At 27.8% G+C, this 57,671-nt stretch carries 63 protein-coding genes, 1 tRNA gene and 1 riboswitch (1 of these 65 running past the window's edge); of the genes, 31 read left to right on the forward strand and 33 right to left on the reverse strand.

Annotated elements, in window-relative coordinates; translation table 11 throughout:
• The 11 genes from X275_RS11685 to X275_RS11495 form a co-directional block, all read left to right on the forward strand.
• A partial coding sequence (locus X275_RS11685; RefSeq protein ID WP_047267709.1) for a hypothetical protein occupies nucleotides 1-212 on the forward strand: 212 nt, incomplete at its 5' end.
• A gap of 14 nt (nucleotides 213-226) precedes the next feature.
• Nucleotides 227-1,213, forward strand: a complete 987-nt coding sequence (locus X275_RS04345) for a hypothetical protein (RefSeq protein WP_047267710.1) — start codon at nucleotides 227-229, stop codon at nucleotides 1,211-1,213.
• Between the two features lie 53 nt (nucleotides 1,214-1,266).
• Nucleotides 1,267-1,623, forward strand: coding sequence for a hypothetical protein (locus tag X275_RS04350; protein ID WP_047267711.1), 357 nt, complete (start codon nucleotides 1,267-1,269; stop codon nucleotides 1,621-1,623).
• A gap of 4 nt (nucleotides 1,624-1,627) precedes the next feature.
• Nucleotides 1,628-2,917, forward strand: a complete 1,290-nt coding sequence (locus X275_RS04355) for a hypothetical protein (RefSeq protein WP_047267712.1) — start codon at nucleotides 1,628-1,630, stop codon at nucleotides 2,915-2,917.
• A 12-nt stretch (nucleotides 2,918-2,929) separates the two neighbouring features.
• Nucleotides 2,930-3,097 carry a hypothetical protein gene (locus tag X275_RS11485; protein WP_156168676.1) on the forward strand — a complete coding sequence of 56 codons (168 nt, stop codon included), beginning with the start codon at nucleotides 2,930-2,932 and terminating at the stop codon, nucleotides 3,095-3,097.
• A 109-nt stretch (nucleotides 3,098-3,206) separates the two neighbouring features.
• Nucleotides 3,207-3,316: riboswitch (TPP riboswitch) on the forward strand.
• 51 nt (nucleotides 3,317-3,367) lie between these two features.
• Nucleotides 3,368-3,565: a sulfur carrier protein ThiS gene (thiS, locus tag X275_RS04360; protein WP_047267713.1), complete on the forward strand. Its 198-nt coding sequence runs from the start codon at nucleotides 3,368-3,370 to the stop codon at nucleotides 3,563-3,565.
• A complete protein-coding gene (locus X275_RS04365; RefSeq protein ID WP_084825107.1) occupies nucleotides 3,558-4,325 on the forward strand; it encodes a thiazole synthase in 768 nt (255 codons plus the stop codon). The genes thiS and X275_RS04365 overlap by 8 nt, the downstream gene beginning before the upstream one ends.
• A 1-nt stretch (nucleotide 4,326) precedes the next feature.
• Nucleotides 4,327-5,394 carry a 2-iminoacetate synthase ThiH gene (thiH, locus tag X275_RS04370; RefSeq protein ID WP_052913625.1) on the forward strand — a complete coding sequence of 356 codons (1,068 nt, stop codon included), beginning with the start codon at nucleotides 4,327-4,329 and terminating at the stop codon, nucleotides 5,392-5,394.
• Nucleotides 5,395-5,406: 12 nt separating this feature from the next.
• Nucleotides 5,407-6,708, forward strand: a complete 1,302-nt coding sequence (thiC, locus tag X275_RS04375) for a phosphomethylpyrimidine synthase ThiC (RefSeq protein WP_047267714.1) — start codon at nucleotides 5,407-5,409, stop codon at nucleotides 6,706-6,708.
• An 11-nt stretch (nucleotides 6,709-6,719) separates the two neighbouring features.
• Nucleotides 6,720-7,907 (forward strand): thiamine-phosphate synthase family protein, encoded by a 1,188-nt coding sequence (locus tag X275_RS11490; RefSeq protein WP_052913631.1) that lies wholly within the window; start codon nucleotides 6,720-6,722, stop codon nucleotides 7,905-7,907.
• Between the two features lie 372 nt (nucleotides 7,908-8,279).
• Nucleotides 8,280-8,420, forward strand: coding sequence for a hypothetical protein (locus X275_RS11495; protein WP_156168682.1), 141 nt, complete (start codon nucleotides 8,280-8,282; stop codon nucleotides 8,418-8,420).
• 81 nt (nucleotides 8,421-8,501) lie between these two features.
• On the opposite strand, the gene X275_RS04385 is transcribed toward X275_RS11495, so the two are convergent.
• The 4 genes from X275_RS04385 to X275_RS04400 form a co-directional block, all read right to left on the reverse strand.
• On the reverse strand, nucleotides 8,502-9,851 hold the full coding sequence (locus X275_RS04385) for an FAD-dependent oxidoreductase (RefSeq protein WP_052913634.1): 1,350 nt from the start codon (nucleotides 9,849-9,851) through the stop codon (nucleotides 8,502-8,504).
• 105 nt (nucleotides 9,852-9,956) lie between these two features.
• Entirely contained in the window at nucleotides 9,957-10,541 is a 585-nt protein-coding gene (locus X275_RS04390; RefSeq protein WP_047267716.1) for a hypothetical protein, read from the reverse strand.
• Between the two features lies 1 nt (nucleotide 10,542).
• Nucleotides 10,543-11,094 (reverse strand): macro domain-containing protein, encoded by a 552-nt coding sequence (locus X275_RS04395; RefSeq protein ID WP_047267717.1) that lies wholly within the window; start codon nucleotides 11,092-11,094, stop codon nucleotides 10,543-10,545.
• A 31-nt stretch (nucleotides 11,095-11,125) separates the two neighbouring features.
• Nucleotides 11,126-12,391 (reverse strand): SLC13 family permease, encoded by a 1,266-nt coding sequence (locus tag X275_RS04400; protein WP_047267718.1) that lies wholly within the window; start codon nucleotides 12,389-12,391, stop codon nucleotides 11,126-11,128.
• A gap of 193 nt (nucleotides 12,392-12,584) precedes the next feature.
• Between X275_RS04400 and X275_RS04405 the strand changes: the two genes are divergently transcribed.
• Genes X275_RS04405 through X275_RS04430 form a run of 6 tightly spaced genes read left to right on the forward strand, consistent with a single transcriptional unit; the run spans nucleotide 12,585 to nucleotide 19,607 of the window.
• Nucleotides 12,585-15,080, forward strand: a complete 2,496-nt coding sequence (locus X275_RS04405; RefSeq protein ID WP_047267719.1) for an ATP-dependent Clp protease ATP-binding subunit — start codon at nucleotides 12,585-12,587, stop codon at nucleotides 15,078-15,080.
• On the forward strand, nucleotides 15,080-16,420 hold the full coding sequence (gene radA / locus X275_RS04410; protein WP_047267720.1) for a DNA repair protein RadA: 1,341 nt from the start codon (nucleotides 15,080-15,082) through the stop codon (nucleotides 16,418-16,420). Before X275_RS04405 ends, radA begins: the two co-directional genes overlap by 1 nt.
• A gap of 16 nt (nucleotides 16,421-16,436) precedes the next feature.
• Complete coding sequence (gene disA, locus X275_RS04415; RefSeq protein ID WP_047267721.1) at nucleotides 16,437-17,522, forward strand: DNA integrity scanning diadenylate cyclase DisA; 1,086 nt, start codon at nucleotides 16,437-16,439, stop codon at nucleotides 17,520-17,522.
• Nucleotides 17,523-17,524: 2 nt separating this feature from the next.
• Nucleotides 17,525-17,974, forward strand: a complete 450-nt coding sequence (gene smpB / locus X275_RS04420; RefSeq protein WP_047267722.1) for an SsrA-binding protein SmpB — start codon at nucleotides 17,525-17,527, stop codon at nucleotides 17,972-17,974.
• 8 nt (nucleotides 17,975-17,982) lie between these two features.
• Complete coding sequence (locus X275_RS04425; protein ID WP_047267723.1) at nucleotides 17,983-18,906, forward strand: ABC transporter ATP-binding protein; 924 nt, start codon at nucleotides 17,983-17,985, stop codon at nucleotides 18,904-18,906.
• A 2-nt stretch (nucleotides 18,907-18,908) separates the two neighbouring features.
• Nucleotides 18,909-19,607: a pseudouridine synthase gene (locus X275_RS04430; protein ID WP_047267724.1), complete on the forward strand. Its 699-nt coding sequence runs from the start codon at nucleotides 18,909-18,911 to the stop codon at nucleotides 19,605-19,607.
• Here the strand turns inward: X275_RS04430 and X275_RS04435 are convergent.
• A complete protein-coding gene (locus X275_RS04435) occupies nucleotides 19,542-20,045 on the reverse strand; it encodes a prepilin peptidase (protein ID WP_197072597.1) in 504 nt (167 codons plus the stop codon). The genes X275_RS04430 and X275_RS04435 overlap by 66 nt on opposite strands.
• Entirely contained in the window at nucleotides 20,020-21,093 is a 1,074-nt protein-coding gene (locus tag X275_RS04440; protein WP_047267726.1) for a tetratricopeptide repeat protein, read from the reverse strand. Before X275_RS04440 ends, X275_RS04435 begins: the two co-directional genes overlap by 26 nt.
• Before the next feature lie 190 nt (nucleotides 21,094-21,283).
• Between X275_RS04440 and X275_RS04445 the strand changes: the two genes are divergently transcribed.
• The 3 genes from X275_RS04445 (at nucleotide 21,284) to X275_RS04455 (ending at nucleotide 22,872) form a co-directional block, all read left to right on the forward strand.
• Nucleotides 21,284-22,081: a metallophosphoesterase gene (locus X275_RS04445; RefSeq protein ID WP_047267727.1), complete on the forward strand. Its 798-nt coding sequence runs from the start codon at nucleotides 21,284-21,286 to the stop codon at nucleotides 22,079-22,081.
• Nucleotides 22,082-22,221: 140 nt separating this feature from the next.
• Nucleotides 22,222-22,437 (forward strand): 50S ribosomal protein L31, encoded by a 216-nt coding sequence (gene rpmE, locus X275_RS04450; RefSeq protein ID WP_047265630.1) that lies wholly within the window; start codon nucleotides 22,222-22,224, stop codon nucleotides 22,435-22,437.
• An 81-nt stretch (nucleotides 22,438-22,518) separates the two neighbouring features.
• On the forward strand, nucleotides 22,519-22,872 hold the full coding sequence (locus X275_RS04455; RefSeq protein WP_047265655.1) for a S1 RNA-binding domain-containing protein: 354 nt from the start codon (nucleotides 22,519-22,521) through the stop codon (nucleotides 22,870-22,872).
• A gap of 49 nt (nucleotides 22,873-22,921) precedes the next feature.
• Here the strand turns inward: X275_RS04455 and X275_RS04460 are convergent, their stop codons facing one another.
• The gene (locus tag X275_RS04460) at nucleotides 22,922-23,164 is read right to left on the reverse strand and encodes an FmdB family zinc ribbon protein (protein ID WP_047265629.1); all 243 of its coding nucleotides are present in this window, start codon (nucleotides 23,162-23,164) and stop codon (nucleotides 22,922-22,924) included.
• Nucleotides 23,165-23,369: 205 nt separating this feature from the next.
• Between X275_RS04460 and secG the strand changes: the two genes are divergently transcribed.
• The 5 genes from secG to X275_RS11500 all read left to right on the forward strand — a co-directional run bounded on the left by secG (nucleotide 23,370) and on the right by X275_RS11500 (nucleotide 28,062).
• A complete protein-coding gene (gene secG / locus X275_RS04465) occupies nucleotides 23,370-23,609 on the forward strand; it encodes a preprotein translocase subunit SecG (RefSeq protein WP_084822631.1) in 240 nt (79 codons plus the stop codon).
• A 7-nt stretch (nucleotides 23,610-23,616) separates the two neighbouring features.
• Complete coding sequence (gene tyrS, locus X275_RS04470) at nucleotides 23,617-24,807, forward strand: tyrosine--tRNA ligase (RefSeq protein ID WP_047267728.1); 1,191 nt, start codon at nucleotides 23,617-23,619, stop codon at nucleotides 24,805-24,807.
• 83 nt (nucleotides 24,808-24,890) lie between these two features.
• Nucleotides 24,891-25,892: an S-layer homology domain-containing protein gene (locus tag X275_RS04475; protein WP_047267729.1), complete on the forward strand. Its 1,002-nt coding sequence runs from the start codon at nucleotides 24,891-24,893 to the stop codon at nucleotides 25,890-25,892.
• Between the two features lie 113 nt (nucleotides 25,893-26,005).
• Nucleotides 26,006-27,577 carry a hypothetical protein gene (locus X275_RS04480; RefSeq protein ID WP_047267730.1) on the forward strand — a complete coding sequence of 524 codons (1,572 nt, stop codon included), beginning with the start codon at nucleotides 26,006-26,008 and terminating at the stop codon, nucleotides 27,575-27,577.
• A 338-nt stretch (nucleotides 27,578-27,915) separates the two neighbouring features.
• On the forward strand, nucleotides 27,916-28,062 hold the full coding sequence (locus tag X275_RS11500; protein WP_156168684.1) for a hypothetical protein: 147 nt from the start codon (nucleotides 27,916-27,918) through the stop codon (nucleotides 28,060-28,062).
• A 50-nt stretch (nucleotides 28,063-28,112) separates the two neighbouring features.
• On the opposite strand, the gene X275_RS04485 is transcribed toward X275_RS11500, so the two are convergent.
• Nucleotides 28,113-28,189 (reverse strand) — tRNA-Asp (locus X275_RS04485).
• Nucleotides 28,190-28,421: 232 nt separating this feature from the next.
• Between X275_RS04485 and X275_RS04490 the strand changes: the two genes are divergently transcribed.
• From X275_RS04490 to X275_RS04500, 3 genes are read left to right on the forward strand one after another with little or no spacing between them, the layout of a single operon-like run.
• On the forward strand, nucleotides 28,422-28,694 hold the full coding sequence (locus tag X275_RS04490; RefSeq protein WP_047265625.1) for an HU family DNA-binding protein: 273 nt from the start codon (nucleotides 28,422-28,424) through the stop codon (nucleotides 28,692-28,694).
• A gap of 52 nt (nucleotides 28,695-28,746) precedes the next feature.
• Nucleotides 28,747-29,124: a fluoride efflux transporter CrcB gene (gene crcB / locus X275_RS04495; protein ID WP_047267731.1), complete on the forward strand. Its 378-nt coding sequence runs from the start codon at nucleotides 28,747-28,749 to the stop codon at nucleotides 29,122-29,124.
• Nucleotides 29,121-29,438 (forward strand): DUF190 domain-containing protein, encoded by a 318-nt coding sequence (locus tag X275_RS04500; protein ID WP_047267732.1) that lies wholly within the window; start codon nucleotides 29,121-29,123, stop codon nucleotides 29,436-29,438. Before crcB ends, X275_RS04500 begins: the two co-directional genes overlap by 4 nt.
• A gap of 34 nt (nucleotides 29,439-29,472) precedes the next feature.
• Here X275_RS04500 and X275_RS11505 read toward each other — a convergent pair whose 3' ends face one another.
• The 12 genes from X275_RS11505 to X275_RS04555 form a co-directional block, all read right to left on the reverse strand.
• On the reverse strand, nucleotides 29,473-29,613 hold the full coding sequence (locus tag X275_RS11505; protein ID WP_156168686.1) for a hypothetical protein: 141 nt from the start codon (nucleotides 29,611-29,613) through the stop codon (nucleotides 29,473-29,475).
• A gap of 156 nt (nucleotides 29,614-29,769) precedes the next feature.
• Nucleotides 29,770-31,176, reverse strand: a complete 1,407-nt coding sequence (locus tag X275_RS04505) for a hypothetical protein (protein WP_047267733.1) — start codon at nucleotides 31,174-31,176, stop codon at nucleotides 29,770-29,772.
• Between the two features lie 10 nt (nucleotides 31,177-31,186).
• A complete protein-coding gene (locus X275_RS04510) occupies nucleotides 31,187-32,431 on the reverse strand; it encodes a DUF58 domain-containing protein (RefSeq protein WP_047267734.1) in 1,245 nt (414 codons plus the stop codon).
• 8 nt (nucleotides 32,432-32,439) lie between these two features.
• Complete coding sequence (locus X275_RS04515) at nucleotides 32,440-33,372, reverse strand: AAA family ATPase (RefSeq protein ID WP_047267735.1); 933 nt, start codon at nucleotides 33,370-33,372, stop codon at nucleotides 32,440-32,442.
• 12 nt (nucleotides 33,373-33,384) lie between these two features.
• Complete coding sequence (locus X275_RS04520; RefSeq protein ID WP_047267736.1) at nucleotides 33,385-34,986, reverse strand: hypothetical protein; 1,602 nt, start codon at nucleotides 34,984-34,986, stop codon at nucleotides 33,385-33,387.
• Between the two features lie 10 nt (nucleotides 34,987-34,996).
• The gene (locus tag X275_RS04525) at nucleotides 34,997-35,749 is read right to left on the reverse strand and encodes an ABC transporter ATP-binding protein (RefSeq protein WP_047267737.1); all 753 of its coding nucleotides are present in this window, start codon (nucleotides 35,747-35,749) and stop codon (nucleotides 34,997-34,999) included.
• Nucleotides 35,750-35,764: 15 nt separating this feature from the next.
• Complete coding sequence (locus X275_RS04530) at nucleotides 35,765-36,487, reverse strand: LytR/AlgR family response regulator transcription factor (RefSeq protein WP_047267738.1); 723 nt, start codon at nucleotides 36,485-36,487, stop codon at nucleotides 35,765-35,767.
• Nucleotides 36,487-37,503: a sensor histidine kinase gene (locus tag X275_RS04535; protein ID WP_047267739.1), complete on the reverse strand. Its 1,017-nt coding sequence runs from the start codon at nucleotides 37,501-37,503 to the stop codon at nucleotides 36,487-36,489. The genes X275_RS04530 and X275_RS04535 overlap by 1 nt, the downstream gene beginning before the upstream one ends.
• Nucleotides 37,493-38,032 (reverse strand): hypothetical protein, encoded by a 540-nt coding sequence (locus X275_RS04540; RefSeq protein ID WP_047267740.1) that lies wholly within the window; start codon nucleotides 38,030-38,032, stop codon nucleotides 37,493-37,495. The genes X275_RS04535 and X275_RS04540 overlap by 11 nt, the downstream gene beginning before the upstream one ends.
• Entirely contained in the window at nucleotides 38,032-38,673 is a 642-nt protein-coding gene (locus X275_RS04545) for a hypothetical protein (protein WP_047267741.1), read from the reverse strand. The genes X275_RS04540 and X275_RS04545 overlap by 1 nt, the downstream gene beginning before the upstream one ends.
• A 13-nt stretch (nucleotides 38,674-38,686) precedes the next feature.
• Nucleotides 38,687-39,388, reverse strand: coding sequence for a hypothetical protein (locus X275_RS04550; protein ID WP_047267742.1), 702 nt, complete (start codon nucleotides 39,386-39,388; stop codon nucleotides 38,687-38,689).
• Between the two features lie 387 nt (nucleotides 39,389-39,775).
• The gene (locus X275_RS04555; RefSeq protein WP_052913637.1) at nucleotides 39,776-41,506 is read right to left on the reverse strand and encodes a CehA/McbA family metallohydrolase; all 1,731 of its coding nucleotides are present in this window, start codon (nucleotides 41,504-41,506) and stop codon (nucleotides 39,776-39,778) included.
• A 308-nt stretch (nucleotides 41,507-41,814) separates the two neighbouring features.
• Between X275_RS04555 and arcA the strand changes: the two genes are divergently transcribed.
• Both arcA and X275_RS04565 read left to right on the forward strand, forming a co-directional pair.
• On the forward strand, nucleotides 41,815-43,020 hold the full coding sequence (gene arcA / locus X275_RS04560; RefSeq protein WP_047267743.1) for an arginine deiminase: 1,206 nt from the start codon (nucleotides 41,815-41,817) through the stop codon (nucleotides 43,018-43,020).
• A 32-nt stretch (nucleotides 43,021-43,052) separates the two neighbouring features.
• The gene (locus X275_RS04565; RefSeq protein WP_084825109.1) at nucleotides 43,053-44,462 is read left to right on the forward strand and encodes a basic amino acid/polyamine antiporter; all 1,410 of its coding nucleotides are present in this window, start codon (nucleotides 43,053-43,055) and stop codon (nucleotides 44,460-44,462) included.
• A gap of 38 nt (nucleotides 44,463-44,500) precedes the next feature.
• On the opposite strand, the gene X275_RS04570 is transcribed toward X275_RS04565, so the two are convergent.
• The 5 genes from X275_RS04570 to X275_RS04590 form a co-directional block, all read right to left on the reverse strand.
• Entirely contained in the window at nucleotides 44,501-46,183 is a 1,683-nt protein-coding gene (locus X275_RS04570) for an alpha-amylase family glycosyl hydrolase (protein ID WP_047267744.1), read from the reverse strand.
• A 15-nt stretch (nucleotides 46,184-46,198) separates the two neighbouring features.
• Entirely contained in the window at nucleotides 46,199-47,005 is an 807-nt protein-coding gene (locus X275_RS04575; protein ID WP_047267745.1) for a MurR/RpiR family transcriptional regulator, read from the reverse strand.
• A 24-nt stretch (nucleotides 47,006-47,029) separates the two neighbouring features.
• Nucleotides 47,030-48,001 (reverse strand): carbohydrate ABC transporter permease, encoded by a 972-nt coding sequence (locus tag X275_RS04580; RefSeq protein WP_047267746.1) that lies wholly within the window; start codon nucleotides 47,999-48,001, stop codon nucleotides 47,030-47,032.
• Complete coding sequence (locus X275_RS04585) at nucleotides 47,995-48,861, reverse strand: carbohydrate ABC transporter permease (RefSeq protein ID WP_047267747.1); 867 nt, start codon at nucleotides 48,859-48,861, stop codon at nucleotides 47,995-47,997. The genes X275_RS04580 and X275_RS04585 overlap by 7 nt, the downstream gene beginning before the upstream one ends.
• A 79-nt stretch (nucleotides 48,862-48,940) precedes the next feature.
• On the reverse strand, nucleotides 48,941-50,221 hold the full coding sequence (locus X275_RS04590) for an ABC transporter substrate-binding protein (protein ID WP_047267748.1): 1,281 nt from the start codon (nucleotides 50,219-50,221) through the stop codon (nucleotides 48,941-48,943).
• Nucleotides 50,222-50,467: 246 nt separating this feature from the next.
• Here X275_RS04590 and X275_RS04595 point away from each other — a divergent pair, with 246 nt between their 5' ends.
• Complete coding sequence (locus tag X275_RS04595) at nucleotides 50,468-50,842, forward strand: Rid family detoxifying hydrolase (RefSeq protein ID WP_047267749.1); 375 nt, start codon at nucleotides 50,468-50,470, stop codon at nucleotides 50,840-50,842.
• Nucleotides 50,843-50,913: 71 nt separating this feature from the next.
• Here the strand turns inward: X275_RS04595 and X275_RS04600 are convergent, their stop codons facing one another.
• The 8 genes in view from X275_RS04600 to ruvB are tightly spaced (at most 48 nt apart) and all read right to left on the reverse strand, a layout consistent with a single transcriptional unit that may run on beyond the window.
• A complete protein-coding gene (locus X275_RS04600) occupies nucleotides 50,914-51,579 on the reverse strand; it encodes a uracil-DNA glycosylase (protein ID WP_047267750.1) in 666 nt (221 codons plus the stop codon).
• A 15-nt stretch (nucleotides 51,580-51,594) separates the two neighbouring features.
• On the reverse strand, nucleotides 51,595-52,731 hold the full coding sequence (locus X275_RS04605) for a hypothetical protein (protein WP_047267751.1): 1,137 nt from the start codon (nucleotides 52,729-52,731) through the stop codon (nucleotides 51,595-51,597).
• A 48-nt stretch (nucleotides 52,732-52,779) separates the two neighbouring features.
• On the reverse strand, nucleotides 52,780-55,044 hold the full coding sequence (locus tag X275_RS04610; RefSeq protein ID WP_047267752.1) for a YjgP/YjgQ family permease: 2,265 nt from the start codon (nucleotides 55,042-55,044) through the stop codon (nucleotides 52,780-52,782).
• Nucleotides 55,045-55,047: 3 nt separating this feature from the next.
• On the reverse strand, nucleotides 55,048-55,773 hold the full coding sequence (locus X275_RS04615; protein ID WP_047267753.1) for a phosphate signaling complex PhoU family protein: 726 nt from the start codon (nucleotides 55,771-55,773) through the stop codon (nucleotides 55,048-55,050).
• Complete coding sequence (locus X275_RS04620) at nucleotides 55,770-56,597, reverse strand: NAD(+)/NADH kinase (RefSeq protein ID WP_047267754.1); 828 nt, start codon at nucleotides 56,595-56,597, stop codon at nucleotides 55,770-55,772. Before X275_RS04620 ends, X275_RS04615 begins: the two co-directional genes overlap by 4 nt.
• A gap of 6 nt (nucleotides 56,598-56,603) precedes the next feature.
• Nucleotides 56,604-56,903, reverse strand: coding sequence for a YggT family protein (locus X275_RS04625; RefSeq protein WP_047267755.1), 300 nt, complete (start codon nucleotides 56,901-56,903; stop codon nucleotides 56,604-56,606).
• A 5-nt stretch (nucleotides 56,904-56,908) separates the two neighbouring features.
• A complete protein-coding gene (locus tag X275_RS04630; protein WP_047267756.1) occupies nucleotides 56,909-57,607 on the reverse strand; it encodes a YggS family pyridoxal phosphate-dependent enzyme in 699 nt (232 codons plus the stop codon).
• 1 nt (nucleotide 57,608) lies between these two features.
• Nucleotides 57,609-57,671: the final stretch of a Holliday junction branch migration DNA helicase RuvB gene (ruvB, locus tag X275_RS04635; RefSeq protein WP_047267757.1), read on the reverse strand. The gene runs 957 nt beyond the window's last position; 63 of the gene's 1,020 nt are visible here — the last part of the coding sequence; its start codon lies beyond the right edge, outside the window; the stop codon is at nucleotides 57,609-57,611.

A 57,671-nucleotide genomic window follows, 5' to 3' on the forward strand; every position in this document is an offset into this window, starting at 1 on the left:
GGAAAATGAAAAAGGTAGTGATATATGCTATTTTGTTGATGATGTTTGTAAATATGATTCCAGTAAATATTTTTGCTGATTCAAAAGTTGTTAATGTAAAAGTTTTAACTAATGATGAAATGAAAAACATTATAAGAATAGATATGCCATCTGGAACAAGAAGAGATAAATTAGAAGTGCTTGCTCCAAGATATGTTAAAATTAACTATTAACGAGAGGTGAAAAAGTGAGAAAATTTATAATAGTATTAATAGTTTTTATTAATGTAATGATTTTTTCGCATAATTTATCAATGAAAAATAAAATATATATTGATCCTATTAAAGTTGATTTAGATAAGTATATTGGAACAAATAATGGTCAGATTTTTTTAATAAAAGATATTGATAATTTAAATATTGAAAGATATAATATTTATAATGAAGAGGTAACTAATTTTTTTGAATTTTTTAAAAACTTTTCTCTACCGGTTTTAGTAAAAAGTAATCCATTTTCAAAACAACCATATTACACCGAATTTTTAAAAGTAATAAATGATAAAATTTATATAATAGATCAGATTGGTGAAAAAAGAAATTTGTATATATTTTCACCTAAAAATAATGAAGAAAAAACGATAAAAATAAAAGGAGAAATTCGCTACACTTCCTTTATTTCATTTGATGCCAGGGATAACGATATTTTTTTAATTAATGAAGAAGGATATTTATATTATTATAATATAAATAATGGAGTAAGTAAAAAAGGAAATGGTTTTCCTAATAAAAACAAAATAATGATTGTAAATAATAATGTCTATGTTATTGTATATGATACAACTTTTAAATATCCGCATATAAGTATAATAAAATATGATTTTGATTTAAATATTAAAAACTTTAGCAACAGAGAATATTCGGTAATAGAAACACAGTTTGATTTTATATCAGAAAATGAAGAAAGAGAAATATATAGTAGTTTTATCGAAGATTATATAAAAATCACAAAATTTAAAAATTATATAATAATAATGGATGAAAAGAATTTTTATATAATAGACACAAGAACAGATGAAAAAGGATACTCAAAGTTATTTAAAAAAATACCGATAAAAGAAGTGATCGATAAAAAAGTGGGAAGTATAAACAAATTAATACTAGATGCTGATGAAAAAAATATATATCTTATAAACAAAGAAAATTATATATTATATGTTCTAAGTTTAAATATTTAAAAAATATGGAGGAGTTATCAACTCCTCCATATAATAATGAAGGGTGGTAAGACATGAAAAGGATAATAATATTTTTTTATACAATATTGTGTATAACTATATTTTCTAACAATGGAGAATATTTTAAGAAATATTTTTTAAAAATATTTAATGGAAAAGATTTTCAAGTAGTATTAGAAAACGAGAAAACTGAATTTTATGAATTATCGAATTTTTCCATATACACTAATTATCCTTATAATGATAGATTTTATGGTAATTTAAATGCCGGAATAAAATTAAAAATTTTTGATTACTCACATATGCTGGAGAATAAAAAATTAGAATATCGTAATAAAATTAGTATTGCAAATATTGAAGCAAGAAAAATGAATTATCAAGATATAAAACTTAGGGTGAAAGGATGGTAAGAAAATGAAAAAATATATAATCCTATACTTTTTTTTAGTTGCAATGTTGGTAATTATATTTCCTCATGAATTAAAATATTATTTTAGAGAAATAAAACCATTAAATTTAAAACCAATATATACAATAGCAACAGACAAAAAATATAAATTTGATGATGGTTCAGATATTTCAGAAGAAGAGATTATTACTATACCACAAGAAATAATAAATGAATATTTTCCATTATCTTCTATGTATTGGATAGTTAGCGAAGATGGTAATAATATATATATTTTTAAAGGAGTAGTTGTATCATATGGAATGCCCGTTGATTATTTAGATTTAAAAGAACGTAAAGCCTTTGTTTATGTTATCAATCTAAAAACTAAAAAAATAAAAAAAATACAAATTAAAAAATTTGCACCACCACCATTTGCAGAAGGACTTGCTGTTAGAGATATAAAAGAAAAAAATGGGAAAATATACTTTTTTACAAACAGTGGAATAAGCGTATTTAACAAAGATTTTAAAATGATAGATTTTTATATTTTTGAAGATATTGCAAACCTTATTTCCAAGAAAACAAAAGAAGATTATTATAATAAAAATATTTCTGTAGTTGGATATAGCCACGGAAAGGAAATGATGATAGATAAAAATGAAAATATTCATATAATTAGTAATGTATATGAATATATAAATTCAAAAAAAATTCATAGTGTTATATATCGAAAATATAGTTCATTAAATAAAAAAGAAAAATACTTTGGATATACAATATATGGAATAAAAAAAGAATATGAAATAAAGCAGGAATTATTTGAAACAAGTAAAATGGAATCATTTTTATTAGAAGATAAAGAAATACCATATTTACTGATATTTGAAGAAAATATTAATAATCAAGAATATAATCTTTATAAAAAAATAAACAGACTTGCTTTATGGAAGATTACAGAAGATGGAATAACTGAAAGAAATAAAATTATTGATACAAGATATTCTTTTAGATATGAACAAATTACGCATGCAGCAGAATTAATAGAAAATAATTTATATTTATTAACAACTGACCCAAAAATGGGATACACAAATACAGGAAATTTGTGTTTTATAAAAAAATATGAAATTAAAGATATAGGTTTAGTTGAAAAAAATGCAAAAATATTTTTGAATTTTGGGGATAAAGAACCTGTTCAACCATATAAATTTATACCTACTGATATAAAAATAAAAAAAATAAACAATATACTATGTTATTATGTATATGATAAATTTTATGAAAGATTTGTAATATTTAAAGAAATAGAATAACAGGAGGAAGAGATGAAAAAAAATATTTTTTTACTATTAACAATTTTTGGCATATTCATTATTGCGTATGGGGAAAATAATATTAAAAATATTTTTTTAAATTATGAAGATGCATATAAATACTATGTCTCAAATTTAAATTCAGTCTATGAAATAAAAAATGAAAATAATATATTATAATTTAAAAATTGAAGAGTTTATTGAAACTTATACCAAAATAAAAAATACAAACAGCCTCTCTTGAAATAAAAGAAAAATAATGATATAATCAAAATGAAAAGTGAATAAAAAAGATCCGCAGGGGAGCTACTAATCCGTAGCTGAGAGTGAGGTGGAAGCCTCTGACCCTTATAACTTGATCTGGTTAATACCAGCGAAAGGAGCGGAGCAGAGATAGAAATCAATCTCCTGCTTCGTGCAGGGGATTTTTTTATAGCAGGAGGTGATCTCTTGAGAGTATATATAAACGGTAAAGAAAAAGAGTGTAAAAGCAGTACATTAAAGGAATTACTCGAAGAACTCTCTTTAAGTAACAAACCTGTCGTTGTAATAAAAAACAGCGAAATTATCTCAATCAAGAATTATATTGAACATCGTTTATCCAAAAACGACAAAATTGAAATCATTACGGTAGTGGGAGGTGGTTGATATTAATTTTTACGGTGAAGAAATCAATAATCTATTTTTCATGGGAACAGGAAAATTTAGGGATTATAATATTATGAAAAAAGCCATAGAAGAATCAAATATAGAAGTAGTTACCGTTGCAATGAGAAGGGCTTCATACAGCAACATGAATGAAAGTATTTTAGACTATATTAATGTAAAAAAAATAATGGTAAACACATCTGGGGCAAGAAATGCACATGAGGCATTGTTGATTGCAAAAGCTGGAAAAGAATTAATGAATACAGATTGGGTGAAAATAGAAATCATAAATGATTCAAAGTATCTAATGCCGGATAATCAGGAAACCATAAAAGCATGTAAATTACTAACTGAAAATGGTTTTAAAGTATTTCCTTATATGTATCCTGATTTATATGATGCGCGAAAAATGATAGAAAATGGTGCAGAGATCTTAATGCCACTTGGCTCACCAATAGGTACAAACAAAGGATTCAGAACAAAGGAGTTTGTAAAGATTCTTTTAAACGAATTTGATGTGAAGATAATAATAGATGCAGGAATAGGAAAAACATCACATGTAGCAGAAGCAATGGAAACTGGCTGTCATGCAGTTCTTGCAAACACAGCAGTTTCGATAGCAGATGATCCCGTCAAGATGGTAAAGGCTTTTTCTCTTGCTGCTGAAGCTGGGAGACTCGCATATCTATCAGGAATGCCTGAAGAAAAAGAGGTGGCAGAAGCATCTTCGCCATTGTTCGATTATATAGGAAGAGATTGACATGTTTTCTGAGAATGTTGAAAAAATCATCAAATATGTAGAAAATGAAAGAAAAAAAGAACACTATATCAACTTAAACAAAGAGTTTTTTGCTGTAAATGAAATATTTGGTTTACTTGAAAACATAAATCTTCGAACAATGGCGAAGAAAGTAATGAAAAATAATAGAAAATTCTTTGGTGATGTTATATTTCTATATGCGCCATTATATATATCAAATTATTGCATAAATGGATGTACATACTGCGGATTCAAGGCAACAAACAAGATCCAGAGAAAAAAATTAACATATGAAGAAATAGAAAAAGAGGCTTTATATTTAAAAAACACAGGCATAGACCATGTCCTCATATTAACAGGTGAAGACCCTGTAACTACAGATTTAGATTATCTATATAATACAATAAAATTATTGAAAAGATTTTTCAAAGAGATTTCTATAGAAACGTATTCTTTAAAAGAAGATGATTATAAAGAACTTATTTCAGTGGGATTAATAGGTGTTACAATGTATCAGGAAACATATTGCATAAAAGAATATAAAGAAGTCCATCTTTTTGGCCCAAAAAGCAATTATAAAAAACGCCTAGATACAATAGAACATGCAATAAAAGCCGGAATTAGGGAAATAAATATAGGCGCATTACTTGGATTATATGAACCAGAATTTGAAATAATAATGCTTGCGTATCATATGGATTATCTATTAAAAAATTATCCTGAAATAGAATATGCAATATCCTTTCCAAGGATAAAATCTGCATACAATGTAAAAAACAATTTTTATATTATTCCTGATAAACAGCTTATACATTACATTCTTACTTTAAAATTGATTTTTCCAAGGGTTCATATAAATATTTCAACACGTGAAAATGTTGATTTTCGAAATGCAATCGTGGGAATTGCAACAAAGATGTCAGCTGGTTCAACAACAAAAGTTGGTGGATATACAATATATAAAGAATCAACAAAACAATTTGAAATAGAAGATAAACGAAACTTTCAGGAGTTTATTAACTATATAAAAAGTAGAGGATATAATCCTACAACAGTAAACTGGTTTTAAGGAGGAAAGAAAATGACACAATTGGAATTCGCAAAAATGGGCGTTATTACGGAAGAGATGATAATAGCAGCAAAGCATGAAAATATATCTCCGGAATTATTGAGAGAAAAAATAGCTTCTGGAAGAGTCGTGTTACCCAAAAATAAAAATCATAATTTTAAAAATATCAGAGCTATTGGTGAAGGACTAAAAACAAAGATAAATATTAATATAGGTACTTCTCAGGGATACACGGATTTAAATGAAGAAATTAAAAAGTTGGGAATTGCAGAAAAATATGATGCGGATTCAATAATGGACCTTTCAACATGGGGAGATTTAAGCTATATAAGAAGTGAAATAATCAAAAATTCAAATATCATGGTTGGGACGGTACCAGTATATGATGCTGCAACAAAAGCCGTACAACAGAAAAAAAGAGTAATTGATTTTGAAGCTGAAGATTTCATTCAAATGGTAAAAGACCATGCCGAAGATGGTGTTGATTTTATGACAATACACGCAGGTATTACCAGAACAACCATTGAAAAATTGAGAAATTCAAACAGAATAACAAAAATAGTCTCACGTGGTGGTTCAATAATTGTTGGATGGATGATAAAAAATCACAAAGAAAATCCATTTTACGAATTTTATGATAAAATACTGAAAATATGTAAGGAATACGATATAACAATAAGCCTTGGTGATGGTATGAGACCTGGATCCCTCCACGATGCAACCGATGACCTTCAATTTGAGGAATTATTGAGATTGGGAGAACTTGTAAAAAGAGCCCGTGAAGCCGGAGTTCAGGTAATGGTTGAAGGTCCGGGCCATATGCCAATCGATGAAATTGAGGCCAATGTGATATTACAAAAGAAAATCTGTAATGGAGCACCTTTTTATGTACTTGGTCCAATCACAACGGATATTGCCCCAGGATACGACCATATAACCTCTGCAATAGGTGGGGCTATTGCTGCAGCCAAAGGAGCGGATTTCCTTTGTGCAGTAACACCTGCGGAACATCTCAGATTGCCAACTATAGAAGATATAAAAGACGGGGTAATAGCAACAAAGATAGCAGCTCATTCAGCGGACATAGCTAAAAATAGAAAAAACATGGATATTGATAATGAAATGAGCAAAGCAAGAAAACAGTTCGACTGGGAGAAACAGTTTGAACTTGCATTGGATCAGGAAAAAGCTAAAAAATTCTATACCGCAAGAAAAGGGAAAGAAAGTAATATGTGTTCTATGTGTGGACCATTATGCGCAATGAGAATTACAGAGGAATACCTCGAAAAAGCAGAAATATTGTTAATAGAATAGGAGGAATTATGATGCTTGTATTTTCAGGATTTGATCCATCTGGTGGAGCAGGTATATTACAGGATATATCAATAATGAAAATGTTTAAAATAAGTCCAAAAGCTATTATATCAGCATACACAGTACAGAATGAAAAAGAATTTAAAAGTGTGGAGTTCAGAGAAAACTTTGAAGAATTTGACTTATTTGATAAATTCTTTTTAATAAAGGTGGGAATGGCAAATTCAAAACAAATTAAAATTTTGAGAAAAAGATATAATGAATCAAAAATAATATGGAATCCTGTAATTAAAACCTCTTCAGGATACAATATAATACCACCAGAAGATGTAAATGAAGGTTCAAAATACGTAGATTTAATGATAATGAACTCAGAAGAATATGAAGTGACAGATATCAAATGTGATGTAATAATCACAGGTGGTCACAAAAATACTGAAAAAATAGAAATAATATATAAAAATAAAAGATTCTATTCACCAAGATATAAAAAGGAATTGCACGGAACGGGTTGCGTATTCTCATCTCTAATATCAGCACACATTCATATTGGCTATACCATTGAAGAATCCATAACAGCCTCATTGTACTATATGAATAAACTGGTTGAAAATTCTGAAAGTTCTGTAGAAACAGAAAGAATAACGTATGAAATTCATAGAGATTATATTATCAAAGAACTCTGGAAAATAAAACCTGAGATAATAAAATTGGGAAAATATACCATACCAGAAGTTGGTCAAAATATAGCATTTGCAATGCCAGAGGCAAAAAATGAAAATGATGTTGGAAAATTTCCCGGAAGAATACATAAACTTGGTGATGAAATAAATTTTATACATGAACCAGCATTTTTCGGAAAAAGCCATATGGCAAGGGCGGTTATCGCCACAATGAAATACTTCCCATGGATAAGGTCTGGAATGAATATTATGTATAAAAAAGAATATATTAAAAAGGCTGAAGAAAAAGGTTATAAGACATTTTATCTTGATAGAAGTAAAGAACCGATAGAAATTCAAACTAAAGAAGGATATTCTATTCCATATGGACTTTCAAATATATATGAAACAACAAAAGAACCAGTAGATTTTGTTTGGGATGACGGTTTTTATGGAAAAGAAGCAATGATTAGAGTTTTTGGAAGAAATCCAAAGGAAGTTATTAAAAAAGTAAGGGATGTAGTTTTGTCTGATTGATAGAGTTTTTTTAATAGACAAATAAAATGTATAGGGATAGAAAATACAAAAAAGTTAATTAATTATACTGTATACACTAAAAACTCTAATTTATATGGATTTTTATACAGGAAGAGGATTTTTTATTTGAGGTGCTCGAAGCACCTCATTTTTATTAATAAAATTAGTATCTTCAAAAATTCTAAAATACCATTGTTCACAATACTTTCATATTAGCTTTTTAAAAAGTTTACCTCCCTGGTGTGCAATATAATTGGTTAAATTATTATTTGATTCGGTAAAATCAAACTATACACTTTTACAGGGAGGTTAAATCATGAGTAATAATTCTAAACAATTTTATCTTGATAGGGTGTCCAATTAGTAAAGTAAGTGAAAACTCGAAAATTGCCTGAAAAAATAGCATATGAAGCCGGTCAATTTTGCATGGATGCAAAATTGAGTGAAGCCGAACATGGATGTGAGTCTGATACGACCGGCGAAAATATGCTATTTTTGAAGATTAGCAATTAAGGTTTGAGCAACTTTACTTTTTGGACACTCTTTTATCTTGATTTTGTCTATATAGTATTAAATTTTTCCTGAGTTTGACGCTTATACTTTTTTAATTGCCTGTGTTGCTGCTACAAGGTCAATATCCCATACTGGAGAAAATGGAGGTGAGTAAGCCAAATCCATATTTCTTAGCATATCGACTGTGCCGTTTGTATATAATAATGAAGTAATTGTATTTAACCTTGGGTGAGTTTCACCACCTACAAATTGTGCTCCTAAAATCTTTCCAGTCTTCTTCTCAAAAACAAGTTTAATTTTTAATTTTTTCGATCCTTTGTAATAATGGGCTTTGCTTCCAGATTTAATAAATACGGCATCTGCATCATATCCTTTTTCTTTCGCCTTTTTTAAAGTTAAACCAGTTTTTGCATATTCAATATCTTCAAATTTTGTAATTAATGATCCCACAACACCAATAAATGAATCATTTATACCAGCAATATTTTTTCCCGCAATCCTCCCCTGCTTGTTTGCGGTAGTTCCAAGCGGGATATAAACATTTTCTTTTGTAATAAAATGATTTACTGTTGCACAGTCACCGGCTGCATAAATATCTTTTATATTTGTTTCCATTTTTTCATTTACTATAATAGCGCCATTTTTTGCCATTATTAAACCAGATTCTTTTAAAAATGCTGTATTTGGTTTTACGCCTATTGACACTATAATCATATCAGCAGTATAAACGCTATCTTTTGTTATTACTTTAAATATCCCATTTTCTTTTATAATATTTTCGGCAAAAGTATTCAATACAAATGTAATTCCTTTATCTTTTAAACTATTTATAAATTCCTCATGAATTTCAGGTTCGATTTCACCAAGAATATGGTCAGTTCCCTCAATTATAGTAATATCTATATTATGTTTTTTTAATGCTTCGGCAGTTTCAATTCCGATAAAACCTCCTCCAATTATAATTGCTTTTTTAGGGTTATTCTTATGTATAAAATTTAAAATACTTCTTGCATCATCAGGATTTCTTAATTTAAAAATACCATTTTCTCCCCAGGTATCAAATGAAGGGATTATTGGAGATGCACCGGTAGAAATCACTAGTTTATTATACGAAACAATTTTTTCATCGTTTTGTGATTTTATATATACAACTTTATTCGAAAAATCGATATTATAAGCTTCATGTTCTACAAAAACATCAGCACCTTTTTTTTCTTTAAACTTTTCAGGAGTTAAGGCAATTACAGATTCAGCGGATTCAACATCGCCGCTAATGACATATGGCAGCCCACACCCACCATAAGATATATATGGTTCTTTTTGAAAAATAGCTATTTTCAAATTTTTATTTATCCTCTTTGCACTTGCCGCTGCACTTGTTCCAGCGGCTACTCCGCCTAAAATTACAACATCGTATTCCATTTTTTTCATAACAACACCTCCGTTTATTATTAATGTTTTGCTATTAATATTAACATTATCTTTAAATAATTAAGGAGCATGGCCCCTTAAAATAATAACTATCTATACAAAATATTAATTTAATATATCATAGTAAGACAGCAAAGATAAAAAAACAGAATAAGTCAAATATACAATGCTTGGTATATAAAATAATTGATTTTTTCCAAGTGAAGTTTTTCCAAATAATGAAATTCCAAACCATTGAATACCATATTTGAATATTAAATATAAAATCGAAAATATCATAATCATAGATATTAAAAATTTCATAAAAGCTGTAATTTTAGTTGCTCTTATTTTACCCTTTAAATAATAAATAGCATTAAATTGTTCAAAAATACTATAAGAAAGATATAATATTCCAAGGATTATTATATTAAAAACATCAAGTGTGAATTGGTTTCCAAGCATACTTTGGATTAGCGGTTTTTGAAAATATATTATACTCATAAGTAAAGTTAAAAAAAAGGATATTAAAAAGTTAAAGCTTGAAAAAATAATTTTCAACCATCCAATTAAAGCATTTCCAGAAGAAATATTTTCGACCATTTCTTTTTGTTGCTTAACGCTATTTTCAATTTTTTTAGTTGATTTAATTTTTTCAGACAATAAATGTTTTCTTTTTCTTTTTTCATTGTGGATTTTTAAAGTTGCCATTTTATCCTCCTATGATTTTCATAAATGTGAAAGCTCTATTTTTTTCTAAAAAACAAAATCTCATTTCTTTTAAGTATAAGGATATTTTTGAAAAATCATTTACGGCTTTTAAATAAGTTTTGCATGCTTTTTCAAATGGATAGCCAAATATTCCAGAACTTATTGCAGGTAAAGAAATTGAAGAAAGTTTCATTTCGTCAGCTTTTTTAAAAGAATTAAAAACAGAATTATAAAGCAATTTCTCTTCGTTGTCATTCCCTCCGTGCCATACAGGTCCAACTGTGTGAATGACATATTTAACAGGTAAAGAACCTGCTTTCGTAACAGCAACTTCACCTGTTTTTATTATACCATTATTTTTAATATATTCATCACTTTCTTTTTGAATTTGATATCCTCCTGCTTTAACGATGGCTGCAGCAACGCCACCACCATGAGAAAGATAAGAATTAGCCGCATTTACAATTGCATCAACCTTTTCTTTTGTTAAATCGCCCATAATAATTTTTAAAACGATGTTGTTTATTTTCTTTTCAAATAATACTTTATTCATAACAACACCTCCAGGTACAATCATTAGCAAATTAAATAAAAAATAAATAGATAGTACCTAAAATCATAGGGATTAAAACAGGGAAAAAAGATTTTTTCATATACTCATTAAAAGTAACTGTTTTGCTGTAATTCTTTTCAAGTAAAGATACTCCAACAATATTCTGAACAGCACCTAAAGGAGTTAAATTGGTGCCTAAATTTGCGCCAATAGCATAAGCGTACCATAATTCATAAGGAGCTCCGTTTAATACTAATAATTTAATAACAGGGGCTAATATGAGTGTTCCAGGTACTGCGCTCAAAAATGGAATGACAATTGCAGAAGACCACATAATCACTATCATTAATATTATCGGAGAGCCCATTAAAGGGTTAAAAATATTTGCAATCATCTTAGTTACACCGATTTCTTCTAATGAAAAAGCTATTGTAAATAAGCCCGCATAAAAAAACATGGTATCCCAGTCTAAATCTTTTGACATGCTTTCAAAATCTTTTTGAGTTAACAACATAAGTATTAAAGCTCCAGAAAGAGCGATTAAAGCCAGATCTATCTTTATTATAGAATGAAACATAAAACCCATTAAAACAACAATAAATATTGTAACTCCTTTATACATCAATGACTTATTTTCAATAGCTTTTTCAGGATCCATATTAGATAGTGTTTTTAATTTTTCATTGAAAGTTTTTGTGTCTACTTTGTTGTTGAATTTAAACATAATAAGAACAGAAATAAAGGATAATGTTGTAATTGGAAGCATTGTAATTAAAAATTTTGTAAAATGAAGCTCCCCAATAGAGCCTAAAACAATATTAAGCGGACTACCGATTAAAGTACTCATTCCGCCGATATTGTCGATAGTTATTGTTAACAACATCAACGGAACAGGGTTTATTTCAAGCGTATCAGCAACTAAAAATATAATAGGAGCAATAAGCATAATTGTAATGAGATTATCTAAAAATGCAGAAAAAAGAGCGACTAATAGCATTAGTAAGGTCAAAACTACCCAAAATTTATATCTACTTAATTTTATTGCATTAACAGCGGCAAATGTGAAAAAACCACTTTCTTTTAATATTTCTACTATGATCATCATTCCTAATAGTATTCCGAGCGTTTCAAAACTTACAATTCTTCCAATATTTTCAAATTCTAGGCCGTCTACAGGCTTTAATATGAATAGTAGAATACCAAAGAGAAAGGTAATAATCGATTTTTTAACGTTTTTTGCAAAGATAATAAAATAATATGCTACTATGGTTATCAGTAAAACAATAAACGCTGACATATAGACCGCCTCCAATTAGATAATTTTAACATTATAATTAAACTCTTTTTCTTTAAATTTCTCTTGAAAAATATTTTAAGGTTTAAAAAAGTTTTAAGAGTATATAGCGATGAAAATCAATAATTTTAAAGGTATATTCTTCATAATTTAGTGAAAATGTGTTAAAATATCTATTAGATACGGAGGTGATAATATGTTTGATAACTTTACAGATAGAGCGGCTAAAGTTTTTATTGAAGCCCAAAATGAAGCGAGATTTATGGGACATCCTTATGTAGGAACAGAACATCTGTTATTGGGACTTTTGAAAGTTAGTGGAAAATACTTAACTCAGATTTTTTCGTATTATAATTTAACATACGGAAAAATAAAATCAGAAATAACGAATATAGTTGGAGTAAATGCTTCGCATAATATTGTTGGGGCATCCCCTCAACCTACTCCAAGAGCTAAAAGGATTATAGAATTAGCTTATGATGAATCAGAAATTCTTGGAACTTCACAAATAGATGCCGAACACTTATTGCTTGGGATATGTCGTGAAGGTGAAGGGATAGCAGCACATGTTTTACGAAGATTGGGTATAAACCTTGTTGAAATGAGAAAAAAATTAGCAGATATAATGTTAAACAAAAATGAGAATGAAAAAGGAGTATCACCATTTGTTGAAAAGGATGATGAAAGGTTTAGACAGAGGCAAAATGCAATTAAGCAACTTGAAGGTTATGGAACTGATTTGACGGATAAAGCTGCAAAGGATGAATTGGATCCGGTTATTGGCAGAGAAGTTGAAATAAGAAGGTTAATGGAAATATTAGCGAGAAGAAAAAAGAATAATCCTGTTTTGATTGGTGAAGCAGGAGTTGGTAAAAGTGCTATTGTTGAAGGATTGGCTGAAAAGATAATAAAAGGTGATGTTCCAGAAGTTTTGAAAAACAAATGCATTTTTTCTCTTGATTTAACTTCTCTTGTTGCTGGAACAAAATATCGTGGTGAATTTGAAAAGAGAATGAAAAAATTAATGCAAATACTTGAAAAAAATAAGGATATAATATTGTTTATAGATGAATTGCATATGATTGTGGAGGCTGGGGCTGCAGAAGGGTCTTCAATGGATGCTGCTAATGTTTTAAAACCAGCACTGGCAAGTGGGAATATTACGGTTATAGGTGCCACGACTCCGTCAGAGTATAGGAAATTTATTGAAAAAGATCCTGCTCTTGAGAGAAGGTTTCAAAAAATATATGTAAATGAACCGACATATGACGAGGCAATTGCGATTTTAAAAGGAATAAAATCAAAATATGAAGAGCATCATAAAGTAAAATATACAGATCAGGCGTTGGAAGCGGCTGTTAACCTATCTTTAAGATATATTACAGACAGATATTTGCCGGATAAAGCTGTAGATCTTATAGATGAAGCTGGTGCAAGAATGCGATTGAATGCATTGACTTTACCAAAAAATTTAAAAAAGATGTTAAATAAAATAACGGAATTGGAGAACAAAAAAGAGTATTTTGTTCAAAAAGATAAATATGACGAAGTCGAAGAAATAAAAAATCAGATCAGTGAATTAAAGAAAAAATATTCAAAAAAATATTCAGAGTGGAGAAAAAATGCAGAAAAGGATATAATAGAAATTACAGAAGAGAACATTTCAGAGGTAGTTTCAGATTGGACGGGTGTTCCATTGAAAAAATTAGAAATGTCTGAAATGGAAAGGCTTTTAAACCTTGAGGCAGTATTACATGAAAGAGTGATAGGACAGGATGATGCTATAAAAGCAGTATCAAAAGCGATAAGACGTGCAAGAAGTGGAATTAAAGATCCAAAAAGACCAACAGGGGTATTTCTGTTTTTAGGACCAACCGGTGTAGGAAAAACAGAACTTGCAAAAACAATTGCTGAATATTTATTTGGTGATGAAAAAGCATTGGTAAGAATAGATATGTCTGAATATATGGAGAAATTTAACGTTTCAAGATTAGTTGGAGCTCCTCCAGGATATGTTGGTTATGAAGAAGGTGGACAGTTAACTGAAGCAGTAAGAAGAAGACCATATTCCGTCATTTTATTAGATGAAATAGAAAAAGCACATCCTGATGTTTATAATATATTATTACAGATTATGGATGATGGACGATTAACAGATTCGCAGGGAAGAATAGTAGATTTTAGAAATGCTATTATCATTATGACCAGTAATCTTGGCAGTGAAACAATTAATAAAACCAAGCGATCTATGGGATTTGTGGATGACGAATCTGAAGAGAAAAAGTATAATGAAATAAAACTATCCGTAATGGAAGAGGTTAGAAAAGCATTTAAACCGGAATTTTTAAATAGATTAGATGAAACGGTTGTGTTCCATCCTCTTACAAAGAAAGATATGAAAGAAATAATAAAAATTCAATTAAAAGATTTGGAAAAACGATTAAATGAAAAAGATTTGCATTTAAAATTCAAAGAAGAGGCTATAGGCTTTTTAGTGGAAAAAGGTTTTGATCCAATATTCGGAGCCAGACCACTTAAACGAGCTATTCAAAGATATTTAGAAGATCCTTTATCAGAAGAAATATTAAAAGGTAGATTTAAAGAAGGAGATAGAATAATAATAGAAATTAAAAACGATAATATTCACTTTAAAAAAGGAAGAAAAATATCATCTAAGCAGAAGGTGCTATAATGGCCAAAAAGAATCAAAAATATTTTGTTTGTTCTGAATGTGGTTATGAAAGTACAAAATGGTTTGCAAAATGTCCTTCATGTAATGAATGGAATACCGCGGTGGAATTCACCGCGGATGTTTTTGATGATACGACTGTACAATCAACTTCTGAGATATTATTTTTAACCGATGATATAAAAGAACCTGTAAAAATAAAAACAGGATTTAAAGAATTAGACGAAATTTTGTATGGAGGGTTAGTAGAAAGCGGTGTATATCTCCTAGCTGGTGAACCGGGTATTGGAAAAAGCACACTTTTAACTCAACTTTCTTCCAATATAGGAAATGAAAAAACAGTTATATATGTATCTGGTGAGGAATCTGCAGAACAGGTATTTCAGAGATTCAAAAGGTTAAAGGTAAAAACAAATAAGAGCAAAATAGGACTTGTTTTTGAAAACTCTATGGAAAAAATAATTTCATTAATAGAAAAATTGAAGGATAAACCAGATTTGTTGATAATAGATTCTATTCAAACCATAAAATCAGAAAAGTTTTCATCATATGCAGGTAGTGTATTACAGGTAAAAGAAGTAACACGGTATCTTTCTGAATATTGCAAGAAAAAAGGTATAACTTTAATAGTTGTTGGTCACGTAACAAAGGAAGGTATTATAGCGGGTCCAAAAATATTAGAGCATATGGTTGATGCAGTTTTGCAATTTGAACTTGAAAAAACTTCCGGATTAAGAATGCTCAGAATTTTGAAAAACAGATATGGTCCAACCGATGAAATTTTAATGTTTGAAATGACTCAAATAGGCTTAAAAGCTATTTCTGAATATACACAGTATTTTTTAAAAGATTATAAAAATGCATCTGGCAATGTTTTAACTATTGTTAAAGAAGGAAGTAAATTAATTCCTATTGAAATACAGGCATTGGTAAGCAAACCGGTATATGGAAATCCTAGGAGAGTAACCTCAGGTGCTCCACTTGATAGACTACTTATGATAATAGCTGTTTTGAGCAAAAGATTAAGGCTCCCCTTTGAGTCAAAAGATATATTTTTAAGTACTTCAGGTGGTTTTAAAATATCAGATACTTCAAGTGATTTGGCAATTGCATATGCGTTACTTTCATCTTTATTTGATATTTCAACAGTTGATTCTATAGTTGTTATGGGAGAAATAGGGCTGGATGGGAATGTAAGGCATATTAGAAGTTTGGAGAAAAGAATTGATTTTGCAAGAAAAATAGGAATAACAAATATAGTTATACCAAATTCAAAGTTAGAATATAAGGATATAATAAAAATAAAAAATCTTACCACTATGTTAAAAAAATTTTTTTCCTGAATAAGGGGTGATTTAAATGAAACCAGCTTTTGATGAAATTCTCAGCATTCTTGCTCCTGGAAAAAGATTAAGAACAGGAATAGATTTGATTATTTCTGCAAATTTAGGTGCATTGATTTTTTTAACAGATAAGGCAGAAGAACATCTTGAAAAAGGGTTAATACAACTTGGTTTTATTATAGATTGTGATTTTGAGCCGGAAAGGTTATATGAATTGGCAAAAATGGATGGTGCTATTGTATTAAATAAAGATGCAACGAAGATTTTATATGCAAATGCACAATTAAATCCGTCGAGTGATATTCCGAGTTATCAGACAGGAATGAGACATAGAACTGCAGAGAGAATGGCAAAACAAACAAATGAAATATTAATTGCAGTATCAAAAAGAAGAAATCAGGTTTCGATATATTATGGAAGTAATAGTAGAGTATTATATCCTGAGATAGTAATATTACCAAGATTAAATCAGGAGATAGCTGTCGCTCAAAGATATAAGCAGAGCTTTTTTGAATTATTATCTGAAATAAATATTGCAGAAATGGAGAATAGAGTTATATTATCAAATGTTGTAGAAGCTATTTCAAAAGGATTTATGACTTTAAAGGTTGCAGAAAAAGCAGAGAAATACCTTTTAGAATTGGGTGAAGCAGCCGAAAGTTCAAGACTTGAGATTAATGAAATTTATAGAATAACCCCGAGATATCTAGGTGCTCTGATAATGGATTATTCCATGAATTTATTGGATTATCAATATCCGCAGGATTCGTTGGCTTTATTTAATGGTTTGAAAACAGAAGATTTTTTAAATATGAAAATAATTGCTCAAAAATTGGGGTATGATATAGAAACTGAAAATGATTTGGAAGAATTTTTTGTTTCACCGCGTGGATTTAGATTACTTTATTCAACCAGAATTCCTTCAATTATTGTGAGAAATGTTGTGGAAACATTTAAAAATTTAGATTCTTTAATGAAAGCAAATATGGATGAATTAATAAATGTACCAGGAATAGGTAAAAAACGTGCAGAAAGGATTAACAGAGCTATAAAGAGGAAAAGTGAATTTTCGGAGAAGTTATCATCTGAAATGGAGGAGTAAAGATGAAAATCATAACAAACAATAAACATGCAACATATCAATATCATATTTTAGAGAAATATGAGGCGGGAATAGAGTTAAGAGGCTCAGAAGTAAAATCTTTACGTGAAAGTAGAGTTAATTTAAAGGATGCATTTTGTAAGATAGAAAAAGGTGAAATATATTTATATAATGCACATATAAGCCAGTATAAAAATGCATCATTATTTAATCATGATCCAGAAAGACCCAGAAGATTATTAATGCATAAATATGAAATACTGAAATTGGATCAAAAGGTTAAGGAAAAAGGGTTGACTATAGTACCATTGAAAATGTATTTTAATGAAAAAGGGCGTGTAAAGGTTGAAATTGCTCTTGTGAAAGGTAAAAAATTGTATGACAAAAGAGAAGATATAGCAAAAAGAGATTTAGAAAGAAGATTAAGAAAGAATTTAAAGTATGATATGTGAGGTGTATTATGAAAGCAATAGAAATAAAAAAAGTTACTCGTAATTTTGGCAATGTAAAAGCTTTAAAAAATATAAATTTTGAGGTGGAAGAAGGAAAGATTGTTGGATTATTGGGCCCAAATGGTGCTGGGAAGTCAACTTTGATGAAAATTGTTTCCACACTAATTTTACCTTCATCTGGTGAAGTTAAAAGTTTTGGAATTGATGTTATAAAAGAAAAAAACAAGGTCAGAAACTTTATAAGTCTTGTTTCTGATTATACAGTTTTAGAAGATGAATTAACACCATATGAAAATCTAATATTATTCGGGAAAATAAGTAATGTGAAAAGTGATTTGAAATCTAGAGCGTTAACGTTATTAGAAGACTTTGGGCTTTCTCAATATAAAAACAGATTAACAAAGAACCTTTCTTCTGGAAATAAACAAAAACTCAATATTGCGCGCTCTTTAATAAAAGATCCTAAACTTCTGTTATTAGATGAACCAACAATAGCAATAGATGTAGAAACTTCGAGATTTATTAGAGAATACATATTGGATCAAAATTTAAAAAATAATAAAACAATTTTAATTTCATCACATTATATGTGGGAAGTAGAACAAATAGCATCTGAAATAGCAGTTTTGGTTGAAGGTAAAATTGTAGCGCATGATAAAATGATTAATATAATGAAAAAATTTGAAGATAAGTTTTCTATAATTGAAGTAGAATTAGAAAATGAGAAATATCTTTCCCAACTTGAGAAATTAAAAAATGAACCTGAAATATTTGGATTAAAAATTATTTCTACAACAACAGCTATAATAGAAACGCCTTTAAATACAAAACAATTTGACGAAATTATAAATAAATATAATATAAAATGTATATATAGAAATATGAAAATTTCACTTGAAGATGTATATTCATATATAACAAAAGGAAGATAATAATGGATAGATTGGATAAGTTTTTATCAAATTCAAAAATAGGCTCAAGATCAGAAGTAAAAAGGTTGATAAAATCAGGAAAGATTCGAGTTAATGGGAAAATTATTAAAAATCCTAACTATAAAGTTTCAAATTCTGATACTGTAGAATTTAATAATCAAATAATAGAAGGACATAAATTCATATATATTATTTTAAATAAGCCAGCAGGTTATGTGTCTTCAACATATGAAAATAAAAATAAATATGTAATTCAATTAATAAATCATAAATATAAAAACGAATTATCTATAGCTGGAAGATTGGACAAAGATGCACGGGGACTTTTGTTTTTGACAAATGATGGTGAATTAATTCATGAAATAATATCACCTAAGAAAAAAATATATAAAACTTATGAAGTTAAAGTTATAGGAAATATTACAAAAGAAAAAATTGAAAAATTAGAAAAAGGTATACAATTAAAAGATTTTAAAACAAAGCCTGCAATTGTTGAAAAAATTGAAAATAATATAATTACAATAAAGATTTCAGAAGGTAAATATCATCAAATAAAGAGAATGATGAAAGCAATAAATCTTGCAGTAATTGATTTAAAAAGAGTAGCTATAGGAAATATATTTCTTCCGGCTAATTTAAAAGAAGGAGAATGGATTGAAATTAAAAAACCAGATATTTTCAACAACAGTTCCCCAAAATAGAAAATAACCAAATGCAATTTTATTCTTTCTTTCAAAGATTAATGAAACAATAATAGAAAAAATTATTATATAAAACACATAAATACCATAAATTAAACCAAGACCTAATAAAAGTTTAACATCTCCAAAGCCTAACTTTTTATTTTTAGCATATTGAAATAATATAAAAAACAGAAAAATGCTTATTGATATATTAAGAATATTTGTATTTATTAAACCGTATAAAATTATTGTGTAATTTAATATGTCTGGGATATAAAGTGTATTATAATCAACAAATGCAATTAAACCAAGTAACAATATTATAATATTAAAATTTCCAAAAAATAGTACAAAAAGAACTCCCGACATAATCGGGAGAAATATTTTTTTATTTTTAAAAAACGATGAAATAAAAAGTTCAATGTCTTCTTTAATCCATGAGAATACTTTTCTCATTTTCATCAAGCATTTCATCTAAAATATTTTTCATTCCGTAGTAATACCATGGAAATTTTTCTTTAATTTCTCTAATTATTAGTTTAGCTTCTTCTTTCTTTCCTGCTTTTAAAAATGGTATGGTCAATAAAATTTTAAAGTGTTCATACTCTTTGTTTTTATATAAAAATTTGCTGATAAATTTTTCAACATTTTCATATTTTTTATTCTGAAACATTATCTTTGCCCATATTTCAACATCACTTACATATTCTGGCTGGGATTTGGAAATCTCTTCTTTTAATTCGTCGGCTTCAATAGTTCTGCTTAATTTTTTATAAATATCGATTAATTCATATTTTGCTAAAATACTTTTTGGATATTTATTTAAGAACTTTTCTAAAATTCTTGCAGCCTTTTTGAAATTTTCGCATTGTCTATAAGCATCAGCTATCATGAAATAAGTAACAGAGTTTTCTGGCATTAATTCTACTTCCTTCATCCATATTTCAGCAGCTTTTTCATATTCTCCAAGATTAAAATATGTTTCTCCCAATTCAGATAATGCAGCAACATTCCAAGGATCTTGTTTAACTGCCAATTCTAAATATTTTTTTCCTTCCTCTAAATTGCCTTCTTCAATCAAAACAGATCCAAGTATTTCATAAGCTGGTGTATAATTTGGATCTATATCTATCATAAACTTAACAATCTTTTTTAGTTCGTCGAAATTATGATGATCAGCATAGTCCAGAATAATATCGTAGAGCTCATTTAAAGTAGCGTGGTTAAAATCACCAGGAGTTAAATTGAATTCATTAAGGTAAGAAAGAAATTCGGAGAATATAAAAGGTTTGGTAACAAAATTTGAAGAAATTCCAGGGACATTTTCTGAAATAAATTTAATTTTTTTTGCTTCAGAAATCAATTTATTTTTTGATTTTAAATCAGCCATCATTAAATCTAAATCACCTTCATACATAACATCTGCCAATATTACAGGAAAAACTGTATTTGTATTTATTTCAATCTTTTCACCGTTTAATTCTAAAATAGCCACTGTTTCCACGGATATCTCCTCCTACATTTAATATAGTTGTAATTTTATTTTATCATTTTTTACATAGAATGATAAATGTTATAAGTCTTTGTCAAATAGTATAATGTTAAGTAAGAGTTAAATATCTATAATTATTTTAAAAATTCTTAGCATTCTAAATGGTTTATAAAATCTTTATAAATTATAAGGTGGTTAGAAAATGCGGTTTTTAAAAAATTCTGTAATTATCATTCTAATAATAATATTTTATGCTTTTATTATTGAGCCGTTTTCCATAAAAAAAAGTTACCTGAATATCAAATTATCAGAATTAAATTTTAAAGAAAAATTTTTGAATGAAAAAAATATTAATATAAAAATAGTACATATTACAGACCTTCATATGTATAAATACATATTTTTCCATGATAAAATTTTAGATGAAATAAAAAAGGAAAACCCTGATATAATATTATATACGGGAGACACAATAATAAAAAATACAGATAAAAAAGATTTAAATATGTTTTTTAAAGCATTAAGTGAAATAGCGCCTGTTTATGCTATTTATGGCAATTGGGACTATTATGATTTAGATATGATAAATGAGATTTATAATAAAAACAATATACATGTAATTAATGATAATACAATTAGTATATATTTTAACAAATTCTCTTTAAAACTTATTGGTCTACCTATATATAAAAAATTGAGTTGTATTGATACAACTCCAGCAAGTTATACCATAGTTATGGAACATATACCAGATACAGTATTTTATAATAAAGAAGCATTTGATGAAGCTAATTTAATTTTAGCAGGGCACACTCATGGAGGACAGGTCTACATACCGATTATAACAAAATGGATATTAAAAAAATATGCTTTTTATCTAAGAGGTAAAAAAGAATTTGAAGATAATAAAATTATGTATATAAATAATGGTTTAGGAGCATGGTTTAACCTTAGATTTTTCGCAAAACCTGAGATTTTAGTAATAAAGCTGCAAAAATAAACTTTAAATAATTATTTGCGATTATTGTATACCATATTTTAATATAATTGTTTATTAAAATATAAATAGTTTCTTGACTATGAAAAAAGAATATGTTATAATTTGTCAGACAAAAATATTATAATATAGAGGTGAATAACATGAAAAAAGGAATACACCCAGAAATGAAGTTGATTACTGTAAAGTGTGCATGTGGTGCTGAACATCAACTTTATAGCACAGAAGATAATTTCCGTGTTGATGTATGTTCAAAGTGTCATCCGTTTTATTTGGGTGAAACGAGTTCTCAGATTATAGATACTGAAGGTAGAGTACAGAAATTCAAAAACAAATATGCAAAATTTCTCAACTCATAAGTGGGAGGATAACCTCCCATATTGTTATATATAAATTTTTTATTAAATTATTTTATGGAGGTAGTTTTTGTGGCTAAAAGTATGGCATTTGGAGAAACTGTGAAAGTAACGGTTAAAGACATTAAAAAATTCGGAGCTTTTGTTACATTAGAATCTGGAGAAGAAGGTTTTATTCACATTTCAAAGATTTCCAATGACTATGTAAAAAACATTTCTGACTTTTTAAAGGTTGGACAGGAGCTTGAAGGAAAAATCATCGGTAAAACAAAGGATGGTAAAGTAGAGCTTTCGTTGAAAACAGAAGACGTAAAAGAAGAAAAAAAGGATGAAGAGTTTGAAAAAAAACTTACCCGTTTTTTGAGAGACAGTGACAGAAAATTATCCGAATACTCAAAAAGGCTCGATAAGAAAAGAGGTGGCAAGGGTAAAAGATAATCTTTTATAATTTGTGGGGGACATAAGGCGGCAATAGCCGCCTTATTTTTTATTTTTTTGAAGTTGTATTTGAACTTTTAGATGTTTTTGAGCTATTTGAGCCTTTTGAATTACTTGTTTTCGAATCATTTATATAAAACCCACTACCTTTAAAAGAAATACCAATTTTTCCAATACCTTTTTTCGCAGGACTTCCACATTTTTCACAAAATATTTCAGGAGTTTCATTCATACCATGCATTACTGTAAATTCATGTCCGCAACTGTCACAAACATATCTATAGATAGGCATATAAACACCTCCTCTCATAATTTCTTGTAAATTTTAACAATATTATGTTTAAAAACCTTTTCGAGCAAATTAATTTCACAAAACAATATTTCTAAAATATTTTATAAATTATTATCAAAGACCATTTTTTACTTGAATTATCAAAAGTTTTAGTGTATAATATTTTTTGAGAACATTAATATAAAAATCAAAGGAGGCAGTTGAAGTGTCAATCTTAACAATATTAGCTATTATTGTTCATATTATTCTATCGATTGCTTTAATTTATTTCGCATTGCAACGAATGCAAAAAAATGCTGAATTAGGTGGAGCATTTGGTTCAGGAGCTGCCCATACAATGTTTGGAAGGGAAAAAGGGCTTGATCCTGCAGCAAAGATGGCATTATGGTCAGGAATATTATTTATGATATCTTCTTTTGTAGTCGCAGCGCTTCTTGCGAGGTGAGTAAATAGTGGATTTTGAAAAGCAATTTGATATTATAAAAAGAAATACAATAGACTTAATATCATCAGAAGAATTAAAAGAGCGTTTAAAATCCGGGAAAACATTGAGGGTTAAACTGGGTGTAGATCCATCGCGCCCCGATCTTCATCTTGGGCATGCTGTCGTATTAAAAAAGTTAAGAGAATTTCAGGATTTAGGTCACCAGGTAGTCTTAATCATAGGAGATTTTACTGCAAGAATTGGTGATCCTTCTGGTCGTTCTAAAACAAGGCCGATGCTTACAAAAGAAGAGGTTGAAGCCAATGCCGAATCCTATAAAAAACAGGCTTTTCGTATATTGGATCCGGAAAAAACAGAAATAAGATATAATAGTGAATGGCTTGAAAAGATGTCTTTTTACGATGTAATTAAACTTTCATCAAATTATACAGTTGCGCGTATGCTTGAGAGAGATGATTTTGCAAAAAGACTTGCAAATAATGAACCCATAAGTGTGTCGGAATTTATGTATCCTTTAGCTCAGGCATATGACTCTGTTATGGTTGAAGCTGATGTAGAAATGGGAGGAACAGATCAATTATTTAATTTGCTGGTTGGTAGAAAAATCCAGGAAGCGTATGGTCAAAAACCTCAAATTGTTTTAACTATGCCTATTATTGAAGGGACAGATGGACATTTAAAAATGAGTAAATCATATGATAATTATATAGCCTTTGAAGATGAGCCATTTAACATGTACGGGAAGGTAATGTCTATTCCAGATACATTAATATTAAAATACATGAGATTGGCTACAGATATTCCTGAAGAACAAATAAAAGAATACAGTGAAAAAATGAAAAATAATACCATTAATCCTCGAGATGTAAAGATGAAATTAGCTTATGAAATAGTGAAATTTTTTCATGGTGAAGAAAAAGCTGAATATGCACAAAATGAATTTATAAAAGTATTTCAAAAAAAGGATATTCCTGATGAAATGGAAGAAATCATTGTAGAAAATGAAATTAAAGCTATTGATTTAATTATGAAAACAAAATCGATTTCAAGCAAAAGTGAAGCAAAAAGGCTTATCAGTCAGGGAGCAGTAAAGATTAATGATGTTAAAATTAATGATCCTTTCCAATTATTAGAAATTAAGGGCGATGAAATACTAAGAATTGGGAAAAGACGATTTTTTAAACTAAATACGAATTAAAAGAAAATCAGTTTTTTATAGTATAATATAATTAGTGTATTTTCACAACTAAAATTCAAAATTTAAAAGAGGGGGTAGAGCGTATGCGTAAAACACTTTTAGTATTGGCATTAGTTCTTTTTGGAGTATTATCATTTGCATTTAAAGATGTACCTAAAGATCATTGGGCATATGATTATGTTATGGATTTAGCAAATAGGGGAATTCTTCCTATGGAAGATAACTTTAATCCCGATATCGTTTTAACGAAAGCTGAAATTGCAGTATTATTATCAGACACATTAACTTATATTGAAAACGACCCTGTATTGGCAAAAGCTGAAGATATCAAAAGAGTTGAAACAGTTTTGAAAATGTTAGATGAAAAATTAGCAGGATTATCCTCATTATCAGATGATGTTTCTGTAAATATAGAAAATATTGACGGATTATGGGAAGAGTTAGATACTGTAAAATCTGATTTAGATTATGTAGCAGGTCAGAATATAAAAGAACATCAAGAATTAAAAGATATGATATCTAAAAAAGCAGATAAAGAAGTTGTAAATGGATTATCAAAAGATTTAGAGAAAACAAATGCAAAATTAGAAACAATAACAAAGGTTGCTTATAGAGCATTTAATAATGCAGATATGTTAGTAGAAGATATGTTAGATCTTCAAGACCAAGTTGATAGTTTATCTGATCAGGTTAGTTCATTACCTAAAAAAATGCTAGAATTACAATATTTGGTAAATGATTTAAGTGATAAATTAAATACTACAATAGATAACGCTAAACAAGATAAAGCAAATACTTCAAGGGTTTTAATGGAAACAAAATATAAAATGCTTGATTTAGAAGATAAATTAGATGCATTATCAAATGTTAGATCAGATGTAAAAAATGTTTCTGAAAAACTAAATGCTGTTGAATCTGCAGTAACAGCAAATCAGACAGTACTAATTAATTTAACGAAAAAAGATAAAGAACTTGAAGGAAAAGTTGCTGCTAATGAAGAATCATCAAACAAGGCTAACATGTTAGCAATGGTTGGAATAGCATTAGCAGGTGTAGCATTGGTATTACCATTTGTAGTAAAATAATTAATCACCTGATTAATTAATTTAACGTTAAGAACTCTTGACATTCTTTCGTTAATATGATAGAATATTTACAGTTTAATTCAAAATAAATTATATTTAAGGAGGTTGTTTGAATGAAGAAGATTCTCGTTTTAGTTATGGCATTAGCATTCATCGTATCTGCGTTTGCAGCTACTGAAGTGCCTGCAACATTGTCAGTTACAAATCCTGTGTTTGAAGGGGCAGTAAGTTTTGAGGTTGGATTTGATGAAAATGGGTTAGATTTAATGTTTGGAAATACTTTGAAGGTTACAACAGCGTTTTCATCAGGTTATTCAGCAACATTTGGTGGTAATGAAGGTGGGATGTTAACAGCTGTTTTAAGTGGTGATTTAGTTGGCTTAGCTAAAGATACTACTCCAGCTTTTAGTTTAGTTAGCATTACTTACGAAGACAATATGTTAAAAGCAGTATTTAATAACAGTGGGATCAAAGAATACTCAAAATACATTGTTTACAATGAAGATGCAAATGGAGATGGTGCTCTTGATTTATCAGCAGTTGGTGCTCATCATGCAATTGTAACATTAAAAGATTTAGGATTTGAATTTTTATATGTTGATTTAACTTCTACAGATGATGTTAAATCAGATGCTACACAAACAGATAATCCTGTAATGTTGAACGGTGATTTATTTGCAGCAAAATATTCTTTAAGTGTAGTTCCTCAATTTGATGTTGATTTAACAGCAGGTTTCTGGGCAGCAGATCCAGCAACAAGATTAGCAGTATCTACTCCTGCAACAAAAACAGGTTTTGCAGTTGCAGCAGCATTTACAGGTAAAGAAGCAGTTTCTGGGTTAACTGGCGAATTCTTCTTTGGATCACAGGAAGGTTCTTCAACATATTTATTATCAGCATCTTATAAAAAAGATTTCGAAGCAGGCATGTTTACTGTAACACCTCATACAACATTTGATTTTGCTAAAGCTACAACATTACCAGCATTTGTTAAACCGGTTTCTGATGCTACACAGGTAACCTTTGGTGCAGATTTATCAGCTGATTTTGGTGTTGCTGGTAGCATATCTTTAACAGATAAAGTTACATTACCATTGCCTGGCGATATGACTTATACATATGCTGTAGAATATTCAAACAAAATCCATGATTTATTTAACATTGAAAGTTTAAAAGTTTCAAAAGCAGATGGAACAGAAATTGCTACGCCATTAAGCTTATCAGCTAAAGTATCAGGTTCCCAAACATTTGATGCAGTATCAGCAGCTTATGATGTAACATTGAATTCAGTTGATTTAGACAAAGTTTCTGACGAATATGCTGTTGATGCTCATAGTAAAGTTGGCTATGAAGCAGATATGGTTACAGTATCTTTAAATGCATGGTATAAATTACATGCAGCTACAAAAGATGCTACAAATAATTTAGCTTATGATGTTTCTGTTACAGTAAATCCTGTAGATAAGGTTGATGTTAAATTATCTATGAAGAACTATACAGATAGTGATTCAGATGGAAATATTTTTGAAGAAACATTTAATGAACCAAGCGAATTCTTATACACAGCAGATGTAACATACTCACCAAATGATGTTATAACAACTGGAGTACATGTAAGCAATGCATCATTTGGAAGCAAAGATTTATATTGGAATGCATACATAAAAGGTTCAGTAAGCTTCTAATAATGTTGGTTTATATAAAAAATCCCGGCAATTGCCGGGATTTTTTATGTTTTCTCATTTTACTTTTATGATAAATATTCATTTTTATTCAAATAATTATTATGATATCGACTATAAAGATAAGATTAGCACTTATTATAGAGATTTACCAAATGATTAAAACATATCTTAAGATAATTTGAAAAGATGTTTTTCAAAAATATTATTTCGAAGGCGTTTTAATTCCTATTAAAAATTTTTATATTAATACTCAATTATGGGATTATGATTATGAAAAATTAAACGATATTAACCATGAAATAGGATATGAAATCAATTTATATTATAAATTAAACGAGATGCGAACAGGTTTTGAATTTGGAAATACTATTACCGATAAAACGACAAAGCTTATTATTGGTTTTAAAGATAATCACTACTGGCAATTTTATATAAAAATAGATGTAACTCCATCAAGTTACGAAGCCTTTGAATATAATGAATGATATTGGTGATTCAAAATAAAAAAACTCCTGGATCTTTCCAGGAGCTTTTTTGGCGGGGACGACGGGACTCGAACCCGCGGCCACCGGTGTGACAGACCGGCATGCTAACCAACTGCACCACGTCCCCAACTGACCGAATATATTCTACCAAAAGAAATATTACATTTCCAGTCCTGAGTGGTTTCTAAATGGTGACATGTTTTTTAGTATTATTTTAATTATTTTATATTGAAAAATATGAATTAAAATACTTTAAATAGTAAAAAACTCTAAAATTTACATTACTGCTTGATTTTAAGCAAAAAATGTGGTAAAATTCCTTTGAAATACGTTTATATCAATATATAGGGGGTGCATGTATGAACAAAAAAGAACTCGTTAGTGCATTAGCTGAAAAAGTTAATGTTACAAAAAAAGAAGCTGCTTTATTTGTTGATTCTTTTGTTGAAGTTGTATCCGAAGCTTTATCAAATGGTGAAAACGTAAAAATTGTTGGTTTTGGTACATTTGAAGTTGTAGAAAGAAAACCAAGAAAAGGTGTTAATCCACAAACAAAAGAAGCTATTGAAATTCCAGGCGGTAAAGTACCTAAATTTAAACCAGGTAAAGAATTAAAATTAAAAGTAAAATAATCTAAACGGGGCCAGAAGGCTCCGTTTAGATTTAAATGGAGGAAGATAAATTATGAGTTTGATATATATAGGCTTAGGAGGCTTTTTGGGAGCTATTTCAAGGTATTTAGTATCAAAGTATATAAACTCGATGTTTTCGCTTGCAAACATACCGTATGGTACATTATTTGTAAATATTTTAGGGTCATTTGTTTTGAGTTTTATTATGTCTTTAGGTATAAATAGGTTAGAAATACCAAAAAATTTTATGCTATTTTTTTCGACTGGATTTATAGGATCTTTCACAACTTTTTCAACTTTCATGTACGAAACTATAATTTTAAATGAGGAATCGTTTAATTATTATTCTTTTGTATATTTAATAACAAGTATAATTCTTGGGCTTTTTTTTGCATTATTAGGATATTCGTTAGGGAGGATAGGATCATGAAATTTTTAAGAATTTATCTGGGAGAGTCAGATCACTGTGGGCATGAACCAGCTTATAAACATATAGTTAAGTTATGTTATGATCATGGATTAAAAGGTGTAACGGTATTAAAAGGAGTTATGGGTTTTGGTGAAAAGCATCATGTGCATAGAGTTGACTTTTTTACTTTGAGTGAAGATTTGCCCATTATTATTGAAGTAATAGATGAAGAGGAGAAAATTCAAAGATTATTAAATGATGTAAAAAAATGCAATTTTGATGGGTTAGCAGTGTATTGGGATGTTGAATATATGAGGATAATTAAAGAAGAATAAAAGAATATAAAAAAGAAGCCAAATGGCTTCTTTTTTATATCAAGTTATTGTTTATGTATAATTCTTCTAAAGCTTCTTCTTTTAAGTTTTCTAATAAAGTATCTATTTCACTGTTAGAGGCTTTGTTTTCCATAAATCCTAATTTTCTGTTTAGATAATTTTTTATAATTTTCATGTCTCTCCCTCCCCGTTATAATGTTTTCATCTTTATTATATATTTAATTTTATACAATTCGGTATCCGAACTATTATGTTATTTAACATTTATTATTTCATCTTCATTAATCAACAAGGATTTTATAAGGAGTAGACATGAATTTTTCAAATTATGTTAATTTTTATCGGATTTTTGATTTTTTGATATACTATTAAAAAATTCTATAGATTTCATAATTATATTTTTTATTTCATTTTTTGTATAATCATAATTTTTTTCTCCATATTCTTTTAGAACAAAAAGATTAGTTAAAAGTTCAAATTCTTTTGGATAAGAAATCTTATATAATAATTCATAGGGAGTTAAATGTGAAAAGGATTTAAAAAATCTTTTTCTGATATATTTATATCCTTCTTCTATAATATATGGAATATCTTCTTTTTCAATTTTTTCTATAGAAAATTTTCTGATTTTTTTAATATCTTCTTTTTGATTTTTAAAGAATTTTTTTATAGCCATTATTACTAAAATTCCAAATAAAATTGATAATACTAAATATATCCATTTTATAGGTTGATATAGTTTTACATAGGCTGATTTAGGTGAATTAGCAATTTCTCTAAATATATCTGTTATTTTTGAGGTAGAAATATCGTTTATAGGTTTGTCTTTATCTGTTAAATTGATAGGATTTAGTGATTTATTCATCATTGGCTCACGTCCTCTTTCCATATATGATATACCCGTTCCAATCAATAACAGAATAGAAAAAAATATTATCAAAGATATAACAACTTTCTTTTTTTCGTTTTTTCCAAGTAATTTCCATATTATAATTGCCAAAATTATAGCGATAAACCCACCAATTGCAATATTTATTAAAATTATTGTATCCACTATTTTATTATTTAATAATATTGTTTTTCTTTCTTCTGGAGCGATGTTATTTGAAAAATTATCTTTTATTTTTTTTATTTCGGTTTCATCTTTTTTTTGGGTTAAGCTGTTTTCTAAATTTATTTCTTCATCTCTTTTTTCATTTAGTAATTGTGTATCTGGAGAAAAATGTAATTCCTTAAAAGGATTATAATAATAATTAAAGTTTATCAGTGAAAATAATATGAATATTAGATATAATGAAATCACCATTATTTTATTTTTCTGATCTTTTAATAATTCAAATAAAGATAATAATAAAGCTATAAGAGGGAATAAAGGATTTATTAAATTTCTAAGTAAAATTAATGCAATTAGGAATAAAAATGTGAATCTAATGATATCTTTTTTGAAAGTATCTTTTTGAATTCCTGGTAGGTAATAGGATAATATGACTATTGCTATTATGTTTAAACTATAGTATAAATTTTTTGAACCTGTTGCGTTTAAAAGGAAAAATGTAAACATAAATATTCCAAATAAAGCTAAAAAAGCTATATAATATGGCATACCAAATTTTCTTATTCTAATATACAGGAATGAAAACAATGCACCAAATATAAAAAGGACTAATCCTGAATTCCAATTAAATGGAATAAATGTCAAAAAGATTGAAATCAGATAAATCCATCTTTTTTTATTCATTCAATCACCCCTATATACTTTCGAAAATTTCAGTTAGAGAGTTGTTTGGCGATATGAGACGGACGATAATATAATTTTCTTCGAGTAATATTGCTTTTTTTTCCAGTTCTTTTGCTTCGACTCTAAATATTTCATGTTCTTTTATATCAAGTTTTCCTTCATGTTCAATTCTAAACCCATACGGCATTATAAGCACTATAACTTTAGAAGTTCTGGCTCTCAATTTTATTAAATCCGGTATAATTTCATCAGTTAAATGAATGGAGATTATAATTACTGTATCTTCATATGTAAGATAAGGTAGTTCTTTTTTTAAAATATTTTCAAGTGTATATGTGGGTTTGTTTATTCCTTCTACTATAGAAAGAATATCATAATAATCTATCCAATCATTGGAGGAAATCTTTTTAATATCCTTTCCAATAACAACTAAATTTACTTCCTGATGTTTAAGTTTTTGTGCTCTAATTATGCTTGCAGCAGCCTTTAGTGCGTATTCTTCATAGATTTTCCTTTCTTTTTTCCAGAAAATATTATTTTCTGGTATTCCAGCTGGGAGATTTAAATCTACAAACATAAATATTTTTCCAGTTGATGTATGCGAGAATTTTTTTACCATTAATTTATCATATTTTGCTGATATTTTCCAGTTTATTCGGTTCATTGGTTCATTATTATATTCATCTATATTTTCAACATATGTTACATCTTCTAATATTCTGATATTGGATTTTTCTCCTGGTAATAATTTTTTAAGACTTTCTTTGTTGAATTCGGAATATATGAATTCAGGTAAAACATCTATACTTTTATTAACCTTTATATTTTTCCAGAATTCAAATCCCAGAGGTGTTTTATAATTTATACTGATAAAACCTATTTCCTTTTTCCCTCTTGTGCCAAAAGAAGTTATGAAAACAATTTTTTTTGTTTCATGAGCAGCTAATTTTATTTTTTGATATGGAGGTCTTAGTCTACTTAATAAATTGGAAGGTGACAGCGTAATAGTAATTTCTTCATCAGAAGGGTTGTTTAATATTACCCTATATTCAATTTCTTCTTCTATAAAGCATTTTTCATATTCAAGGTCATAATTAACCTTCAAGCTTTCAAATATGCGTTTTTTTTGAATAAATTCATACCAGCTAAATATTATAAGAGACAAAAGAATGATTGTATAATTACTGAAATAGAATATATTAAGTATTATGGTAAATATACTTAATAGTACCAAACCTTTTATTTTATATTTCATACTATCATCTACTTTATTAGTTTTACTTCATTGAGTATATCCTTTATTAATCTATAAGAAGAAACTTTTTTAATTTTTGCTTCTGCTTTTAATATAATTCTATGTGATAAAACATAAGGAGCTATTTTTTTTATATCATCTGGTATTACAAATTCTCTTCCTTCAATTGCAGCTAAACTTTTTGAAAGCTGCATTAAAGCAATTGCACCTCTGGGGCTTGCGCCTACTTTTATATCTTTATGATTTCTTGTTCTGTTAACTATATCAACGATGTATTGCTTTATTTCATTTGAAACCAGAATACTTTTTATTTCTTTTTTTGAGTTTAGCAGTTCTTCTTCATTTGATACACTTTTAATTTCATAGATTGGATGCTTCATTTCTTGAGAAGAAAGCATGTTTATCTCATTTTCTATATCGGGATATCCAAGACTCAGTCTTATCATAAATCTGTCTAATTGTGCTTCTGGTAATGGGAAAGTCCCCTCAAATTCTATAGGATTTTGTGTTGCTATAACAAAAAAATTATTTTCTAATCTGTGAGTAATTCCATCTATTGATACCTGATTTTCAGCAAGAGATTCTAATAATGCAGATTGTGTTCTTGGAGTTGCACGGTTTATTTCATCACCCAATAAAATATTTGTGAAAATTGGTCCTTTTTTTAGTATAAATTCATTTTTATTTTTATCATAAATATATAATCCTATTAAATCATTTGGTAATAAGTCAGGAGTAAATTGTATTCTTTTAAATTCAAGATCAAATGACTTTGCCAGAGCTCTGGCGAGCATGGTTTTTCCTGTTCCTGGAACATCTTCAAGTAAGACATGACCATTTGAAAGAAATACTGCTAAAACCATTTTTATTTTTTCTTCTTTTCCTTTGATTACAATCTCAACATTATTTACAATCTTTTTAGCTAAAGTATCAGTTACCATAATGCACCCCTTTCATTCCCATTTCAACATACGTTCTTTAGTTTTCTTTATTTCTCTTTTTATAAGATATATGGTTAAAAAAAGCAAAAATAATGGAAGAACAGCTCCAATAAGATGATATAAAAGAGTTGAGTCAAATAAGAAATCAATTAATTGTTCTTTTATTTCTATATTTTTTAAAGAGGAAATATATAAATTTCCTGGCAAAAATATTCCAAGTCCAAGTCCAAGAGTAATGCCTTCAAGATAAAAAACTTCTTTTCCACTTATAATATTTTTTTGGGATAAATCTCTTTTAGGATTTTTTAAATAAAGGCTAATTCCGAGTATGGAAGAATACATAATTATTAAAATTACTGGAATAATACTCCAAAAAACTTCTATAGATGCTTTTCCTGATAAATATATTAATATTGTTATAGCAATATACTCAACAACGTATATTATAAAAGGCATAAATGCTTTTGAAAAAATTAAATGTCCTATTTTGATAGGGTATAATTTTGGTACTGGCCATAATTTTCCTTCATATGAAATGGCATAAATAGCAACCATTGAAGCATAAATAGCAGCGATCATAACAAAAATAATACTTATCATATCAAGTGATTTGGAAGAAAACATAAATATTATTGGAATAAATAAAGGATATAATAAAAGGAAAAACGTTTGTGAATCTCTAAAAAGCAGTCTAAAATCTTTTTTTAATATTGGGAATTTTGAACTTTTAAACTTAATTTCTGCTTTTTTCTTTTTTCCCTTTTTTCTTGATACAGAAAATTCAAGTGTATTTGATAAGTTATAAATTATATAAGATAATATAAGTATAGTTGAATACAGCAAAATCAAGAAAGGGATACTACCTTTCATTACGTTAATTACCCATGTATGAGGCCAGAAAGTATTTAAAATTATATTTGACATTCTTTCAAGGGCATTGACTAACTGAGAAGGAGGAGTATTTGCAAAGTTTGGGAGTAAGTTGCTAATTCCAACATAGAAAAAAATACTTATAAAATACATAATCATTGTCCAGCGCTTGGCGGACGTTTTTGTTAAAAATTTTGAAAATAATATACCTCCTAAATTTGAAATTAATAACAATAGAATTAAAAATCCAATGCCTCCAAGTATGCTGAAAATAATACTATTTTTAGCTATTAAAGCATAAACTGCAAAAATTGGTATCATCATTCCCAGAGGGAGCCCGGCCATTATTAAACTATCAATGGCACTTGCTATATATATCGATGAACGCCTTATTGGCATAGAAAGCAATAATTGTGTCATTTCACTTTCATATAAATTTGCAACAATAGCAGGTGAATAATTTAAGAAAAACATGAATCCCATAAGCAGAAACCACATTCCAAAAATCACATCTAAAATAGTCCAGGGCAAATTTATACCTAATTGAGAAAACGGAATGTTTAATTCTTTAAACATAAAATACATCATTGGGGCGAGAGAACCTCCAAATATTATAGCAGGGAGTATATAAGCCATTAAAGCTCTCCATGGGCCTCTCTTTTTATATGTGCCATCTTTTTTCTGTTTCGGTCTTAATTTATTTTGATATGAATATTTTAATATTAATATAATCTTATTTTTCATTAGATCCCCCCTATAATTCCTTTATTATATCATCTAATTCCCCAGCACCTGTTAATTCAAGAAATAAATCTTCAAGTGTTTGTTTTTCACCAGTTTTTGATAGGCTTTTTAATTCTTCTAATGTTCCTTCAGCTATTAAATTACCACTTGATATTATACCAATTCTATCACACATTTTTTCTGCAATCTCAAGAATATGTGTTGTCATAAATATTGTTGCACCTTCATGAGCGTATTTTTCTATTAGCATTTTTAATATTTTTGCAGATTTTGCATCGAGGCCAACTGTAGGTTCATCTAAAAATATAACTTTTGGTTTTCTCATTAATACAGAAGCCACCATTAATTTTTGTTTCATTCCATGAGAATAATCTCCAATAAAAGAATCAAGATAATCAATTTCAAAGGCATCACAAATTTCATCAAGCCTTTTTTTTGCATCATCTTTTCTGACTTCATATATATCCATAATAAATTCAATAAATTCCGACCCTTTTAAGTTTTCATACATTTTTGGTTCGTCAGGAACTACTCCAATATTAGCTTTGATTTTAATTTCATGTGTTTTCATATTCATTCCAAGAATTTCGATATTTCCATCTGAAGGTTGTAATGTTCCGGTTAGCATCCTTATGGTAGTGGTTTTTCCTGCACCATTTGGGCCTAAAAAACCATAGATTTCTCCGGGTTTGATATCAAGGTTTATGTTATTTACCGCAGTGAAATCCCCAAATTTCTTCACCAAATTCCTTGCTTTAATCATAAGTTGCACCTCCGTTTAAAAATTGAATTTATTTTTTATATAATTTAAATGGCTTCTGCCAATTTTCAGTTCAGTTCCATTATCAAGTTCTAAAATATAATCCCGAACAAAAAATTTTTTAAATTTTTTTATATGTTCAATTGAGACAATATAACTTTTGTGTATTCTAATAAATTTTTCCGGGTCTAATTTCATTTCTAAATTTTTTAAAGTATCATCATAGTAATATTCCTGATTTTTTGTACATAAAAAAACATATTTATCCTCTGCCTTGAAGTAATATACATCAGTTTCTGGGATTATTAATATAATGTCTCTGTCTTTTACCGAAAATTTATTTATGTATTGTATATTAATATTATCTAATATTTTTTTAGTTAATAACTTTTTTCTTTCCGTTATTCTATCTATAGCTATTTTTAATCGTTTTAAATCAAAGGGTTTTAGTAAATAATCTATAGCATTTTCTTCAAAAGCTTTTATAGCATATTCTTGATATGCCGTTATAAAAATCACAAGTGGTTCATAAGATAAATTTTTTAAAATTTCAAAACCACTTTTTTCTGGTAGATTAATATCAAGAAATAATAGATCAGGTCTTTTTTCTTCTATTAAATCAATGGCTTCGTCACCATTTTTACTTTCACCTATTATTTCAATACTTTCAAAATTTTCCAGCATTTTTTTTAATCTATTTAAAGATCTCTCTTCATCCTCGATTATAATACATTTAATCATTATATTTCCCCCATATTTTGTATTGATATAATAACTTTTATACCTGATGGATTATTTTGATATATATTAAAATTAGCATTATTTTTATATATAAGATTTAGTCTATTGATAACACTTGAAATGCCAAAGCCATATCTTATATTTTCAACTTTTCCTATACCATTATCAGATATTTCTATTATAAATAAAGTATTTTTTAGATGTATATTTATATTTATAAAACCTCCATTTTTTTTTGGAGCAATGCCATGGATTATGGCATTTTCCACCAAAGGTTCTATAATTAGTGTAGGAATTTTATAATTTAAAGTTTTTTTATCAATATTTATATAATATTTTAATCTATCTCCAAGTCTCACTTTTTCAATTTCAAGATATTTTGTTACTATATTTAATTCATCTTCAACAGTACAAAAATCTTTGTCTGAAGAGTATAATATTTTTCTATATATGTCTGAAAGATTTATAATAATTTGTTCAACTTTTTCAGGAGATTCATATGCCATATCTATTATAGCATTCAATGTATTAAAAAGAAAATGCGGGTTTAACTTAGCCCTAAGCGCTATTAATTCTGATTTTAACTTTTCGCTTTTTAATTTTTCGTTTTCAATGATTTTAATTCTGAGTTTTCTATATATTAAAATTATTGATACAATTAAAAAAATAAGTATAATATTAACAATTAAAAATAAGTATTTATATGAAGGGGAAAGATTAAATGATAATAAATTTGACATAATATATTCTGAAATAACTATACCAGAAAAAAAACTAAAAATCAAAATTAAAAATTGTAAAATTTTTCTTAAAAATTGTATTTCGATTTTTATAAACGAATACAACAATTTTTCCAGTAAAAAATATATTATTCCAATTGAATTAGAAAAAATTTCGGCAATTATTAATCCATGCCAGAAATTAAAATAAGGAGAAAAAATATATATGAGAATTAATATAAATATAGAACTTATCTGATTTTCTATTAAAATAATGTGCAATTTTTTATTTTTCATAATATATCAACCTATAATAGTTTGGATATTCTTTTAATTTTTTTAATAAAGATTTTGCTTTTTCTTTATTATCTAATTCATATATCCGGTATAATTTATACAATACTTCACCAAAGTCAAATTTATTTTTGAAATCATCATTCACTCTAATATAAATATATTCAAAATCATTAATAAAAATTTTTCTCGCAAAGTCATATGATAAAATTTCAAATGCGGTTTTTCCTCTTATATATCGATATATGAGGTTGTCAAAATTCTCTTTGACAACCTCTTTCATTTCCAGCATTCCACTATAAAGATAATAATATTTTAAAGGTAAAAACCATTCATGTTTTGCTTTTTTAACCAATACACTCCCATGGATTATTTTATTTAATCCATTTTTACTCGATTCTGTAATATTTAATATCTTATTTAATTCAGCCTTATTTAATTTATCAAAATTATTCAGATAGTAATTTAATATATTTTCTGAAAATACGTATGAAGAAAGTAAAAGTAATATAATTATAATCCGTTTTTTCATTAGAACCCCCAGATAATTCCCGCTCCAAATGAATAATAATAGTTATAATTAGGCACATTATCCGTTATTTGATATTCTCCTTCAATTTTCCAGTTTTCGGGTGAATAATTATATGTGAATTTACCTTCTATTACAACACTTAAGAATTCCATTAGATTTAAATAAATTTTAGCTCTTGGGGAAATAGAAACTTCTTCTCTTTTTAATTGTACCACATATGGAACAGAATCAATATTATTTACAATATCATCAATAGATTTTCCATTTCTTGATTCATCAACTTTTTTACTTACAATAGTTTCTCCGCCACCCAGGCCAATTCCAACATCAATATTTATTATGTTTAAATTAATTTGTTTTCCGAAAGTGAAATATCCTTGAGAAACATATAATTTATAATTTCCGTTTGTAGTTTCACCACTATAACCTTCTCCACCAAAGTAAGAACCGCCTGGTATTATACCAAAACCGCCACCACCTTGTAAAATTAATTCATCGAAAGATAAATAATCTTTTAAAGGGTTAATCTGTTTTACCTGATCTTTAGGAATGTAATTAAGTATATATCCACCGCCACCAAAATTAATTGAAAATATTGAAACAGAAAATACCAGAGTAAAAATTAAAATCATTTTTTTCATAATATACACCTCCTCAATATTTTATAATTTGAATATTTTTATTTGAATTTATCTTACCAGTATTATTTTTATTCATTTTTACTGTTATATTTTCTGAAATAGAATTTATTTTAATATTTCTGGAATCATTCCATGTATCCAGAAAAAAGATATTGCCACTTATAGATATGCTATCAAGATTTATATTTTTTAGCATTTTAACCTTTATGTCTATAATCAGTGAAACGCTATCAACATTTAAATTTTTTGCAAAAATATTTCCATTGATTCTTATACTTGTTCCATCAATATTTAGAGTATTTCCAATAAAGGTGAATGTATTTTTTAGTATAATATTAGTTCCAGATATTTCTGCAATATTACTATTTACATTGCCACTTACTGTTATATTTAATCCGTTTATTTCAATATTTTCATATGTATATTTAGTTCCAATAATTATTTCGAGATATCTGTTTCTATTTCCGCTATTTAAAATTAATTCTTTATCTCTCTTTTTAATTAATATTTTAGATGGATAATATATTTGCGTGGCTTCAGGATCGAATTTTATATTTACATTTAAACCAGTAATTTTTATTTCTTTAATATCTTTTAAATCCATGGTTTTATCTGGTATTACCGAATAATCGTTAATACTATATTCTGTAATTTGAAGTGCCATTAAAATAAAAACGATACCAACTAAAGGTAAAAGATACCAGTATTCTCTCATGTTATCACCTCCATTTTCATTATATATTAGAATGTCTAAAAAGTCTCAAATGAAATGAAGGCTCGAAGATTGCCCTTAAAATTATGAATGAAGGCCGTCAAAAAAACAGGATGTTTTTTTGAGTGAAGCTTTTTCATGGATGAAAAATCTGAGCGACGGCTGAGAATGAATAATTTTAAGGATAAGCAATCAAGCTGCCTGAATGAATTTGACTTTTTAGACATCGTAATTATATATGAAAAATGTTTTGATATAAAATTTTTTTTGATATATTGTCAATTTATATGTATAATATGCCTGTAAAATAAAATGAACTGAGAAATCAGTTCATTTTAATAAAAAAAAGAAAAAGATAAAATATTATAAAAAATGAGCTGATACTTCAGCTCATTTTAGTTTTAGCAGTTTTTTTATAAATAATTCATTTTTAGTATTTTCAAAAGGATTACCTGTAAATATTACATAGTTTTTATTAAGAATAAATCCTCTCTCTTTTCCTTTATATAAAATTATTTTCCCATCATTGAAATATAAATTATTGATTTTTTGATTTTTAAAACTTTTATCTGTAACTTCAAATTTCGAAGGTATTAATTTTAATACCGTGTTATTTATTTCATCTAATACTATACCAACTTTTTTACTTCTTGCAAAATCCTGGATTTTATTAAACAAAGTTTCATCTTTTAATAAGCTTGAACTTATTATAACAACTTCTGAATTTTCAATAGAACTTGTTAAATAATATTTGTCTTTTAAAAATCCAATCTCTACACCAGATGAATAAATTTTTATTCTATTTTTTAGTTCTATAACATTTTCATACCATAATATATTATTAATATATAACATCAAATTAACGTTATTTGTGTTTGGAGTGTTTAAAATAGAATTTATTAATGTTTTTGAATAACCGTTTATTACTAATGTATTTTCAAAGTTTAGTTTATCATTAATAAAAATTTTTATATGGGCTTCTTTTGATTCTTTTGATATATTGTAAACATAAAATTTAAAAGGATTTTTTGCGTTTTTATAAAGTATATTTTTAGGTGTAGAGAAAATTCTAATACTATCTTGTGGTTCATACCATATTGCACTTGAAACTATTTTATCACCATCATCTTGAATAAATTTAGCAAATGCATAGAAATATGGAGAATCAACATTAATTTTAATTTCTTTTTTGAAATTTGAAGGTAAATTATTGTAAATATATGTGTGATTTGGCGTATATATTTCAAGAGTTTTAACATTTTCTTTATCAGGATCTGTATAATATATATTTAGCGAAACTTCCTGTGGCTTTTTTGTATAATAAAAAACATCGCCCATTTTTGCCTTGCTAGTTTCAAGCCATATTTGTACATTTTTATCCTCTGTTCCATAACTTTTTCTTTTAAAAAAAGCATTTAATATATCTTTTTTATTTCTTGATTTTGTCCAGATTGCTGTTCTTGAATCATTTGCATCTCCCCAATTAGCGCTATGATTATCCTGACCTACAGTAGCTCCAACATGCCACCCCATTTTTAAAGCAGCGATGTAATTAGAAAACATTTCGTCATTTATTGTATCGTTTTTTGTCCAACTACCATTTCCAACTTCAATCATGTTAATATATAAATCTGCTTCTGGATAATATTCAAAATTTTTGAATGTTCCAAACATAGAAATTGGATGATTGAATTGAGCCAGAGCTTTTTCGTTAATCAACCATTTATAAAAATCTTCAGTAGTGGTGTTTATATTTCTACTTGTCCAATTTTTAGATTCAAAAACATTAATATGACCGCTACCAGAAGTCCATTCAAAACCGGCCAATGCTGTAAATTTATTTGTTGTTTCTTTATTTGCCATTTCTTTCATAACTTCAAATTTATCTCTACCTTTATATTTTGCTTCGAAGTAATATGCGTGATCAGTAACAGCAAGAAAATCAATGTTTGCAATATCTCTTGCATATTCGTAAGCATCGCTTGGTACGTTGCCCGGTTCTCCGTCTGAAAAAGACGTATGAGAATGAGGATTTCCAAATAATACAATCAAATTATTTGGAAAAGTAAATGTTATAATAGAAATCAAAATAAATATCCAGACAAAAAAAGTTTTTTTCATAAAACTTCCCCTTTTCTTCATTATAACATAGCATTATATCATATTTTTGCTCTTTCTAAAATAGTAGAAAAGTTTTATTGAAATATTTATTATAAATCTGTTTTAATTAAAATAATTTAAACAGCTTAAATTTAACAATGAAAAAAATTTCATAAACGAGCATACTCACGCATACTGATAATAAAATTATATAACCGTGAAAATTTTATCATACTTATAAAAATTTAAGGAATTTGGAACTTTTATTTTTTTAATACATAAAGTATAATAATATTTGGATTTAAATTTCAAATGTAGGGGGTAGAATTATGAGTATAAATGTGTATTCTGAAGTAAAGGATTTAAAAAGAGTACTTTTACACAGGCCAGGTCTTGAATTGGAAAATATGGAGCCAGATTTATTAGAAGAACTTTTGTTTGAGGATATACCGTATTTAAAAAAAGCGCAACAAGAGCATGATTATTTTGCAGAAATTCTCAGAACAAACGGAGTTCATGTTGAATATATTACAGATTTATTGGCAACAGCTTTAAGTGAAGAAAATATAAAAAAAGAATTTGTAGATGAATATTTGTTTTTGAGCGAAGTAAAGAATGAATACATATTAGAAGCTTTGAAAGACTATTTATTGAGTTTTGATACAAAACAAATGATAAATAAAATTGTTAGTGGAATAAGGATAAATGAATTTAAATTAAGAAAAGAGAATTTTTCCACAAAAGTAAGAATGAATAAGCAATTTTATTTATTGCCTCTTCCAAATCTTTATTTTCAAAGAGATCCAGTAGCTTTTGTTGGAAAAGGTATTGTTATAAATAAGATGATGACAAAGGCAAGAAGAAGAGAGTCTTTATTTATGAAGTATGTTGTAAAATATAACAGAGATTTTAAATCCACACCTGTATATTATGATATGAACTATCATTTTGCTATAGAAGGTGGAGATGTTTTAGTTTTAACGGATAAAGTTTTGGCAATAGGTATTTCTCAAAGAACAGAACCAGAAGCAGTGGAAATATTAGCCAAAAAACTTTTTTATGAAACTGATGAGAGTTTTGATACAATACTTGCAATAAATATTCCTAAAAAAAGAGCTTATATGCATCTTGATACTATTTTTACAATGATAGATAATGATAAATTTTTGGCTCATTCAAAATTAGAATCCAGTTTATTAGTATATGTAATAAAAAAAGGAAAAGATGATTTGGAAGTTATAGAGGAAAAAATGTCATTAGAAGAAATTTTGCAGAAATACATGAATAATGGGAAAATTAAAATATTAAAATGCGGAGGAGAAGATGAAATTGCTGCTAAAAGAGAGCAATGGAATGATGGTTCTAATGTTTTAGCCATAAAGCCCGGAGTCGTAATAGCATATGATAGAAATTATGTAACAAATACATTATTAAGAGAAAATGGAATTAATGTTATAGAAATTCCTTCAAGTGAATTATCAAGAGGTCGTGGAGGGCCTAGATGTATGTCCATGCCTATGAATAGAGGAAAATAAACAATAATATTTTAATAATAGGAGGTGTAGGTGTGGGAACAAATAAGGTTTTGGGTTTATTTGCGTTAACAATGATTGTTATTGGTTCTATGATTGGAGCTGGAATTTTTAATTCACCTGCTGATTTAGGTAGTGTAGCAAATCCAGGAGCTATTTTAATTGGTTGGTTGATAACAGGTTTTGGAGTATTTTCGCTTGCTATGGTTTTTCAGTTTTTGTCTTATAAAAAGCCGGAACTTGAGGGTGGAATTTATTCTTACGCCAAAGAGCAATTTGGTGAATTTGTAGGATTTAACTCTGCATGGGGATATTGGTGGTCAGCATTACTGGGAAATATAGCTTTTTTTGCTGTTATAATGAAAATATTAAGTGGATACTTTCCGATTTTAGAAGAGAATAAACTTATTGCTTTGATTTTTTCAAGTATTATTTTATGGGTATATCATTTCTTAATTGTAAGTGGAATAAGAACTGCTGGAGTTACAAATGCGATTTTAACTATTTTAAAATTAATACCATTGTTTTTAGTAGCAATACTTTCAATATTTGCTTTTAATCCTGATCTTGTAAAAGATATATTCTTTTCAACAAAATTAGCAGCAACAGGAGAGACTTCTTCAATATTTAGTCAAATAAATAATAGTTTTGGTACTATGTTATGGGCATTTATTGGGATTGAAGGTGCAGTTGTATTATCCAATAAGGCAAAATCACAAAAAGATGTTGGTAAGGCTACTGTAATAGGATTTCTTATTACTTTAGTAATATATATATCTGTTTCAGTAATTACAATGGGAGTTGTTCCTCCATCTGAATTAGTAAATTCAACATCACCACTTGGAACTGTTTTAAGTAAGATGATGGGTAAAACTGGTCAATATATACTTGATTTTGGATTCTTATTCTCAGTATTTGGTGCGTTATTGAGCTGGTTGTTATTGACTGCTGAAATTCCATATATCGCTTCAGTTAAAGATAATGTATTCCCAAAAAGATTTGCTGAACAAAATGAACACGCCACACCTGTATTTTCCTTAACTATAACCAATATAATTACTCAAATATTCTTATTATCCTTGTTGTCAGATACACTGCAAAATGTATATAATACTATATTTTATATAGCAACTACGACAATATTATTACCATATTTATTTTCAGCAATTTTTGGAGTTAAAGTGGCAAGTGAAGAGCAAAGTGGATTGTATAAATTTTTTGGTTGGATTGCGGTTATTTACACAGCGTGGGTAATATATGCAGTTGGATGGATATATATTATTACAGCATTGGTAATTTACTCATTTGGTATATTTGCTTATCCTATAGCAAAACGCGAAAAAGGGGAGCATTTAACAGGCACTCAAAAAATAATTTATTCTATTATGTGGATAATTTCTATTGTTGTTATAATTTTGGTTGTAACTGGAAAATTAACTGTTTAAAAAACACCCCGTTATGGGGTGTTTTTTTTGAAGATGAGTTATTTTATCCATAATGTTTCATAAGGTAATACTTCAATAATTAAATGCCCTGATTCAACATTAATCAACTTGTTTGATAATAAATCTTTTGGTTTTTCTGAATAAATATTTTTGACATTTATAACGAATTTTTCATTTGATACATTTGTTATAACAAGTATCCTTTCATTTTCATATTCTCTGATGAAAGAAAAAATTCTATTGTCTAAAAACAAAATTTTCTGATTTCCTTTTGGGTTAAACGCTTTTTGGTTAATTCTTATTGATAGCATATTTTTCATGGAATTAAATATTTTATATCTAAATGATTTTTTATCAGTTAGTTCATTTTCAAGAGAATCAAAATTTAGTTTTTCTCTATTTATACTTCTATTTATACCAGTGATTTTAACGCCTTCATAGTAATTTCTTGACCCTAATAGACTATGTATGTATATTCCAGGAACACCTTTCAATGAAGAAGCTATAGCATATGCAGAAACAAATTTTCTAATATTTAATTCCATATCCTCACTTTCTTCATATAATGCATCAAAGTAATTTATATTTAATTCATATGGTGATTTGGAACCATCGGGATTACTTTTATATGAGACTAATCCATTATTTTTTAAAGTATGAGTTACCAAATAATCTATTTCTTCATCTTTTAATATACCTTTTGCTGGCATTAAACCTATTCCATCATGTGAAGCCAAAAAATTAAAAAATGTAGTTTTATCGCTTGGTGTTTCCAGTTTATCCGCCCAATGGGAAATATAATATGCATTTTTTGATAAAAAAGAGTGTAAAACAAGGGGGGGTAATGAAAAATTATAAACCATTTGAGCTTCATTATATCCATTTCCAAAATACGAAATATTTTCTTTATGTGGAACGTTGGTCTCTGTTATTAAAATTACATTTTTAGCTGTAAGGTTGAGAATATCCCTGAACAGTTGAATCATTTTATGTGTTTGTTCTAGATGAATACATGATGTTCCGATTTCTTTCCACAAATATCCTATAGCGTCTAATCTTATTAATTTAGCCCCTTTTTTAGCATAAAAGAGTAATATTTCAACAATTTCTAAAAATACATCTTTTGACTTATAATTTAAATCGATTTGATCTTCGCTAAACGTAGTCCATATATGCTTTTTTCCATTAGATGTATCATATATATGTAGCAAAGGCAAAGCCCTAGGTCTTGTTACAATTTTTAGCTCTTCAACTGGAGTTTGTTCAATAAAATAATTTTTGTATTTTGGATTTCCTTTTAAATATTCTTTAAACCATTCACTTTCTTTAGAAATATGATTTATAACAGCATCAAACATTAAATTATAATCTTTAGATAAAGATTCAATATCTTTCCATGTTCCTAAATTTGGATTAACCATTTTGTAATCTATTACGGAAAAACCATCATCGGATGAATACGGGAAAAACGGGAGAATATGAACTGTATTTATAATACCCTTTACGTGTTTGTTCAAAAAATTATGGAGAGTTTGAAGAGTTTTTTCTCCTTTTTTTTGTATGGAGTCGCCATATGTTATTAAAATAATATCCTTTTCTGTTAAATTAATATCTTCATCTGAAATTTTGTATTTTTTAATTAAATCCATTAATTTAATATAAATTTCGTTAGCTTCATCATGATATAAAAATTTTAGTTTATCTAGAATTTCTTGAGACATATTAAACACCTCGATTTAGAATTTCTTTGGTTTTATAACGTTTTTTAATTTATTAAAATGTTCATCATTGAATTTTTTTGAAATAACTATATTGTATAGTAATTCAACGATATACATTTCTCCAATTCTGTCATGTGTGAACTCATTTTCTGAAGGATCACTTGGTGTTGTATAAATAACTTCATGAACTACGGTGCTTAGTGGAGAGTCAACACCTGATGTTATTGCGACTGTATAAGCTCCAGCATCTTTAGCAATTTGAGTGGATTTGAAAACATCTCTTATATATCCTGAATGACTGATAGAAATAACCATGTCATTATTGGTTAGGTTTGCACCAACAATAACTTGCATATGAGGGTCAGAATATGCAGTTGCAGCTAAACCGAGAGCAGCAAATTTCAAAGAACTATCCAGCGCAACAGGAAATGATCTCCCAACAGCAAAGAAGATTAGCTTTTTTGAGTTTAGAATTTTATCAGCCACTTTTTCAAGTAAGGTTTTGTTTAGATTTTTATATACAGTATTTAAGCTATTACATATTTTATTATGGAATTCTGAAAATAAATCTTTTTTATCATTAATGTTTATGGAGGGTTCTGATAATTCTTTTGCAAGTGCAATTTTAAAGTTTTGATATCCTGTAAAACCTAATTTTTTTATTACTCTATATACGGTAGTTTCACTAACTTCAGACCAATTGGCTAATTCTGTTATGCTGTAATGAATAACATCTGGAGCCCTTTCTATAATATAATCAGCCACCTTCCTTTCTCTTTTAGTCAGAGAATTATATATTCCTTTTATCTTGTTAATTATCATAAAATCACCTCTCGATTTGGGGATTTATTCTTTTACTCCCCCTGCGGTTAATCCACCTGTCAAATATTTTTCCATCATCATAAACATTACCACTACTGGAACTGCTGTAACAACAGATGCAGCCATCATTTTTGCCCATATGGCGTGTTCTGAATTGAAAATTTCATTTAATCCCAGAGGTAATGTATAAAATTCTGGGAATGGTCTTACAAAGATGGAAGCAAATAAAAATTCATTCCATGCTATCATAAAAGCGTAAATATATACAGTAATAATTGCAGGTAAAGATAGAGGAATAATTATTTTTGTAATAACTCCCATTCTTGTTGAACCATCTATAATAGCAGCTTCCTCAATTGATCTTGGAATGGTTCTAAAATAATTTCCAAGCATATACAGAGAAACTGGTATAGTTTGAACAATGTATATAACAAATAACGCAAAAGCAGATGATAGTCCAGAAGAAGTTAGACCTATTTTAACAAAGATTTGATAAAGTGGGACTGCTAATATTGTACCACCAAAAAGATAAACAATCAATACACCTCTTTGAATAGTTCCTCTACCTTTAAAGTCTATTCTACTAAAAGCATAGGCGCCAAATACGGAAAGTATTAAGCTCACCAGAGCACTTAATCCAGCTAGTACTAAACTGTTTCTAAAAAAACGTAAAAATGGGAAAGACTCTTTTTTTCTTTGCGCTTCAATTTGAGCTAAAACAGCTTCCTGCTGTTCCTTAGGCAGGGTTTTAATTATTTCCAGTAATTGTTGTTGTTCGTTGCTTAATTCTTCACGAAGTGATTTTTTAAATCCTAAAAGAATTGCATATGTATCTAGTGTAGGTCTCTTAGGAATTATTCCAGGTTCAAACGCATCAGTATCATGTCTGAAAGAAACAGAGACCATCCAAACAAAGGGATAAGTTATAAAAATTACCAGGATTATTATTGAGAGCCAGAATCCGAATATTTTTAAAGGATTTTTTCTTTTTACCATTTTAACACCTTCTTTACATATAACCCTATTAATGAAATCATAATAATAAATAATATTGTTGCGATTGCCGCTGCAATACCTTGTTCAGGTATTCCAGAAAAGGCTTTTTCGTAGATATATATTGGCAAAGTATTAGCGAATTTAGACATAAGATATACTTCGTCAAATTTATAAAAATTCCATATACCTCTCAGTAGAGCAACGGAAGCGATAACAAAATATAATTCTGGTAATGTAATATAAAGGAATTTTTGCCAATCGCTTGCTCCATCTATTTCTGCTGCTTCATAATAGTCCGATGGAATAGATTGTAATCTTGAAAGAAGCATTAAATAAACAAAAGGAAAATTACGCCATATATTAAAGATAGAAACAACCCAGAAAGCGTTATTTGGGTTATTTACAAAATCATTTCCAGGATTCATTCCGAAATTAGCTAAAAATTGCATTAAAGGTCCATCTATGGGAAGGAATATATATTTCCATGCAAAAACTATGGCAATTAAAGGGGTTACATATGGTAATAATATTAAAGCTCTTACTATATTTCTTCCTGGAAACTCTCTATTCATAAGTAAAGCTACACCTAAACCAACTAAGATGCTTCCAATAACGGTTGTTAAAGTAAATAGAATAGTAATTCCAAAAGATTTCCAGAATGAACTGTCAAATAATATTTCTTTATAATTTTGCAGTCCAACAAATTTATTTGGAGTATCAGAAATAGATACCTCGAAAAAACTTAAATATATATTATAAAATACAGGATATAGTATTAATAAAGAAATCAAAATAACTGTTGGCAATACCAATTTCCAACCAAATCTCGCATCTTTTTCACGCAAAGATAAAACCGCCATCTTTGAACCTCCTTTTTAAAAAAAGGGGGAATACTTCCCCCTTTTATGAAAAAGACTTAAAATATTAATTGATACAAAATTATTTACCCAGAACTTTTTCTGCTTCTTTTTGAGCCCACATTGCAGTTTGTTGTGGTGTCCAATCATTAGCAAACATATAATTAATAGCCTTACCTATAACGAAATTAGCGCTTAATTTACTCATATCTGTTATAACTTTTCCATTTATAAATTCAAATCTTTCTACAGAATCCAATGCAGCTATAATTTCAGCAATTTTAGCCTTTCCGTATCTTTCTAATACAGGATTATCTAAGAAAGCATCACTTTCTGCAACAGATTTTCTTGTAGGATTCATTCCACCTGGTGCCATATGTACCCAATAAACATAATTCTTATCTGACATTAAGAATTTAATAAATTTTTCAACTTCATCTTTATTTGCATTTTTTGTAACTCCAAGAGCAACAACCTGTCCATAAGATGTAGGTCTTGTGTTTATCATCTTATTTGCAAATCCAGTGTTTTTAACTAATTGTGGATTGAATTTGTTTATTCTTCCTTTTTGTACTTCTTCAACTGCAATATCATCCATAATATATGTTGAATAGAATATCATGGCAGTTTCTCCATTTAGATAACCTTTTAATGCATCTAAAACAGTCGTAAAACCAGGTTTTGAATATTTGCCTAATTCTTTGTAGAAACGAAATGCTTCAACCATTTCAGGAGTATTAAATGTTATATTTCCATTTTCATCAATAGGCCTTGCACCGTTTGCTAATGCAACCTCAGTAAATACCTGTTCGGCATATGCATCAGCTTTTTTAGGTAAAATTATACCATATACACCTTTTTGAGGATTGTTTAAAACTTTTGCAGCTAAAGCTATATTATACCAAGTTATAGGATCCCCTAAATCTTGTGAAACAAACATATCTTTTCTATACCATATTCCTTGAACCCATGCATGGAAAGGAATTGCATAAAATTTATCTTTTCCGTTACTCAATAATTTTGCAGCACCACTATAAATATCACCGAAATCATTAATTATTTTTGTTGATAAATCTTCATCTAAGAAATTTTGTGATCCTAACAAAATCATTGGTTCAATTCCAGATTCTAATACATCTGGTAAAGTTCCGGCATTTTTTGCAATTGGTATTTGTTTTAATAAATCATTTTCTTCTACAGGAACAACTTCTACATCAATACCCGTTTGAGCTTTGAAAATAGTTGCCAATGCTCTGATTCTTTGCATTCTGTTCGATTCAACCTCAGTTGTCCAGAATGTAATTTTTGCAAAAATAGAAGTTACCAACAATACGGCTAACATTAATACAATAATCTTTTTCATGCCAATACCCCCTTATAAAGAATTATTTTTTTAAAAAAATAATTATAAAGAAAATTTTCTTTATAATTATACAATAAAAAAAATTTTTTATCAATCGAAAAAAAAGCGGTTAATAATGATAAGAATAAATTTAAGCAGATTAAAGTCTATTAATGAAATATTTCTAAATTTTTTAAAATAAAAGAAGGTATATAATAAATTTATGGTATAATTATTTTGAAAAATTAAATCGAAGGGGGGATTAAAGTGGAATTATTAAATCCAAAAAATGCTCCAAAGGCTGTTGGGCCATATTCTACTGCTGTAAAGAGTAATGGCTTTATTTTTGTATCAGGTCAATTACCTATTATTCCAGAAACTGGTGAATTTATACAGAGAGATATAAAAAAAGCCACCAGAGTTATATTAACTAATATAAAAAATATTCTGGAAGAAACTGGAAGCAGTCTTAATAAAGTGGTTAAGGTGAATGCCTATATGACAGATTTATCGAAGTTTAGTGACTTTAATGAAGTTTATGCTGAAATTTTTGAGGGACATAAACCAGCAAGAGCAGCTGTTCAGGTTGCTGCTTTGCCAAAAGGTGCAGATATAGAAATAGAAGTTATAGCAGAAGAATAGTCAAACGGATATCCGTTTGACTATTAATTTTATTATGGTATATAAATTTTTGAGCAGCATTATGATTAATATTATTTATTTACTCTGTTTTCAGCAGCTATTATGCCTTTTTCGGTTTTTTCTATTAGTTTTTTTAAATCTAAATTATTTTTTGAAGTTAATTGATTATACATATATCCTATTGCTTGCATATCAATTTTAGCATAAAATAAAGGTGAACCTTCTTTTTCGCTTCTGTTTCTTAGCAAATAACTGGGGTGAAATGTTGGAAAAATATATATTCCTCCATACCATTCTTTAAATCGACCTCTATGTTTCGTTATTGGAACAACTTGCTTTAAAAAATAATTTAATGCTGTTGATCCCAAAGCTACAATTATTTTCGGTTTTATTACCTCTATTTGGGCGATTAAAAAATGACTGCATTTTTCCATCTCGTCGGTTGTTGGAACCCGGTTTTTTGGAGGGCGACATTTTACAACGTTGGTAATATAAAATTGCTCTCTAGGCACTTTTGCAATATCTTTTAATAATTTATTTAGTAAATTTCCAGCTCTTCCAACAAAAGGTCTTCCTTGCAGATCTTCGTTTGCACCAGGTCCTTCTCCAACAAGCATGATTGGTGAATTCACATTTCCTTCACCAATTACAACATTTGTTCTTGATAAACTTAATGAACAATTATTGCAGTTTTTTATTCTTTCACTTATTAATTCTAAGTTTTCTGATTTTATCATAAGTACACCACCGCCTTAGAAAAAGTTTATGTCTATGCCCTTTTCTTCTGTATATCCAAAAGATTTTTCTGGTATATCTGTAATAAAAAATTTTAATTCAAAACTTTTTAAAGAAAACTGTGGAAGCATTTTTACATCTCCTTTAAAATAGATTGACCAGCATATTATTTGTTTGTTTATTTCAAATTGGGTAAAGTTCCAGACATTATTTTTAATATCATAAATGAAAGATATTTTTGCCCAATCATATTTTGATGATGTGTCGTATCCTATACCTGTTTTTAAATATTCATTTTCAATATCATAATCAAGATTTATAGTAAGTGATTTTTCTGCTTTATTTGATTTGTATTTTAAATCATAGTGTATATTTTTGTATTGATTAAAGAAATTTATATTTCCTTCGTATTTTCCTCCATATGAATCATATAATAAATATTTTGTTTTTATTTCCGGTATAGTTTCTTTAAAGGTTTCTTTTTTAAAATAATAATCATAATTTATCTGTATTTTATTTTTACTAAATATAATTTCATCTTTATTTTTTATCATGATTATAGGATTTTCAATATCTTTATGATTATAATCAAACTGATAGTAGTGTTTTAATAAAGACACTTTAATATATCCATTGAAATTTGTACTTATGAACTCAAATGATTCTTTTTCAAGTGAAGTTTTAGTATTGTTTTCGATATTAATATACTCATGTTTAAAAGTGTATTTTGTTGTAAAAAAATGATTTAAAAATTGCTCTTCAGGATTTTTTTGCATAAAATCAAATGTTCTATTATATCTTAAATCAAAGTGATTTTTTGTTTTAAAAAAATTTAGATTAAATTCTATTCCCATAAAATCTGTAAGCTTATTTGTGTGAGTTGCTGGGTTTGACACCCACTTTGGCTCATTTACTAAAACTCTATAATATTGATAATCTGAAATACCATATTGAAATATAAAAAGTTTTGATTTAAAGTTTGATTTTATGCCATAAGAGAAATAATTATATATATTATTTGGATATTTGTTTTTAAATGCAAACTTTAATTCTGGGGTTATTGTACTGTCAAAATAAAAAAGGCCTTTATTATATTGCAAAGGTTTGTATTTATCTGTGATATCATTTTTTATATACAGGTTATAGTTTTTCAATATATCTTTTTGAAAATAGCTGGAATAAGTAATTTTTATTGTGTTTTTTTAATTTTTCTGGTATATTTTTGAATCAAAGGATGTGTTTATTGAAACGTTTTTTTCTTTCCATGCTTCAAATATTTTGGTAGCAGGACCTGTGATTTTTATTTTTGTTGTGTTTAATTTAAAAAAAGTTTTTTTATATTTTTTTGACAAGGAAGGAGTTGTGAGATTTAAAAAATTAATATTTGATATTTTTCTATTTTTCCATGATAAAGATGATGAAATTGAGAATTTTCCTAAATTAGTTTCAATATTTTTGAAATTGATAGATAATTTATCGGAATTATACAAAAAATTATGAGATAATATAGCTGAAAAATCAAGTTTTTTTAATTTGTTGGATAAAGTAAAATTAAGATTCGAAAATGCTTTATCTTTAATACTATTTGATATAGCTAATGTTCCTAAAACAAAAGGTATTTTATAATTATAACTGAGGCTTTGCGAGATTGTATCTTTCTTAACATTTCTTGCATATTCCTGTGAAAAAGAGAGCTCTGAACCATTCTGAAAGGTATGGTTTATCTTTATAGAAATATTCACAGTATCTTCTTTAAAAGCAAAAGCAGCGATAAAAGGAGCATCTTTTTCTCCAGCTAAACTCTGGAAATAAAATGGAAAATAAAAGACAGGAATTCCAAAAAATTCTAAAGTAGCATCCCTGGCAATTAAAAATTGCTCGGGATATATTGTTGCATGAGAGGCTTTGATATAATAAGTCACACATTTCTTACAAGTTGTAATTTTAATTTTTTTTGAGAAAATAACCTTTTCATCAGTTTTTTTTTCAGAAAGTTCTGACCAAACCCTTATTTTAACATTTTTCTTTTTTTTATTTTTAAATGATTCTATGGAATAGGTATTATTTAATACAACATCTTTACTTTCAAAATTTACTGTCATTGCAGAAGCTTCAATTGTTTTTTTATCATATATATATATAACTTTACCATATAAATTGGCTTTTATTATTTTATTTTCATTATTTAATATGCCATATCCTTTTTCAGCTTTTATTATAGAATCTTTGTAATTTATTGTAGTACTACCTTCAAAAGTAATTCTTGTTCCTTCAATACTAATATTAGATGAGTCTATATATACTTTTTCTGAAAATCCATGGGAACTTAAGACTATTAATATTATAATTGTTCCAAAAATCCGTTTTAAAGGTTCTATCAATTTATATGCAACCCTTGTGTCTAAAAGTGTAAATAACGTAATACCAACAATGCCAAAAAATATATTTGGCAGCCATGGTGCAAGATAAGGATTTAATATTTTCTCTTTTCCTAATGCGCTTAGCCAGGCACCTGAACCTTGATAAAAAACAACAAGAACAAATGTGGATATTACACTCCAGGATTTACTTTTAAGATTTATAAAAAGCGAAAGAGCCACGCCTAACAGAGCTATAACAATTGGTGCGATTGAATTAGAAAATTTTTCCTGATATCCAACTATTAGTGCGGAAGCATCGCCACCTAATTTTTGAGTAATTTCAATTTTATGTTTTAATTCATTAGTTGTCATATCATTAGGACTTTTTGAAAATCTGAGATATTCTTCAACGTTTTTTGATATGTCTAATTCCAATTTTTTAAATGTAATATCTAATTTTAGCAGTCCATCATCTGTGAGTCTGAAAATTCTTCCATTTTCCATATACCATTTATCTTTATCTTTAAATGCTTTTTCTGCATGGAATACTGTAGTTTTGGCATAATCTATTTCATATAACAAAAGTCCATATAATGTTCCTGAATCTTTGTCAATTTTTCTAACATAAAGATATTTTTTATTTTTTTCCACTTCAACAAATTTATTCATTTCGATATTTGCTTCAACATTTTTATATACATATTTTGAAATGGCTTCTTTTGCTTTCATATTTGATTTTGGAACAATTGTATCATAAAGTGAAAAAGTTATAATTGATAGGATAGAAGCCAAAAAAAGAAAAGGAATAACAATTCTTTTTGAAGGTATCCCCAATGATTGTAAAGCAATTATTTCATTATCATTTGAAAGTCTTGATAATACCCAGAATATAGAAAAAAGTATTCCAACAGGAATACCCATAACCAAAAAGTAAGGTATATGATATGCAATTAAGATAAAAAGTTTATCAATTCCAACTTTATTTCTAACGATTATATCTGAAAGTTGATAAAGTAATTCAACACTTACAAAAATAATAAATCCAATTAATCCCATAAAGAAAGGGGATATAAATTCTTTTGATATATATTTTATTAGTTTTATCATCAATTATTCCCCCAAAGAATAAAAAATATCAAACCCTTCTTTACTACATTTGTACCTATCTCCAGTAAGGATAAATATTGAATATTCTGCAATATTTGTTGTTAAGTCAGAAAACTTTTCTAAATTCGATAATATCTCTATATTAGCCATAATAGATCTAAAATTGTCTTTTCGAGCTTTCCCCATAAGGTTTCTCTTAAATGCATTATATAGTGCATCAACTTCTGTATCTGTTTTGCAAATTATTTTAGCTAATTCAATGGATTCTCTTGTAATATGAGTGTTCTTGTTTTCAATGATATTGGAAAATAGTTTTAAAGATTCACCTAACATATTTTGTGATATATCAAATAAATCTTCAAATTGATAAGGGTTTATTGAATTTGGATAGGATAACAAATCCAGATTATTTTTAGCCATAGTTTCACACAGATCAGCCATGTTTTCGAGAATTCCAATTATCTTATTTCCTAAAAAAACAACTTTAAAGTAAATTCCATATAAATTATTTGTTGCTAATATTTCCATTGATTTATATTCAAGGCGTGCCTCGATAAAATCAACTCTCATATCCTGTTTGATTATTTCTTTAGAAAGTTTAGCATTTTTTTCAAAAAATGCGTCTTTGAATTTTAAAAACATTCCTTGAACAAGTCTTCCCATTTTTAATATTTCATTGTGAAAAGAGATAACTTCTTTTTGAGTTTTTTCAGATAATAATTCTATCATATAATTCTCCTTCCAAAACCCAATTTGTTATTTAATACCTTAAAAAAAGAATAATCATTTTTTTGGGCAAGAGTTACTTTTTTTTCTGATGAAGAAACTACAACTGCCATTCCAGCTTCTATTCTGTGTACAATATCACCGTCGACAGTAACATAAGCATTTCCAGCATCAATATGATGTATAATAATTTCAATATAATTATCTGGAGAAATTACCAGAGGTCGAATATTTAATGAATGGGAAGCAAGTGGATTTATGGTTATCAAGTTTAATGTTGGTTCTATAATAGGTCCTCCCATAGATAAAGCATAACCTGTAGAACCAGTTGGAGTTGATAAAATCACACCATCTCCAGAATAGTTTAAAACACTTTCTCCTTTTATCAGTATTTCAATATCAACAGTTCCAATTGGTTGACTTTTTTGAATTGTAATATCGTTTAGAGATATAAGTTTTTTTCCACCAACATAACATTCCAGTAGATATCTATCTGAATAGTGTAAATTATTAGAAGATATATCTTTAGCGGCCTGTTCTATTTCTGTACTATCATAGGCTGTTAAAAATCCTAATGTACCTAAATTAATACCAATAATAGGTACAGAATTTTCTGCCGAGAGTTCTGCTACTCTTAATACTGTTCCATCTCCACCTAAAACAATAAATATATCAGCCTGTTGATATAAAGAATTATCAGCTAACGCAGAGCCAGCAGGCATAATTTTTAAGATTTCAATATCATTATTATGAAATATATCAAAAAATTGTTCTTGAATTTCATCTTTTCGTGCTTTTAAAGGATTAAAAAATAGAATAGCTTTCACAAAATATCACCTCAATAGTCTGGCAAGATCAAATAATGTTGTGACAAGGAAATTATCCAGTAAAACTAATAGTAATATAGCAACAAATGGTGTAAAATCAAACATTCCAAAGGTTAGATTTAAATATCTTCTAATAGGTCTTTCTATAATTTCTGATATTGAATCAAAAAATTGCCTAATAGGATGATGATAATTAAATGATATAAAGCTAAATAACGCTGAGATAATTATTGAAATTTCAAAAAAATTTATAACAATCCTTAAAACTACTGCCAATGCATAAAATAAATTACCAAATATAAACAAAGTTATCAACCTCCTGGATTGTAATTTCTTTTTCCGAAAATAAGAGAACCTATTCTTAACATAGTAGAGCCACATTCAATAGCGATAGCATAATCATTGCTCATTCCCATTGATAATTCTTTTAAATCAGGGAATTTTTTTATAAAAGAGTCCCTTAAATTTTTTAACTCGCAAAAAACATTTTTTATAGTATCATGATCATCAGTATAAGGAGCCATTGTCATTAAACCAACCACTTTAACATTTTCATATTTTTCTGCTTGTTTTAAAAATTCATTTAATTCATTAGGTTTAATTCCGCCTTTTGTTTCTTCACCGGAAATATTTACTTCTATTAATATTTTTTGAATTTTGTTATATTTTTTTGCTATTTTATCTATTTCTTTTATTTCTTTTTCTCTATAAACAGAATGAATATATTCTGAAATTGGTACAATATATTTAATCTTATTTGTTTGAATTCTACCGATAAAGTGCCATCTAATGTTATAATCTTTTAATTCTGCGGCTTTATTTCTTAATTCCTGAGCCTTATTTTCTGCAAAATCTTTAATACCTGTTTCATATGCTTTTTTTATATACTGAATAGGAAAAGTTTTTGAAACTGCTATTAATCTAATATTTTCAAAATTTCTATTGAATTTACTAGAGTGTTCTTTAATATTAGTTTTTATGGTTTTTAAATTGTCAATAATAAATTCCATATTACTTCCCCCATAATGAATATAATTTTTTATTTGAAGAAAAACCAAGATGTTTTAAAGCTTT

Origin of the sequence: Marinitoga sp. 1197, from assembly GCF_001021165.1 — a bacterium.
Taxonomy (GTDB): Bacteria; Thermotogota; Thermotogae; order Petrotogales; family Petrotogaceae; genus Marinitoga.

Coding starts and splice junctions, on each gene's coding strand:
- X275_RS04350 (WP_047267711.1), top strand. CDS start 1,267: ATGAAAAGGATAATAATATTTTTTTATACAATATTGTGTATAACTATA.
- X275_RS04355 (WP_047267712.1), top strand. CDS start 1,628: ATGAAAAAATATATAATCCTATACTTTTTTTTAGTTGCAATGTTGGTA.
- X275_RS11485 (WP_156168676.1), top strand. CDS start 2,930: ATGAAAAAAAATATTTTTTTACTATTAACAATTTTTGGCATATTCATT.
- thiH (WP_052913625.1), top strand. CDS start 4,327: ATGTTTTCTGAGAATGTTGAAAAAATCATCAAATATGTAGAAAATGAA.
- thiC (WP_047267714.1), top strand. CDS start 5,407: ATGACACAATTGGAATTCGCAAAAATGGGCGTTATTACGGAAGAGATG.
- X275_RS11490 (WP_052913631.1), top strand. CDS start 6,720: ATGCTTGTATTTTCAGGATTTGATCCATCTGGTGGAGCAGGTATATTA.
- X275_RS04385 (WP_052913634.1), bottom strand. CDS start 9,851: ATGAAAAAAATGGAATACGATGTTGTAATTTTAGGCGGAGTAGCCGCT.
- X275_RS04390 (WP_047267716.1), bottom strand. CDS start 10,541: ATGGCAACTTTAAAAATCCACAATGAAAAAAGAAAAAGAAAACATTTA.
- X275_RS04395 (WP_047267717.1), bottom strand. CDS start 11,094: ATGAATAAAGTATTATTTGAAAAGAAAATAAACAACATCGTTTTAAAA.
- X275_RS04400 (WP_047267718.1), bottom strand. CDS start 12,391: ATGTCAGCGTTTATTGTTTTACTGATAACCATAGTAGCATATTATTTT.
- X275_RS04405 (WP_047267719.1), top strand. CDS start 12,585: ATGTTTGATAACTTTACAGATAGAGCGGCTAAAGTTTTTATTGAAGCC.
- radA (WP_047267720.1), top strand. CDS start 15,080: ATGGCCAAAAAGAATCAAAAATATTTTGTTTGTTCTGAATGTGGTTAT.
- disA (WP_047267721.1), top strand. CDS start 16,437: ATGAAACCAGCTTTTGATGAAATTCTCAGCATTCTTGCTCCTGGAAAA.
- smpB (WP_047267722.1), top strand. CDS start 17,525: ATGAAAATCATAACAAACAATAAACATGCAACATATCAATATCATATT.
- X275_RS04425 (WP_047267723.1), top strand. CDS start 17,983: ATGAAAGCAATAGAAATAAAAAAAGTTACTCGTAATTTTGGCAATGTA.
- X275_RS04430 (WP_047267724.1), top strand. CDS start 18,909: ATGGATAGATTGGATAAGTTTTTATCAAATTCAAAAATAGGCTCAAGA.
- X275_RS04435 (WP_197072597.1), bottom strand. CDS start 20,045: ATGAGAAAAGTATTCTCATGGATTAAAGAAGACATTGAACTTTTTATT.
- X275_RS04445 (WP_047267727.1), top strand. CDS start 21,284: ATGCGGTTTTTAAAAAATTCTGTAATTATCATTCTAATAATAATATTT.
- rpmE (WP_047265630.1), top strand. CDS start 22,222: ATGAAAAAAGGAATACACCCAGAAATGAAGTTGATTACTGTAAAGTGT.
- X275_RS04455 (WP_047265655.1), top strand. CDS start 22,519: ATGGCATTTGGAGAAACTGTGAAAGTAACGGTTAAAGACATTAAAAAA.
- X275_RS04460 (WP_047265629.1), bottom strand. CDS start 23,164: ATGCCTATCTATAGATATGTTTGTGACAGTTGCGGACATGAATTTACA.
- X275_RS04475 (WP_047267729.1), top strand. CDS start 24,891: ATGCGTAAAACACTTTTAGTATTGGCATTAGTTCTTTTTGGAGTATTA.
- X275_RS04480 (WP_047267730.1), top strand. CDS start 26,006: ATGAAGAAGATTCTCGTTTTAGTTATGGCATTAGCATTCATCGTATCT.
- X275_RS11500 (WP_156168684.1), top strand. CDS start 27,916: ATGCGAACAGGTTTTGAATTTGGAAATACTATTACCGATAAAACGACA.
- X275_RS04490 (WP_047265625.1), top strand. CDS start 28,422: ATGAACAAAAAAGAACTCGTTAGTGCATTAGCTGAAAAAGTTAATGTT.
- crcB (WP_047267731.1), top strand. CDS start 28,747: ATGAGTTTGATATATATAGGCTTAGGAGGCTTTTTGGGAGCTATTTCA.
- X275_RS04500 (WP_047267732.1), top strand. CDS start 29,121: ATGAAATTTTTAAGAATTTATCTGGGAGAGTCAGATCACTGTGGGCAT.
- X275_RS11505 (WP_156168686.1), bottom strand. CDS start 29,613: ATGAAAATTATAAAAAATTATCTAAACAGAAAATTAGGATTTATGGAA.
- X275_RS04505 (WP_047267733.1), bottom strand. CDS start 31,176: ATGAATAAAAAAAGATGGATTTATCTGATTTCAATCTTTTTGACATTT.
- X275_RS04510 (WP_047267734.1), bottom strand. CDS start 32,431: ATGAAATATAAAATAAAAGGTTTGGTACTATTAAGTATATTTACCATA.
- X275_RS04515 (WP_047267735.1), bottom strand. CDS start 33,372: ATGGTAACTGATACTTTAGCTAAAAAGATTGTAAATAATGTTGAGATT.
- X275_RS04520 (WP_047267736.1), bottom strand. CDS start 34,986: ATGAAAAATAAGATTATATTAATATTAAAATATTCATATCAAAATAAA.
- X275_RS04525 (WP_047267737.1), bottom strand. CDS start 35,749: ATGATTAAAGCAAGGAATTTGGTGAAGAAATTTGGGGATTTCACTGCG.
- X275_RS04530 (WP_047267738.1), bottom strand. CDS start 36,487: ATGATTAAATGTATTATAATCGAGGATGAAGAGAGATCTTTAAATAGA.
- X275_RS04535 (WP_047267739.1), bottom strand. CDS start 37,503: ATGAAAAATAAAAAATTGCACATTATTTTAATAGAAAATCAGATAAGT.
- X275_RS04540 (WP_047267740.1), bottom strand. CDS start 38,032: ATGAAAAAACGGATTATAATTATATTACTTTTACTTTCTTCATACGTA.
- X275_RS04545 (WP_047267741.1), bottom strand. CDS start 38,673: ATGAAAAAAATGATTTTAATTTTTACTCTGGTATTTTCTGTTTCAATA.
- X275_RS04550 (WP_047267742.1), bottom strand. CDS start 39,388: ATGAGAGAATACTGGTATCTTTTACCTTTAGTTGGTATCGTTTTTATT.
- X275_RS04555 (WP_052913637.1), bottom strand. CDS start 41,506: ATGAAAAAAACTTTTTTTGTCTGGATATTTATTTTGATTTCTATTATA.
- arcA (WP_047267743.1), top strand. CDS start 41,815: ATGAGTATAAATGTGTATTCTGAAGTAAAGGATTTAAAAAGAGTACTT.
- X275_RS04570 (WP_047267744.1), bottom strand. CDS start 46,183: ATGTCTCAAGAAATTCTAGATAAACTAAAATTTTTATATCATGATGAA.
- X275_RS04575 (WP_047267745.1), bottom strand. CDS start 47,005: ATGATAATTAACAAGATAAAAGGAATATATAATTCTCTGACTAAAAGA.
- X275_RS04580 (WP_047267746.1), bottom strand. CDS start 48,001: ATGGTAAAAAGAAAAAATCCTTTAAAAATATTCGGATTCTGGCTCTCA.
- X275_RS04585 (WP_047267747.1), bottom strand. CDS start 48,861: ATGGCGGTTTTATCTTTGCGTGAAAAAGATGCGAGATTTGGTTGGAAA.
- X275_RS04590 (WP_047267748.1), bottom strand. CDS start 50,221: ATGAAAAAGATTATTGTATTAATGTTAGCCGTATTGTTGGTAACTTCT.
- X275_RS04600 (WP_047267750.1), bottom strand. CDS start 51,579: ATGATAAAATCAGAAAACTTAGAATTAATAAGTGAAAGAATAAAAAAC.
- X275_RS04610 (WP_047267752.1), bottom strand. CDS start 55,044: ATGATAAAACTAATAAAATATATATCAAAAGAATTTATATCCCCTTTC.
- X275_RS04615 (WP_047267753.1), bottom strand. CDS start 55,773: ATGATAGAATTATTATCTGAAAAAACTCAAAAAGAAGTTATCTCTTTT.
- X275_RS04630 (WP_047267756.1), bottom strand. CDS start 57,607: ATGGAATTTATTATTGACAATTTAAAAACCATAAAAACTAATATTAAA.